Source organism: Puerhibacterium puerhi (assembly GCF_009846865.1).
Lineage (GTDB): Bacteria > Actinomycetota > Actinomycetes > Actinomycetales > Cellulomonadaceae > Puerhibacterium > Puerhibacterium puerhi.
On record NZ_WUWN01000007.1, the window covers coordinates 57,672 to 113,630 of the forward strand.

Here is a 55,959-nt window from a genome sequence, read left to right on the forward strand (position 1 = left end):
CGCAGCACGGGCAGCGCGGCGCCGCGGGCGGCGACGGCGTCGGCCAGCCCGTGCTCGGCCAGCACCGCGCGGGTGCGCTCCAGGGAGAAGCGCACGCCGCCGTCGCGGGAGCGGACGGCGACGTCGTCGGCCACGGAGCGCACCGCCGCGAACCCCACGCCGAACCGGCCCACCGCCCCGGCGTCCTTGGCGGACGCGCGCAGGGAGGCGAGCGAGGCGACGCCGGCGGCGTCGAGCGGGGCGCCGGCGTTCGCGGCGGTGAGGACCCACGGCGCGGCGGCGGCCGCGCCGGCGTGGTCGGGGCGCCGGGCGAGCCGCAGCGTCAGCCGGCCCGGCACGCCCGCGCGGGCCGCGGCGTCGGCGGCGTTCTGCGCGAGCTCCACGACCACGCGGTCGCGGTAGTACCCGCGGGCGTGGTCCTCCTCGAGGTTGGCGTCCTCGCGCAGGCGCGTCGGGGAGGCCTGCCACGCCTCGACGACGGCGCAGCGCAGGGCCGCGGTCCCGAACCGGTCGGCGGTCACTCCGCCACGGGCGCGGCGGCGTCCGGGCTCTCGGCGGCGTCCCGACTCTCGGCGGCGGTCTCGGGCGCGGTCTCGGCCGGCGTCACGTCGACCACCTCGACGGTGGTCTCGTCGATCAGCGGCTCGGCGTCCGGCCAGTCCGACGGCGGGCGCTCGACGTCGGTCTCGGAGTGCGCGCCGCAGCCGTGGTCGAGCGAGACCACCTTGCCGTCGTCGGGGGACCACTCGTTGGCGCAGACGCCGAACAGCTGGCCGAGCGGGCCCTGCAGCGGGATCAGGAACCCGCAGGACAGGCACTCCGCGGCCGAGGCGACGGCGCCCGGGGCGGTCGGGCCGCGGGAGCCGCGGTACCAGCGCTGGGCGGCCTCGTCGCGGCCGCGCGGCGAGAGCACGCGGGCGCGCGCCAGGGCGAGCTCCTCGATCGCGACGGAGTCGAGCTCCTCGTCGCCGGTGGGCGTCCAGCCGGGCTCGAGCCGCGGGTCGTCCGGGCGGAACGGCAGCACGTCGCCGGGGCCGATGTCGCCGGGGCGCAGGCGCTCCGACCACGGCAGCCACTCCGGCGCGAGCATCGCGTCGTCGCCGGGCAGCAGCTCCACCTCGCACACGGTGGCGACGCGGCCCCGCGGCACGCGCGCGAGCGTGACGACCCAGTACCAGCCGCGGTAGCCGCGCATGGCGGCGGCGAACCGGTGCGAGACCAGGCGGTCGCCCTCGACGACGATGCCGAGGTGCTCGCCGACGTCGGACGGCGACTCCGCGACCTCCTCGGCGGCCGCGCGGGCGAGCTCGACCGCGGCGTCGGCGGTGAGCACGGCGTCCTTCGCGGTGCGTGCGGCGGCGCGGCGGGCCTGCGCGGTGGTCCTGGCCGACTCAGCCGTGGCGACGGTCATGCGTGTCCTCTCAGGCCTCGAGGTCGTCAGCGACGGCGCGCAGCAGCTTGGCGACGCGCTGCGACGTCGCGGCCTCCGGGTAGCGGCCCTTCTGCAGGGCGCCGTCGACGCGCTCGAGCACCCGGATCAGGTCCTCCACGATGCCGGCCATCTCCGACGGCGGCTTGCGCTTGGCCTTGACGACCGACGGCGCGGGGTCGAGCAGCGTGACGGCCAGCGCCTGCGGGCCGCGCTTGCCGTCCGCGACGCCGAAGTCGACGCGTGCGCCCGGCCGCGGGTTGGCCACGCCGGCGGGGAGCGCGGTGGCGTGCAGGAACACCTCGGTGCCGTCGTCGGCGGCGATGAAACCGAAGCCGCGCTCGGCGTCGTACCACTTGACCTTGCCGGTGGGCACCTGGACCTCGTTTCCGTGTGCTCTGCGAACTCTCCTCCGCCCGGGCGGCCACGCGGGGCCGAGGGGCGGTGCGACCCGGGTGCGGGCCGGATCCCAGGTTACCGGCCGGGAGGGGGCGGCGCCGCATCCATATCGCGCGCGGCCCGCCGCCCCCGCTCGTTCCGGGTCCCTGGCGGTCCGAGACAGAGGGGCCTTTCGCGGACCGCCAGGGACCCGGAACGAGCGGGGGTCAGAGCCGGACGGCGATGCCCAGGTCGGCGGCCAGCCGGGCGGCCACGTGGTCGAACCACCGGGGGTAGTCGGCGACCGAGCCCACGAGGTGGCCGAACAGCTCGAACGACACCGTGCCGAACAGCTCCGTCCAGGCCATGAGCGTGCGCACCACGGCCTCGGTGGGCGCGTCCGGCGCGACGAGCCCGTGCGCGACGACGAAGGAGAGCGCGCCCGCGACGAGGTCGGCGGGGTCGGCCACGCCGGCGGGCCGCGGGGCCGGGCGGAGGCCGGCGGCGTGGGCGTCGCCGACGATCGCCACGAGCACCCGCACCACCCGGGTGGCCGGCTCGACGGTGTCCTGCGGAGCGGCGTAGCCGGGCACGGGCGTGCCGTACAGCAGCGCGAAGTCGCCGGGGTGCGCCACGCACCACTCCCGCAGCGCGCGGCAGGCGGCGAGCCAGCGCCCGCCGAGGTCGTCGCGCGCGACCGCCGCCTCGGCCACCTCGACCGCGTCGCCGAGCTCGCCGTAGGTCTCGAGCAGCAGCGCGGTCAGGAGCGCGTCGCGGCTGGAGAAGTACCGGTACACGGCCGAGGACACCATCCCGACGTCCCGGGCGACGGCGCGCAGCGAGAGCCCGGCGGGCCCCTCGGTGCGCAGCCGCGCGCGGGCCGCGTCGAGGATCGCGCGGGTCAGCGTCTCGCGGGCCAGGGCCCGGGCGGTGCGGGGCGTGCTCACGCGGTGATGGTGGCACGTCGAGAGCACCGTCCGCAAACGAGAGCACTGCTCTTGTCACGAGCTCGCGAACGTGCCATGCTCCGGAAACGAGAGCAGTGCTCTCGCTTCGCCCCAGTCCCGGTCCCCGCACCCCAGGAGCCCTCATGACCACCACCGACCACCACCTCGTCGTCGGCGCCGGCCCCGTCGGCCGCCACGTCGCAGCCCTGCTCGCCGCGCGCGGCTCGCGCGTCACCGTCGCCACCCGCTCGGGCCGCAGCACCGGCGTCGACGGCGTCCGGCACGTGGCGCTCGACGCGTCCGACGCCGACGCCCTGTCCCGCGCCGCGGAGGGCGCGGCCGTGCTCTACAACTGCGCCAACCCCGGCGACTACACGCAGTGGGAGCGGGTCTGGCCGCCGCTGGCGGCGTCGCTGCTCACCGCGGCCGAGCGCTCCGGCGCCGTCTACGCGATCACCGGCAACCTCTACCCGTACGGGCCCGTCGAGGGGCCGATGCACGAGGACCTGCCCGACGCCGCCACCGACCACAAGGGCCGGCTGCGCGCCCGGATGTGGGCCGACGCCCTCGCCGCGCACCGGGCCGGGCGCGTGCGGGCGGTCGAGGTGCGCAGCTCGGACTTCGTCGGGCCGGGCGTGGGGCCCAACGGGCACGTCTCGCGCGTCGTGCCGGGCGCGCTGCGGGGCCGGACCGCCTGGATGATCGGCCGCACCGACCTGCCGCACACCTTCACCGACGTGCAGGACGCCGCCCGCACCCTCGTCGCGGCCGCCGAGGACCCGGACGCCCACGGGCGGGCCTGGCACACCCCGAGCAACCCGCCGGTCAGCCAGCGGCAGGCGGTCACGGACGTGCTGGCGGCCGCCGGCAGGCCACCCGTGCGGGTGCGGTCGCTGCGCGGCCCGGTGCTGGCCGCCGTGGCGCTCGCGTCGCCGTTCATGCGCGAGGTGCGCGAGCTGATCTACCAGTGGGAGCGGCCGTACGTGCTCGACGACACGGACGCGCGCAAGCACCTCGGCATCGAGCCGACGCCCTGGGAGGAGGTCTGCGCCCGCACGGCGCGGCAGTGAGGGGGTGCTGCGCGGCGGCGACGGGACGCTCGCGGCCGGGCTCTCCGCCACCGTCACCGCGGCCCGCGCGGCGCCCGTCCAGGTCAGGCGCGTAGCATCGACGAGATGGCCAGCACGCCCGCACCGCGCGGGACGGCGTCGGCCGACGCCCCCGGCGACGGTCCGGCCGCCCGCCGCACGTTCAGCGACACGATCCGCGAGCGCCCCGACGAGGCGCTCGTGGCGCTGCTGCGCGAGCGCCCGGACCTGGCCTCCCCCTCCCCGTCGACGCTGCGCTCCCTCGCGGCGCGCGCCTCGAGCCGCACCTCGCTCGAGCGCGCGCTCGCCCGCGCCGACGCCCCCACGCTCCAGGTTCTCGAGACCGTGCTCGTGCTCGAGACCGAGCGGCCCCCCGTGACGCCGGCCGACGTCGTGGCGGCGGTCGGCGCGGGCGGGCCCGTCGCGGACGGCGCCGGCGCGGACCCCGAAGGCGGACCCGACGGTGCCACCGCGGTCGAGCGGCGGATCGCCGCCGCCCTCGAGCAGGCCCTGCTGTGGGACGCCGGCGAGCCGGGCACCCCTGACCTTCGCGCCGTCCCGGGCCTCGGGGAGGTCCTGGGCCCCTACCCCGCGGGGCTCGGCCCGCACCGGGACGCCGGATCCCGTCAGGGTTCGTTCCGGCAAGCGCCCGATGACGGAACCGACCCTGACGGGATCGCGGCGCTCGACGACCTGCCGCCCGGTGCCCGCGAGGTGCTCGACGCGCTCACCTGGGGTCCGCCGGTCGGCGTCGTGCCGCCGGCGGGCTCGGCGCCGCGCCGCGCCGTGGACGCCCTGGTCGAGGCCGGGCTGCTGCAGCGCGCCGACGCCCGCACCGTGGTGCTGCCCCGGGACGTCGGGCTGGCGCTGCGCGGCGGGCGCACCCACCGCGACCCGCGCCTGGAGCCGCCGCGCGCCGAGGTGCGGGAGGTGCCCGCGCCCACCGCGGACGCCGAGGCCGCGAGCGCCGCGCTGGAGGTCGTGCGGCTGGTCGACGCGCTGATCGACCTGTGGGACGAGGCGCCGCCGTCGGTGCTGCGCGCGGGCGGTCTCGGCGTGCGCGACGTGCGTCGGGCCGCGCAGGCGCTGGGCGTCGACGAGGCGACGGCGGCCATCGTCGTCGAGCTGGCCGCCTCCGCGGAGCTGGTGGCCGACGACGGCGAGGCGCCGCCGTCGTACGTGCCCACCACCCGCGCCGACGCGTGGGCCGACGCCGACGAGGCCGACCGCTGGGCGATGCTGGCCGCCGCCTGGGCCGCCTCGCGCCGCACGCCGTGGCGGGCGGGGTCGCGGGACGACAAGGGCACGGTCCGTGCCCCGCTGTCGCCGGACCTGCACCGGGCGTGGGTGCCGCGGCTGCGGGCGCAGGTGCTCGAGGCCCTGGCCGGGCAGCCGGGCGCGCCGCTGACCGCCGCCGACGTGCTGGCGGTGCTGGCCTGGCGCACGCCGCGCGCCGTCCCGCCGGAGGCCGCCGTGGAGGGCCTGCTGCGCGAGGCGGCGCTGCTCGGCGCCACCGGGGCGGGCGCGCTGGCCGGGCCGGGCCGCGCCCTGCTCGCCCTCGTGTCAGGACCAGCGCAGGGCATGGCCGGCGCCGGTACTGACAGCCCGGCGTTCGCACGCGGTGTGTCAGCAGCAGCGCACGGTATGGCCGGCGCTGGTTCTGACGATCCGCGGGAGCGGGATGCCGACGAGCCGGTCGACCTCGTCGAGGCGCTGCGCGCCGTGCTGCCCGCCGAGGTGGAGGAGGTGCTGCTGCAGGGCGACCTCACCGGCATCGTGCCCGGCCGCCCGTCGCGCCCGCTGGCCCGGCTGCTGGAGCGCACCGCGGACGCCGAGTCGCGGGGCGCGGCCACCACCGTGCGGTTCTCGGCGTCGTCGGTCACCCGTGCCCTCGACCTCGGCGCCACCGCCGACGAGCTGCTCGCCGAGCTCGCCGCCCGCTCCCCCGTCCCCGTGCCGCAGCCGCTGGAGTACCTGGTGCGCGACACCGCGCGGCGGCACGCGGCGCTGCGGGTCGGCTCGGCCGGCTCGTACGTGCGGGCCGCCGACCCGGCGGTGCTGGCCGGGCTGGCCGAGGACCCGCGGCTGGCGTCGCTCGGCCTGGTGCGCCTGGCCCCGACAGTCCTGGCCGCCGCCGTCCCGGCGGCCGAGCTGCACGCCGCGTTGCGCGAGCGGGGACTGCTCGCCGCGCTCGAGGGCCCCGACGGGCGACCGCTGGGCCGCCTGCGCCGCCCGCCGCGCGTGGACCGGGCGGGCCGGCGCGCCGGCGCGCCCGTGGCGACGTCGGCGGTCACGGACGACGGCCGACGGGCGCTGGTGGAGCGCCTGCGCGCCGCCGAGGCCGGCGACGGACGGGGCCGCGGCCCGTTCCCCGGCACGGCCACCGGCAACGGCGGAGCCCTCGGCGCCAGCAGGACGACGGCCCTGGCCGCGGGCCGGCGCCCCGACGACGACGCGGACGCGACCGCCGTCGACCGGCTGCGCTCCATGTCCGCCGCGGCCGGCGACGCCCTGGCCCTGCTGCGCGAGGCGGCGCGCGACGGCGAGCAGGTGTGGGTCGAGCTCGTCGACGCCCACGGCACCCCGGCGCGGCGCAAGCTCCGGCCGCTGAAGGTCGAGGGCGGCCGGCTGCGCGCCCTGGACCCGGCGCGCGAGGCCGAGCTCACCGTGGCGGTGCACCGCATCGCGGCGGTGGAGCCGGCCGAGCCCTAGGCGTCGGAGGCCGCTGGGGGCCGCGGCTCGACGGCCCAGCCGGTCGCGAGCACGACGCCGTCGGTGAGCCGCAGCACCGCCGCGCGCGCGGCGACGTGCGGGGTGGAGAACGCGAGCTGGACGGCGCCGCGCTGGTCGGGCGAGACCAGCCAGTAGTCGACGAGCAGCACGGCGTGCCCCTCGCCCCCGCCCTCCGCCGCACCGCGGCGCTCGCGCACGTGGAGCAGCAGCGGGCCCGCGGTCGTCTCGGCGCCGACGACGGCGTCGCCCTCGGCCAGGCCGGCGCGGATCCGGCCCTCGATGCGCTCCAGGTGCGGCGTGCCGCCGACCTCCGGGCCGAGCTCGTGCCAGTACACGGTCAGGCTCAGCGCGAGGGCCGTGCGGCCCTCGTGCTCGAGCAGGAAGGCCTGCAGCCGCCCGCCGGCGGAGGCCGCCCGCTCGCCGGCGCTCTCCAGCCAGGCCCGCACGTCCTGCCGGAGCGGGACCCCGCGGTCGCCGAGCACGCGGGTCTGTCGCCGCACGAGCTCGCGGACCTGCCGGGCGCGCGCCTCGGCGTCGTCGAGGTCGATCACCGCCCACTGCTCCGGCAGGCGGAGGTCGAAGCCGACGGACCGCAGCCGGTCCTCGGGGCGCGCCGGCTCCGGGTCCGGACCGGTCACCCATGCCAGCTCGTCGTCCCCCGGCTGCGGCACCAGCAACGCCGAGACGTCGGCCACGCTCGCCGCCATGGGGTGCGGCCCGGCGGGGTCGAAAACCACGCGCTCGAGGACGTCGGCGTGGCGCTCGAGGAACGGCGCCAGCGTCTCGCCGCGGCACAGCGCGAACTCCCGGTCCGGGGCGTCCTGCAGGAACGCCGCCAGGGCGCGCGCGGAGGAGAACAGGCACACCTCGTAGGGCCGCGTCGAGCCCGCCGGCGGCTCGAACACCCGGTTCTGCGTCTCGCCGTCGGGGCCGCGCACGATCGGGACCACCACGACGTCGTGCCGCAGCGCCTGCCCGATCGCGGGCACGTCCTGGGCCGCGAGCGCCGCGGCGAGGCGCTCGGAGCCCACCTCGGCCACCGCGGCGACGGGGACCGGCGCCGGCGCGTCGTGCTCGCTCGCCGTCCCGTCCCTCCCCGACCGCTCGGCCTCGGCCCGGTCCCGGTACAGGGGCACGTCGAGGTGCCCGGCGAGGATCGGGGCGGCCTCCGCGTCGCCGCGCCGGCGCCGGTGCAGGGCGGCGACGTCGGTGGCCGGGTCGACCTCCCACACGATCTCGCCGTGGATCCCGCCGGGCATGCCGGCAGCACGGAAGAGCACGAACCACCGGCGGGGCGTGGTCACCGTGGCGACGACCTCGAGGTCGTCCGCCCGGCCCAGGCGCACCTCGGTGACGCCGGCGCCGGGGACCACCATGTAGTAGGTGTCCGCCAGCGGCACGTCGCGGACGGGCAGGGGGCGGCGTCGCAGCCACCGCATCATGGGGCCTCCTTCGTCGCGGTCACAGTATCCGGCCTCGGTCCGTCCGGCCTGGATCCCTGGCCGGCGGGCACGAGGCCGACGGGGGCGGGGTCGGTCGCCCGGCCCAGCGGGTTCCATCCGCCGGGCCTCGTCGGGCGGCCCCGCCGTCGCCCCCCGGCGCGTCGGCGAGCTGCCGGTCGACGTCGGCGAACGCGTCCGCCACGCCGGCCGCGCCGTCGGTCGGGACCCGCAGGTTCTCGGTCGTCCTCGCCGGCGTGCCGTCCCACGTCGCCGCGACGTCGCGCACGGCCTACAGGTCCACCCGGAGATCGGTCATCTCTCGCCCACGCCCCCTTCTGCCCGGGGCACTCCCCGGCCGCGGGGCGCCGCGGGCGGGATGGGGAGATATCCCCATGCCGGCCGGCGCCGGGACGCGCCCGGGCGCCGCGCCCCAGGCGCCCGGGGCCTGCGCGCACGCCCTACGGTGGAACACCACGGGCGGGCGCGGTGTTGGCACACTGGATCTCCGCCCGCAGGAAGGAACCGCATGACCGACGGCCCGCTGATCGTCCAGAGCGACAAGTCGCTCCTGCTGGAGGTCGACCACCCCCGCGCCGAGGCCGCGCGCCGGGCGATCGCGCCCTTCGCCGAGCTGGAGCGCGCGCCGGAGCACGTGCACACCTACCGCCTCACCAACCTGGGGCTGTGGAACGCGCGCGCCGCCGGGCACGACGCCGAGCAGGTGGTCGACACCCTCATCGAGTTCTCCCGCTACCCGGTGCCGCACGCGCTGCTGGTGGACGTCGCCGAGACGATGAGCCGCTACGGCCGCCTGCAGCTGGTCAGCCACCCCACGCACGGGCTCGTGCTGCAGGCCAGCGACAGGGCGGTCCTGGCCGAGGTGCTCAAGTCCAAGCGCACGGCCGGCCTGGTGGGCGAGCGCATCGACGACGAGACCGTCGTCGTGCACCGCTCCGAGCGCGGCCACCTCAAGCAGGTGCTGGTCAAGCTGGGCTGGCCGGCCGAGGACCTGGCCGGGTACGTCGACGGCGAGAAGCACCCGATCGCGCTGAGCGAGGTCGCCGCGCCGCGCACGCCCGGCGACGAGCCGAAGCCGTGGTCGATGCGGCCCTACCAGCAGCAGGCCGTGGACGGGTTCTGGCACGGCGGCTCCGGCGTCGTCGTGCTGCCCTGCGGCGCCGGCAAGACGATCGTCGGCGCAGGCGCGATGGCGAAGTCCGGCACGACGACGCTGATCCTGGTCACCAACACCGTCTCCGCGCGGCAGTGGAAGGACGAGCTGGTGCGGCGCACCACGCTCACCGAGGACGAGATCGGCGAGTACTCCGGCACCCGCAAGGAGATCAAGCCGGTCACCATCGCGACCTACCAGGTGCTCACCACCAAGCGGAAGGGCGTCTACTCCCACCTCGAGCTGCTCGACGCGCGCGACTGGGGCCTGGTCGTCTACGACGAGGTGCACCTGCTGCCCGCGCCGATCTTCCGCATGACGGCGGACCTGCAGGCCCGCCGCCGCCTCGGGCTGACCGCCACCCTGGTGCGCGAGGACGGCCGCGAGGACGAGGTGTTCTCCCTGATCGGGCCCAAGCGCTACGACGCGCCGTGGAAGGACATCGAGGCGCAGGGCTACATCGCGCCGGCCGACTGCGTCGAGGTGCGCCTGACGCTGCCCGACCACGAGCGGATGGTGTACGCGACGGCCGAGCCGGAGGACAAGTACCGGCTGGCCGCCTGCGCCCCGGGCAAGAACAAGGTCGTGCAGCAGATCGTCGACCAGCACCCGGACGACCAGGTGCTGGTCATCGGCCAGTACCTCGACCAGCTCGAGGAGCTGTCGGCGCACCTGGACGCCCCGCTCATCACCGGCGCGACGACGGTGCGCGAGCGCCAGCGGCTGTTCGACGCGTTCCGCTCCGGCGAGGTGTCCCGCCTGGTGGTCAGCAAGGTCGCGAACTTCTCGATCGACCTGCCCGAGGCGTCCGTGGCCATCCAGGTGTCCGGCTCGTTCGGCTCGCGCCAGGAGGAGGCGCAGCGCCTCGGGCGGGTCATGCGGCCCAAGGCCGACGGGCGCACGGCGCACTTCTACGCCGTCGTCGCGCGCGACACGGTGGACCAGGAGTTCGCCGCGCACCGCCAGCGGTTCCTGGCCGAGCAGGGGTACGCCTACCGCATCGTCGACGCCGAGGAGCTCGACGAGGTGAAGTGACGGGCACGCCCGCCCCGTGAGGTCGGCACCTCGTCGTGAGTTCGGCACCTCGTCGTGAGCTCGGCAGCCCGAGGTGCCGACCTCACGACGAAGTGCCGAGCTCACGGCCGGCAGTCGACGCCGGACCCCGGCACCCCGCCTGAGCGCGGGTTTCACCACGGGGGCGAATTGCGCTCCCCCAGGTCGGGCGGGACGATCGGGACGTGAACCGCCTCGTCCCGAGCGCGCCGCGCCGCGCGCCCGCAGCTCTCGTCCCCCTCCTCGCCGCCCTCCTGACCGGCCTCGCCCTCCTCGGCGCGCAGGCCGTGCTCGCGCCTGCCCTGCTGCCGTCGGCACACGCCGAGCAGCCCCTGGACACCCTGGACGGCGCAGTGACCGACAGCGCGGACGTGCTGGACGACCCCGCCGAGGTGCAGGCGGCGCTGGACCGGCTGGCCGACGAGACGCGCTTCCAGCTCTTCGTCATCTACGTGGACACGTTCGACGGGCTCGACGGGGAGTCCTGGGCGATCGCCACCGCCAACAACGCGCGGCTCGGCGTCGACGACCTGCTGCTCGCCGTCGCCGTCGAGGACTCCCTCTACGGGCTGTCGGTGGACGCGAACATCGACCTCAGCGACGCCGACCTCGACGCGATCGAGGCGGCCACCGAGGACGCGCTGACCGCCGCCGGCCGCGCCCCCGAGGGCGAGGCGGACTGGGGCGCAGCAGCGATCGTCGCCGCCGACACCACCCGCCAGGTGGCCGGAGGCGGCGGCTCGGGCGCCGGCGGTGCCGGCAGGACGGCGGCGCTCGTCGGCGCCGGCGTGGTCGTCGTCGGCGGCGTGGGCGGCTGGCTGTGGTGGCGCCGGCGCCGCACCGCCGTCGGGAGGCCCGCGGCGGCGCCCGCCGACGAGCTGGCGACGCTCCCCACCGAGGAGCTGGAGCGGCGTGCGGCCGCGGCCCTCGTCGAGATCGACGACGCGCTCAAGACCTCCGAGCAGGAGCTCGGGTTCGCGCAGGCGGAGTTCGGGCTCGAGGCCACCCAGCAGTTCCAGCAGGTGCTCGCCCAGGCCAAGGCGGACGTCGCGCAGGCGTTCGGCGTCCGCCAGCGCCTCGACGACGCCGAGCCCGAGACCGAGCCGCAGCGCCGGCAGCTGCTCACCGAGATCCTGCGGCTGTGCGACGGCGCCGCCGACGCGCTGGACGCCCAGACGGAGTCCTTCGACCAGCTCCGCCGGCTGGCGCAGCGCGCGCCCCAGGTGCTGGACGAGACCGAGCAGCGGGCCGGCGAGATCGACCAGCGCATCGAGGTCGCGCGCCAGACGCTCGGCACCCTCGCCGCGACGTACCCGCGCTCCGCCCTGGAGTCGGTGGCCCTCAACCCGGACCAGGCCGCCTCGCTGGTCGACCACGCCCGCCAGGCGGTCGCCGAGGGGCGCACCGCTCTGCAGAAGCGGGACCGGAACACCGCGGTCGCGCACGCGCGCGGGGCGCAGAACGCGCTCGGGCAGGCGGTCACGCTGCTCGAGGCGGTGGAGCGCGCCGGGCAGGACCTGGCCGAGGCCGGCCCGCGCCTCGACCGCGGCATCGCCTCCATCGCCCAGGACGTCGCGGACGCCGAGCGGCTCGCCCCGGGCGACCCGGCCGTGCTGCCGGCGCTGCTGGAGGCGCGGGCCACGGTCGAGCAGGCGCGGTCCGCGCGGCACGGCGGCGACCCGCTCGCCGCGCTGCGTCGCCTGACCTCCGCGGAGGCAGCGCTCGACCAGGCGCTCGCGCCGGTGCGCCAGAAGGCCGAGTCCGACGCCCGCGCCGCCGCGCTGCTGCGCGACACGCTCGGACGGGTCGAGTCCCAGATCCGCGCCACCGACGACTTCGTCGCGACCCGTCGCGGCGCCGTCGGCCCCGAGGCCCGCACGCGGCTGGCCGAGGCCATCCGGCTGGTGCAGGAGGCGCGGTCGCTGACCGGCGACCCGACGACGGCGCTTCAGCGCGCCCAGCTGGCGGAGCGGTACGCGCAGCAGGCGTCGCAGATGGCGCAGCAGGACGCGTCCGGCTGGGGCCAGGGCGCCGCCGGCGGCGGCGACGTGGGCGGCATGGTGCTCGGCGGCATCCTGCTCGACTCGATCCTGCGCGGGTCCGGCGGCGGCTTCGGCGGCTCCGGCGGGTTCGGCGGCGGCACGTTCGGCGGGGGCGGCTACGGCGGCTCCCGCGGAGGGCGCCGCGCCTCCGGCGGACGGATCGGCGGCGGGTTCGGCGGCGGCGGGTTCGGCGGCGGCCGCGCCGGCGGGCGCACCGGCGGCGGCCGCGGCGGCCGGTCTCGCGGGGGCAGGTTCTAGCCCGATGACCCGGGGCCCACGACCCTCGCACGCTGCACCGGCGCCCCGGGCGTCCCGGCACTTCTCCCGCACGTCGCACGTTGACCGGTGGTCGGGCACCACCACCGTCCACACCACGAGGAAGGCACCCCACCCATGACCCAGAAGCAGAGCATCCTCGGGCGCATCACCCAGCTCGCCAAGGCGAACATCAACGCGCTCATCGACCGCGCCGAGGACCCGCAGAAGATGCTGGACCAGCTGGTGCGCGACTACACGAACAACATCGCCGAGGCCGAGCAGGCGATCGCCCAGACGATCGGCAACCTGCGCCTGGCGGAGCAGGACTACAACGAGGACGTCGCCGCGGTGCAGGAGTGGGGCGCCAAGGCCCTGGCCGCCTCCCGCAAGGCCGACGAGTACCGTGCCAAGGGCGACGCGGCGAACGCCGACAAGTTCGACCAGCTCGCCAAGGTGGCGCTGCGCAAGCAGCTCGACGCCGAGGGCGAGGTCAAGCAGGCGCAGCCCCTGATCGAGACGCAGCGGGCCACGGTGGAGAAGCTCAAGTCCGGGCTCGCCATGATGAAGGACAAGCTGGGCGAGCTGAAGAATAAGCGCGACTCGCTCGTGGCCCGGCAGAAGTCGGCCCAGGCGCAGCAGACGGTGCAGACGGCGATCAGCTCCATCAACGTGCTCGACCCCACGAGCGAGCTGTCGCGCTTCGAGGAGGCGGTGCGCCGCGAGGAGGCCATGGCGATCGGCCAGTCCGAGGTGGCGGCGGCCTCGATCGACGCCCAGTTCGACGAGCTGATGATGTCCGACCAGGAGATCGAGCTCGAGGCGCGCCTGGCCGCGCTCAAGCAGGGCAGCAGCGCCCCGCAGCAGATCAGCCCGACGCCGGTGACCCCGGAGATCGAGGCCGGACAGCAGGAGCCGAAGCCCGAGTCCGCGTGGTGACCCCCGCCCTCCCGCCGAGATAGAGAGCTCTGGCGCCGAGATAGAGAGCCACGCTCGCGAGATAGAGACCCAGGTCCGCGAGATAGAGAGGCCCCGGCCGCACGTGCGGCCGGGGCCTCTCTATCTCGGCGAGGACCTTCTCTATCTCGCGAGCCGAGCTGCTGTTCCGGGCGGGCCGGTGGACTGCTCGGCGCGGGCGGGTCAGCGGCCGGTCAGGTCGGTCAGCGGGCCGCGCGGGCCGAGACCTGCGCCGAGAAGGCGCCTGCCAGGGTGATCGCCAGCTGGGCCAGCTCGGCGGCGTGCTCGTTCATCTCCTCGTCGAGCGCGGCGGCGTCGACGTCGTCGTGCTGCCGCGCCCAGTCCAGCGCGATCGACTTGCCGGCCTCGGGGTGGAACTGCAGCCCCACCGCCGAGCCCCAGCGGAACGCCTGGTACGGGTACGTGGTCGACCAACCGAGCCAGACGGCGTCCGCGGGCAGCTCGCAGATCGCGTCGGCGTGCATGCTCAGGGCCCGGGTCGACGCGGCGGCGCCGGCGACGGCGCTCAGCAGCGCGTCGTCGCGGGCGGCGTCGCGCCACTGGATCGTCACGACGCCGGCCTCGCGCCCGGGCGGGGCCGCGACCTGGACGGCTCCCCCACCGGCGACGGCGAGCAGCTGCGCGCCCAGGCACATGCCGAGCGTCGGGACGTCGGACCGGGCGGCGTCGGCGAGCAGCCCGCGGACGGCCGGCAGCCACGGCGCGGCGGCGTCGTCGTACGCGGACATCTGCCCGCCGAGCACCACGAGCCCGTCGCCGACGGCGTCGAGCGCCGGCACGGGCTCGCCGAGGTCGAGCCGGACGGTGCGCACGCCGTCGCCGAGCAGCGGGACGAAGAGTCCGAGCGGCACGTCGGGGCTGTTCTGCAGGACGGTGATGCGGGGTCGCTCGGCGGCCTCGGCGGCGGCGCCGGGGCCGGCGGGCGCGAGGGCGCGGTCGAGAGTTTCCGTGGTCACGGGGGCACAACGTACTCGCGTCCCCGGACTTCTCCACAACCCCGCAGGTCCCGAACCCGCGGCGGGTCCGCGTCCGGCACGCCCCGGCGCTCGCGCCGCGCTGGCTCTACGCTGGGCCCATGTCGCAGCCGTTCGCCGTCCCCCCGTCATCCCCGGCCTCCGCGGCGCCCTCCGGCCGCCGCACGTACCTGCTGGTCGACGGGGAGAACATCGACGCCACCCTGGGCATGAACGTGCTCAACCGGCGCCCGAACCCCGAGGAGCGGCCGCGCTGGGACCGCATCAGCACGTTCGCGCAGAAGGTGTGGGGGCAGGACGTCGTCCCGCTGTTCTTCCTCAACGCCACCAGCGGGCAGATGCCGATGTCGTTCGTGCAGGCGCTGCTGGCGATGGGTTACCGGCCCATCCCGCTGGCTGGCAGCGGCACCGAGAAGGTGGTCGACGTCGGTATCCAGCGCACGCTGGACGCGATCGCCGACCGCGACGGCGACGTGCTGCTGGCCAGCCACGACGGCGACTTCCTGCCACAGATGGAGGCGCTGCTGGGCGGCGACCGCAAGGTGGGCCTGCTGGCCTTCCGCGAGTTCGTCAACGCGCGCTTCACCGAGCTGACGCACCGCGGCCTCGAGATGTTCGACCTCGAGACCGACGCCGACGCGTTCACCACGCTGCTGCCGCGCGTGCGGATCATCCCGCTCGAGGAGTTCGACCCGCTGCGCTACCTCTGACGCCCGGCTCACGCCCGGCTCACGACGGCGGTGCCCGCTGCGGCGGTGCGCCGCCGTCGGCGTCTGCGCCGGCGCCGGGCGGGGCCCGCCGACCCGCCTGCGGGCCTACGGCTGCGGTCCGTCGCCCTCGGCACCGCCGTCCGCGGCGCCCGCGGGTCCCCCCTGTGCCTGCTCGGCCTCCTTGGCGCGGGCGTCGAGGATCCCGTCGCGCACGGCGTACCGCACGACGAAGTACAAGACGTACACGCCCGCGGCCAGCAGGACCACGGTCAGCACCAGGCCCGTCAGGTCCGTGCCGGTCAGCTCCATCGCTCCCCCTCGCTCGGCGGCGCACGCCGCACGCCGCACGCCATGCTAGGAGCGCCCGCCGCAGGGCGTCGGACCCGGTGCGGCGCGCCGCACCGGCGACCCCCGGACGATTCCCAGGAAACTCCTGGACCTGCTCCCAGGCATCCTCCAGCCCACGGGCGCAGACTGGAGTCATGCCCAGCCCCACCACCCCGGAGGCGCGCCTCGTCGTCGTGGACGACGAGCCGAACATCCGTGAGCTGCTGTCCACGTCCCTGCGCTTCGCAGGCTTCGAGGTCCACGCCGCCGCCGACGGCGCCGGCGCCCTGCAGCTCGTGCGCGACCTCGAGCCGGACCTCGTCGTCCTCGACGTCATGCTGCCCGACATGGACGGCTTCCAGGTGACCCACCGCATGCGGGCCACGGGCCGCCACACGCCGGTGCTGTTCCTCACCGCGAAGGACGACACGCAGGACAAGGTGCAGGGGCTCACCGTGGGCGGCGACGACTACGTCACCAAGCCGTTCAGCCTGGAGGAGGTCGTGGCCCGAATCCGCGCGGTGCTGCGGCGCACGCAGGTGGGCCTCCCGGAGGAGGACGCGGTGCTGCGGGTGGGCGACCTGGAGCTCGACGAGGACAGCCACGAGGTGCGCCGGGCCGGCGTCGAGGTGGACCTGTCCCCCACCGAGTTCAAGCTGCTGCGCTACCTCATGCTCAACGCGGGCCGGGTGCTGTCCAAGGCGCAGATCCTCGACCACGTGTGGCAGTACGACTGGGGCGGCGACGCCAACATCGTCGAGTCCTACATCTCCTACCTGCGCCGCAAGATCGACGCGCTCAAGGTGACCGGCCCGGACGGCGACGAGGTGACGCTCGCCCCGATGATCCACACGAAGCGCGGCGTGGGCTACCTGCTGCGCGCCCCGCAGCCGGCGCGCGTCTGACGTGACCTCCCGGCCCCACCCCCACGAGCCCGGCGCCGCGAGCGACGCCGTCGCGTTCCCCCTGCGCGACGACGGCCGCGGCGCCGCGGCCGGCCGCACCCTGACCGGTGCGGCCGGCCACCCGGCGCCGCCGGGTGCCGCGACGTCCCCTGACGCGGCACCCGGCGGTGCCCCCTTCCCGTCCGGCGGCGGTCCGTCCGCCGGCGGGGCGGGGCACGACGACGGCGGGGCGGGGCACGACGACGGCGCGCACCGTGGGCAGGGCGGCGGCCACCTCGGCGACGCCTGGCGGCACCGCCTGCAGCCGCTGTGGGCATCGCTGGAGAGCGTGCCGCTGCGCGCGCGCCTCGTGTCCATCATCGTCGTCCTGCTCGCCCTGGGGCTGGGCATGACGGCGTTCGTGACCCGGGTCGTGGTGAGCGAGTACCTCGTGGGCGAGGTGGACACGCAGCTCACCCAGTCGGTCCAGTCCGCGGTCCGCCAGGCGTACGCGCAGTCAGAGGGCCGGCAGAACCTGCTGCCCAGCGACTACGTCGTGCTCATCCGCGACCTCGACGGTGACGGCCAGCCCCTCGCCTGGCCGGCGACCGTCGAGCGGTTCGGCACGCCGCGGTTCCCGGACGAGACGCTGGCCCGGGTGAGCGCCCGCGGACTCGACGCCTTCACCGTGCAGTCCTCCGGCGGGTCGGACCCGACCGCGTGGCGGGTCATCGGCACGCCGGTGACCCTCAACGGGCAGACCGTCGGCACCGCCTACGTCGCCCTCCCGCTGTCGGAGATCGGGCACACCATCCAGTTCCTCACCCGAGCGCTCGCCATCTCGGGCGTCTCGATCGTGACGATCGGCGGCATCGCCGCCTGGCTGCTCGTGCACCGCTCCCTGCGGCCGCTGCGCCGCATCGAGTCCACGGCGGCCGCCATCGCGGCCGGCGACCTGTCGCAGCGCGTGCCCGAGCGGCCCGCGTCCACAGAGGTCGGCTCGCTGTCGATCTCGCTCAACACGATGCTGGCGCAGATCGAGCGGGCGTTCTCCGCCCAGGAGGCGTCGGAGAAGCGGATGCGGCAGTTCGTCTCCGACGCCAGCCACGAGCTGCGCACGCCGCTGGCCACGATCCGCGGGTACGGCGAGCTGTACCGCATGGGCGCCCTCGACACCGGCGACAAGGTGCAGGACACCATGGGCCGCATCGAGGACTCCGCCCGCCGCATGGGCTCGCTGGTCAACGACCTGCTGGAGCTGGCGCGGATGGACGAGGGCCGCCCGCTGCGCCGCGAGCCGGTCGACCTGGCGCGGCTGGCGCACGACGCCGCGCAGGACCTGCACGCCCTCGACCCCACCCGCGCGGTGGCGGTCACCGCGCTCGACGGCGCCGCCGCACCGCCATCGGCCCTGGCCGTGACCGGCGACGGCGACAAGCTGCGCCAGGTGCTGACCAACCTGGTCGGCAACGCCGCGCGGCACACGCCCGCCGGCACCCCGGTCGAGCTCGCCCTGGGCGTCCTGCCCGACGGCGCCGCGCGCCTCGAGGTCCGCGACCACGGGCCGGGCGTCACGCCGGAGCAGGCAGCGCGCATCTTCGAGCGGTTCTACCGCGCCGACTCCTCCCGCAACCGCGAGTCGGGCGGCTCGGGCCTCGGCATGGCGATCGTCGCGGCGATCGTCGGGGCGCACCAGGGGCACGTGGAGACGGCCACGACGCCGGGCGGCGGGCTCACCGTCCGGGTCACGCTGCCCGCCGGCGACCGGCCCGTCGAGAGCCACGGCACCGGCCACGCCGGGGGCACCGCCGGGGGCGCCGCCGCGGCGTCCCCGGGCATCGCCGAGTGAGGCTACGATCGTCCCTCGTCGTCGCCGGGTCGGCCGCACGACCCGGCGCCCCGCGTGGGTGCGCGGCGCCCTGCCGCAGGTGTCCCCCGGGGGTCGTAGGCTGACGGTGAGGGCACGTTCCGTAGTCGTCGACCGAAGGTCTGATACAGATGGGCGTCAACTTCGCTGACGCACCGCAGTGGTTCCGTTCCTCGTTCACCCGTTCCGCTCTCGGGGCCGGCGCCACGGCGTCCGAGGCGGAGATCGGCGGCGTCGCCGACAGCCTCGTGGAGCGCTGGTCCGGTCCCGAGCGGCACTTCCACAACCTCAAGCACCTGGCCACCGTGCTGCACCGCGTCGACGAGCTGTCCCAGGAGACGCACGAGCCCGACCTGGTGCGGCTGGCCGCCTGGTACCACGGGGCCGTGTTCAGCGCCGACCGCAAGCTCGCGAGCGCGTTCAAGAACGGCGAGCAGACGACGGCGAGCGCGGAGCTGGCCCGCAAGGAGCTGACGGCGCTCGGGCTGCCCGAGAAGAACGTGGAGCGTGTCGCCCACCTCGTCGACACGCTGCTGTGGCACACCCCGGACCCGCGCGACACCGACAGCCAGGTGCTCAACGACGCCGACCTGTCGATGCTCGCCATCGAGCCGCAGCGCTACAAGCAGTACGTGGCGGCGGTGCGCGAGGAGTACGGCCACATCCCGCAGCGCGACTTCGTGCGGGCCCGCATCCGCGTGCTGCAGCGCCTCCTGGGCCGCAAGCAGATCTTCTCCAGCCCGATGGGCGGCGCGTGGGAGAACGCGGCCCGCCAGAACATCGAGGCCGAGCTGGCCCGGCTGCTCAAGGAGCAGGCGACGCTGCCGCCCGAGGACGTCGAGGGCTCGCCGGCTCCCCGCGCGTCCTGAGCCACCGGCCACGGGGCGTGCCGCGAGCCCCCGACCGGTGCAGCGCGTCCTTCGCCCTCGGGCGGAGGGCCGCGGCTCCGGCCGCCGCCGCGCCCCCACCACCCTGGTCGCTGTGCACACCCGCCCCGCGACGCCCGTCGTCCACCGCCGGCGTGCGGCGCCCGGCGCAGCGACACCCTGCGGCTCCTAACGTGACCGTGGGCCCGGACGCTCCGGGCCGCACGGGACGATCGGGAGGCACCATGCGGTACGAGGTCGACAGCGAGCGCGTCGCGCAGGCGAGCGCTGCCGTGCAGGGGTCCGTCGGAGCCATCCGCACGGAGGTCGCGGCGATGCTGCGTCACCTGCAGGACCTGCAGTCGGTGTGGCACGGCGGGGCCGCGACGGCGTTCGTCGGCGTCATGGGCCAGTGGCAGTCGGCGCAGACACAGGTGGAAGGCGCCCTCGACGCCGTCCAGACGGCGCTCGCCACGGCCGCCCGCACGTACGCCGACGCCGAGGCCCAGGCCAGCCGCCTCTTCGCGGCCGGCTGAGCGCGGCGTCCCGGTCGCGCCGCGGCGGCGCGGTGGCCGTCGGTGCTCGGTGCGACACTCGCCCGGTGACCGCCTTCGAGTTCTCCGCCGACCCCGACCGCCTCGACGTCGAGCACGTGCACCGGCTCCTGGCCGAGCACTCCTACTGGGCGCGTGGCCGGTCGCGCGCGGTGCACGACGCCGCCGTCGCGGGGTCGCGCAACTACGGGATCTACGACACCGCCACCGGCGCCCAGGTCGCCTACGCCCGCGTGGTCACCGACGGCGCGACGTTCGCCTGGCTGTGCGACGTCATCGTCGACCCCGCCGTGCGCGGCCGACGCCTCGGCGTGCGCCTCGTCGAGGGCGTCATGGCGGACCTGGAACCACTCGGCCTCAAGCGGGTCATGCTCAAGACGGCCGACGCCCACGGCCTGTACCGCAGGTTCGGCTTCGTCGACGTGGACGCCGAGGGGTGGATGGTGCGCGGCGCCCAGTAGCCGCAGCCGGCAGCGCCAGTCCGCAGCACGAAGGCTCGCCGCGGGCCCCGGGTACGACGCAGGCCCGCCGCCCCGGGATCTCTCCCAGGGCGACGGGCCTGCGTCGTGGTGCGGTAGCGCCCGCTCAGCGGGCGCTCACGGCCGGACTCAGAAGTCCATGCCGCCCATGCCGCCGTCGGCGCCCGGCGCGGCCGGAGCCTTCTCCGGCTTGTCCGCCACGACCGCCTCGGTCGTGAGGAACAGCGCGGCGATCGACGCGGCGTTCTGCAGCGCCGAGCGGGTCACCTTGACCGGGTCGTTCACGCCGGCGGCGAGCAGGTCCTCGTACTCGCCCGTGGCGGCGTTGAGGCCCTGGCCGGCGGGGAGGCTCTTGACCTTCTCCGCCACGACGCCGCCCTCGAGACCGGCGTTGACGGCGATCTGCTTGAGCGGGGCCGAGATGGCCGACTGGACGATCGCGGCACCGGTGGCCTCGTCGCCCTCGAGCTCGAGCTTGGCGAACGCGGCGGCGCCGGCCTGGATCAGGGCCACGCCACCACCGGCGACGATGCCCTCCTCGACCGCGGCCTTGGCGTTGCGGACGGCGTCCTCGATGCGGTGCTTGCGCTCCTTGAGCTCCACCTCGGTGGCCGCGCCGGCCTTGATGACGGCGACGCCGCCGGCCAGCTTGGCGAGGCGCTCCTGCAGCTTCTCGCGGTCGTAGTCGGAGTCCGACTTCTCGATCTCGCCACGGATCTGGTTGACGCGACCGGCGATGAGGTCGGCGTCGCCCGAGCCCTCGACGATCGTGGTCTCGTCCTTGGTCACGACGACCTTGCGGGCCTGGCCCAGCAGGTCCAGGGTCGCGTTCTCCAGCTTGAGGCCGACCGTCTCGGTGATGACCTGGCCGCCGGTGAGGATCGCGATGTCCTGCAGCATGGCCTTGCGGCGGTCGCCGAAGCCCGGGGCCTTGACGGCGACGGACTTGAAGGTGCCGCGGATCTTGTTCAGCACCAGGGTCGCCAGGGCCTCGCCCTCGACGTCCTCGGCGATGATCAGCAGCGAGCGGCCCTGCTTCATGACCTGGTCGAGGATCGGCAGCAGGTCCTTGACGTTCGAGATCTTCGACTCGACGAGCAGGATGTACGGGTCCTCGAGGACGGCCTCCTGGCGCTCCGGGTCCGTCTCGAAGTAGCGGGCGAGGAAGCCCTTGTCGAAGCGCATGCCCTCGGTGAGCTCGAGCTCCAGGCCGAAGGTGTTCGACTCCTCGACCGTGATCACGCCCTCCTTGCCGACCTTGTCGAGGGCCTCGGCGATGAGCTCGCCGATCGCCTGGTCGCCGGCGGAGATGGCGGCCGTGGCAGCGATCTCGTCCTTGGTCTCGATCTCCTTGGCGGCGTTGAGCAGCTGCTCGGTCACGGCCTCGGTGGCCTTCTCGATGCCGCGCTTGACGGCGATCGGGTTGGCGCCGGCGGCGACGACGCGCAGGCCCTCCTTGACCAGGGCCTGGGCCAGGACGGTCGCGGTGGTCGTACCGTCACCGGCGACGTCGTCGGTCTTCTTGGCGACCTCCTTGACGAGCTCCGCGCCGATCTTCTCGTACGGGTCCTCGAGCTCGATCTCCTTGGCGATGGAGACGCCGTCGTTCGTGATGGTGGGGGCGCCCCACTTCTTGTCGAGAACGACGTTGCGGCCCTTGGGGCCGAGCGTGACCTTGACGGTGTCGGCGAGCTGGTTGAGCCCGCGCTCCATGCTCCGACGAGCCTCCTCGTCGAAGGCGATGATCTTGGCCATGGGGACTGATCCTCCGCTGGGTGGATGACGGTCGGCCGGCGCCCGCGACGGACGACCCACGACGGCGCGTTCATGTCACGCCCCGCGCGGGCCTCACCTGACGACCCGAGTTCTTGCGTCACTCCCCGGTACGGATCCCGTGGTTCTGTCACTCGCAGCCGGAGAGTGCTAACGCCATTATTGGCACTCTCCGGTGACGAGTGCAAGACAGTCCGCCCGCGGCGGAACGGCGTCCATCACGGCGCCGTCCGGCCCCGCGCCGGCGGCCTGGGACGGTCTGCAGCACGGGCCGGCCCGGAAGACGTGGGGTGCGGCCGTCGTCGTGCGCGGACCCCCGCGCCGCCGGCGGCCGAGGCCGTCAGAGCGGACGGACCTGCTCGGCCTGCGGGCCCTTCTGGCCCTGGCCGACCTCGAACTCCACCTGCTGCCCCTCGTCGAGCGTCCGGTAGCCGTCGGTCTGGATGGAGCTGTAGTGGACGAACAGGTCCTGTCCGCCGGAGGTCGGGGTGATGAACCCGTACCCCTTCTCCGCGTTGAACCACTTGACGGTGCCCTGGGCCATGAACTTCTCCTTGTGCGTGCGCCGCGAGGCGCCTGTCCGCCTCGTGGTGCGCCACACCCTAGTGGCCTCGGTCACAGCGGGGGAAGGACGAACTGCGACCGTGTCGCGGCAGATCACCCGCCCTGCCGCCGCCCGACCACCCCCCCAGACGCGATCCGGGTCCGTGGGGGTCCGAGACAGAAGGGTCTGTCTCGGACCCCCAGGGACCCGGAATCGGCTGCGGCGTCAGGACGGTGCGCGGAGCGCGGGCGTCAGCCCGCGGGCGTGATGTCCGTGGCGAGCACGGCGGTCACCGCGGCGCCCTCGGCGAGGCCGCTGACCTGCCGGACGTTGGCGGGGTCGACGCCCAGGATCGCGGCGACGGCGGCGGCGGTGTCGCTGCGGCCCTCGACGTACAGCACGGTGTTCACCGTGGGCACATCGTTCGACGACGGGTTCGTGGGCAGGACGTTGGTGAAGCCGCGCCCAGCCAGCGCGTCGGCGCCCTTGGCCGCCAGCCCGTCGACCGGCGCCCCCACGATCGTCGAGGAGTTCACGATCCGGATCGGCGCGGCGACGTCGGCCGCGGCGACCAGCGTCGCGACGTCGGGCGTGCCGCTCGGGCTCGGCGACGTCTCCGGGGTGGCCGACGGCGCCGCAGGCTCCGACCCCTCGGGCGTGGCCTCGGGCGACGCGGACGCATCGCCCGGCGCGGACTGCGTCGTCCCGGGCTCGGCGGCGACCGACGGCGTGCCCGTGTCGCGCGACAGGAGCGACACCGCGCCGACGGCGATGCCGGCGCACACGACGGCGACGAGCAGGAACGGCCAGGCCTTGCTCCACCCGCTGCGCGGCGCCCGGTGCACACCGACCGGCGCGTCGTCGGGCCCGCGGACGTCGAACTCGTCGGGCGGGTACGAGTACTGGCTCTTGCTCACGGCGCCCAGGGTAGCGGCTCGGGGCAAGCGGCCGGCGGAGCCGTCAGGCGCGGTCGTCGGACAGGCGTCGTGCCGAGCGCGCCCGCTGGCGCGTCGCGCGCATGCGACGCAGCCGCTTGACCAGCATGGGGTCCGCGGCGAGCGCCGCCGGGCTGTCGATCAGCGCGTTGAGCACCTGGTAGTACCGCGTGGCCGACATGTCGAAAAGGTCACGGATCGCCTGCTCCTTGGCGCCCGCGTACTTCCACCACTGGCGCTCGAAGGCGAGGATCTCGCGGTCGCGCGCGGAGAGCTCGCCGGCGTCCTCGGCCGCCTCGGTGGCGCCCGGGGTGCCGGGCGCGACGTGCTGCACGACTGCCTCGCTCATGGGTTCCAGGGTACGCCGCAGGGAACGACACGGCTGTCATCCACGCGTGTCAGTACCAGCGCACGCCATGGCCCGCGCTCGTGCTGACAGCGGAACCGGTTCCTGTGATCGTCAGTACCAGCGCACGCCATGGCCTGCGCTGGTACTGACACGGGGAGGGCACCACGAAGCGGCGGGCACCGGCAGAGCGGCCGACCGGCCGACCGGCCGGGCACCCGAGCGGCGGGTAGCCTCGCCGTCCGTGGAGCCCGACAACCAGCCCGCGCCCTCGCCCGCCACCCAACCCGCCACCTCGCCGGCGGCCCCGCCGTCGTCGGCGGACCGGCCGCCGCTGTCGCAGGTGGTCGACCCCGGGTGGGCGGCGGCGCTGGCCGACGTCGAGCCGCAGATCCACGCGATGGGCGACTTCCTGCGCGCCGAGACCGCGGCCGGGCGCCAGTACCTGCCCGCGCCCGGCGACGTCCTCGCGGCGTTCCGCCGGCCGTTCGACCAGGTCAAGGTGCTGGTGGTGGGCCAGGATCCCTACCCCACGCCCGGCCACCCCATGGGCCTGTCGTTCTCGGTGCAGCCGCACGTGCGCCCGGTGCCGAAGTCGCTGGCCAACATCTTCACCGAGCTGATGGACGACGTCGGCGCGCCGGCACCGTCCAACGGCGACCTGCGCCCGTGGTCCGACCAGGGCGTGATGCTGCTCAACCGTGTGCTCACCGTGCGGCCGGGCGAGCCGGCGTCGCACCGCGGCAAGGGCTGGGAGGCGGTCACCGAGGCAGCGATCAAGGCGCTCGTGGCGCGCGGCGGCCCGCTCGTGGCGATCCTGTGGGGTCGCGACGCGGCGAGCCTCAAGCCGTGGCTGGACGACGTGCCGACGGTCGAGAGCGCGCACCCCAGCCCGCTGTCCGCCTACCGCGGGTTCTTCGGCAGCAAGCCGTTCTCCCGCGTCAACGCGCTGCTCGAGGCGCAGGGCGCCGCGCCGGTGGACTGGCGCCTGCCCTGACCCTGCCCATCTCACCCGTCCCGGGCCCTGCGGGCCGGCGGCGGGGCGGGTGCACAATGCTGGGCGTGACGACGCCTGATCCCACCTCCCCCGAGACGCCCGAGCCGGCGCGCACCGTCGCCGTCGAGCCGGACGCCGCAGCCACCGCCGCGGCCGAGGCCGCCGACCCCACCAGCCCTCCGCTGCGGTGGGCGCGGTACGTCGCCGTCGGCGACTCGTTCTCGGAGGGTCTGTGGGACCCGTACCCGTACGACGACGGCACGCCGGCGCCGGCGGGCACCGCGTCCGAGGCGAAGCAGCGCGGGTGGGCCGACCGCCTGGCCGACGCCCTGTCGGCGCGGCGGGCGGCGGCCGGGCAGCCGCCGCTGGAGTACGCCAACCTCGCCATCCGGGGGCGCCTGCTGCACCAGATCCTCGACGAGCAGGTGCCGAGCGCGCTGGCCGCCGAGCCGGACCTGGTCTCGCTCGTGGGCGGCGGCAACGACATCCTGCGCCCCAACGCCGACATCGACGCGCTGTCGGCCGAGCTCGAGGACGCCGTCGTGCGCATCCGCGCGACCGGCGCCGACGTGCTGCTGGCCGCCGGCTTCAAGGCGGGCGGCGCGCTGGCGTTCACGCACGGGCGCACCGGCGTCTACAACTCCAACATCTGGTCGATCGCGCGCCGCCACGGCGCGTACGTGCTGGACCTGTGGGGGCTGCGCGCGCTGTTCGACCTGCGGCTGTGGAGCGACGACCGCCTGCACCTGACGCCGGAGGGCCACGACCGCGTGGCCCAGGCCGCGCTCGTCGCGCTCGGGCTGGAGCCCGACGACGCCCGGTTCGACGCGCCGCTCGACCCCGCCCCGCCCGTGCCCTTCGTGGAGAAGGCCCGCGCCGACGCGCAGTGGGCGCGCACCCACGTGGTGCCGTGGATCGAGCGACGGATCCGGCGCACCTCGAGCGGCGACGGCCGGCCGGCGAAGTGGCCGGAGCCGACGCGCTGGCAGCCGTGGGGCTGAGCAGCGGCGCTGCACATCGCGTCAGGGTCGGTTCCGCCATCGCGACGATGGCGGAACCGACCCTGACGTGATTCCAGATCCGGATCCGGTCCGGGCTGCGGTGGAGCCGCCTGTCGGGTTCGAACCGACGACCTTCCGTTTACAAGACGGGAGCTCTACCAGCTGAGCTAAGGCGGCGAGGCGCGGACCAGACTACCTGGCCGGCCGCGTCCGCCGAGGCCCGCGGGGCGTGAGGACGCGCACCGGGTCGCGGCCGGGAAGCCACGAGGCCCCGGCGACCGATCCGGTCGCCGGGGCCTCGCCGTCAGCGTGTCGCGCCGCGACGCGTCACTCGCCGCTCGCCTGCGCGACGGCGGTGGTCAGCGCGGTCGGGTCGGTCCAGTTGCCGTCCCAGCGCTGGCCGTCGAGCGTGAGCGTCGGCGTGCCGAACGCGTTGCTCTGGGGGTTGTAGAGGGACTCGTCGTCCGTGGCCGCCTGCGAGGCCGAGTAGACCCACTGGCCGTAGGTGTCCACCGCGGTGCCGTCGCTGATGCCGTCGGCGACGCTCTGCGGCACCCCGGCCTGCACGGCGAGGTCGGCGATCTCCTCGTCGGTCAGGCCCTCGGTGTTCTCCTTCGGCTGGTTGGCGAACATCGCGTCGTGGAAGTCGAGGAACTGCTCCGGCGCCCGGTCGGCCACCCAGGCGGCGGCCGCGGCGGAGCGGGTCGAGAAGTTGGAGCCGGCCGAGGCGCGGTCGAGGATCGAGACGGGGTGGAACAGCACGGTGGCGTCGCCGTTCTCGATCATCTGGTCGACCGACTGGCCGTTGGCGTCCTCGAACTGCCCGCAGATCGGGCACATGTAGTCGAAGTAGATGCCGACCGTCGGCGCGCCGTCGGTCGTGGTCCCGGCCGCCCCGTCGGTGCCCACCGGGATGCCGCCGTCGTCCTGCGCCGTCGCGGGGGCCTGGGTGACCTCGGCCAGCGGGACGTCGTCGAAGTCGAAGCGCGCGGAGCGCTCGTTGCCCTGCATGAGCACGAAGACGAACACGCCCGCGAGCGCCAGGACGGCGACGCCGAGCGCGCTGAGGGTGATCGTGCGGTTGCGCCGGTCGCGCGCTGCCTGCTTCTGCTTGAGGGCGAGGGCCTCGGCGCGCGCGGCCTCGCGGCGCTGCGCCTTGGTCAGGTTCGAGCTGTTCGACATCGTGGTCCTTCGTTCGGGCACACTGCCGCGCGTCCGGTGGCGGCTGCCTCAGCCTACCGGCGGGTTCGGACGGGCGGACCTGGGGTTCACCACCACAACGGACGAGGACCCGTCCCGGTTCAACCGGCGGCCGGGCGACGCCGCGACGGTCCCGCTACGCGATCTCCGGCGGGCCGGGCAGCGGCCACCAGTCGATCTGCGGCGCCGCGCCGAGCGCCGGTGCGGCGAGCACCCCCGCGAGCACCAGGCACACGACCACGAAGACCGCGGCGCCCACCCGTCCGGGCGCCAGCCGCCCGAGCAGCACGCGCCCGCCGAGCCGCGCCGGCCGGCCCGCCGGCCCGAACCACGCGGCGAGCGCGGCGAGCACCATGGCCGCCGCCAGCACGCCGCAGAACACGAGCGTCTCGTTCATGCCGCCCACCGACCGGGCCTCGACGTCGACGCGCGGCAGCACCACGACGCGCCCCGCGCCGAACAGCCACCAGCCCCCGACGACGACCACGACGGCGGTGCAGGCGGAGACGACCACCTGCGGGATCGCCCCCAGCACCCCGAGCAGCACGTGCCACGGCAGCGCGACCGCCGCCAGCACGCCGTCGGACCCGCGCGGCCCGCCGTTCCGCTCGCGGCGCGCGTGCCAGCGGTCCCACGCCGTGCCGACCACGCGGCACAGCAGGAGCAGGCCGACCAGGACGGCGAACGCCACCCCGGGGCGGGTGGCGGCCAGCGCGGCCAGCGGCGCGACCGCCGCGAGCAGGCTCCCGGTGCGCCGCCGGGTGGCGGGCCGCGCGTACGGCACCGCGGGCGCCGGCTCCTCGGGCTCCGGCGCGTCGGGCAGCGCCTCGTACGGCTGGTAGCGGGCCTCGACCTGCGGGATCGGGCCGGTGACCGGCCGCACGCTGCCGAGCGGGACCGCCTGGGTGAGCCCGTCGTGGGCGGCGGCGCGGTCCCGGTCGATCGCCGTCGCGCGCGCGTCAGCGCTCGTCGCAGGCGGGATCGACGGCGGCGCGACGAGCTGCGTGGGGGCGCCGAGCAGCCGCGTCGGCGCGCCCAGCGGCTGCGTCGGGTCGTCGTGGGCGGCGATGCGCTGGGTCGCCTCGTCGTCGCCGGCGAGCGGGTCGCCGGCGAGGATCGCGGCGTGCGAGGCGTCGTCGGCGTCGCGGCGCAGCGCGCGGGCCACCTCGGTGGGCCCCCAGCGGGTCGCCGGGTCGGCCTGCAGCGCGCCGGCCAGGGCCCGGGCGGTGCGCGCCGGCAGCCCGACGAGGTCCGCGCGCCCCTCGCGGGAGCGGCGCAGCACCTGGTCGGTGGGCCGCACGCCGAAGGGCGAGCGCCCCGTGGCGGCGAAGGCCAGCAGCGCGGCCCAGCTCCACCAGTCCGACTCCGGCGTGGGCGCGCCGCCGTCGAGGAGCTCGGGCGCCAGGTAGCCGGGCGTGCCGATGACGAAGCCCGGCGAGGTGAGCGCCGCGCGGGGCTCCTCGAGCGCCTGCGCGATGCCGAAGTCGATGAGGACCGGCCCGTTGGGCGTGATGAGCACGTTGGACGGCTTGAGGTCACGGTGCACGACGCCGGCCAGGTGCACCGCCTCCAGCGCCCCGGCGAGCTGGTCGGCCAGCTCGTACAGGTCGACGGCGTCGAGCGGGCCCCCCTGGTCGATCTCCCGCTCGAGCGTGGGCCCCTCGTACAGGTCGGTGACGACGAACGCCTCGGGCCCGTCCAGCTCGGCGTCGAGCACCTGGGCGACGGCGGGGTGGCGCAGCCGCTGCAGCGCGAGCACCTCACGGCGCAGCCGCTCGCGCCCGACGGGGTCGGCGTCGAGGTGGGCGTGCAGGATCTTCAGGGCCACGAGGTGGCCGCCGCCGTCGGCGGCCTCGTAGACCGCCCCCATCGCGCCCCGCCCGAGCAGCGAGCGGATCGTGTAGCCACCGACCTCGGCGCCCGTGGAGAGGCGCGCGGGCGGCGTCGCCGCGGGCTGCTCCGCGGGCCCGGCACCACCCTCGCCCTCTCCCATGGAGCACACGGTAGTGCGCCGGGCAGGCGAGGTGCCGGGCGGCACGCGGCTGTCCGGTTCGTCCGTTCTCGACCGGTGGAGATCCTGCTCTCGGTCTACTCTGGCGAGAGCAAAGGACACGCGAAAACGACCGGGAGGAAATCCCATTGAACGGCAAAGGACCGTCCGTCGACAGCGCCACGGGGACGGAGGCGCCGCGCGGTGAGGTGCCGCGCGTGAGCGAGCCCGGAGGGTCCGACGGCTACGACTTCGTCGTCGTGGCGAACCGGCTGCCGGTGGACTTCTCCGTGCGGTCCGACGGCGGGGTCGACTGGCAGCGGTCACCCGGCGGCCTCGTGACGGCGCTCGAGCCCGTCATGCAGCACAACGAGGGCGCGTGGGTCGGCTGGTCCGGCGCGCCCGACCTCGCCCACGAGCCGTTCGACGCCGACGGGATGCGCCTGGTCCCGGTGACGCTCAGCGCCGAGGAGATCCAGCGGTACTACGAGGGCTTCGCCAACGACACGCTGTGGCCGCTGTACCACGACGTCGTCGCCACCCCGTCGTACCACCGCGCCTGGTGGGACGCCTACCGCGCCGTCAACCAGCGGTTCGCCGACGCCGCCGCCGCCCAGGCGGCGCAGGGCGCCGTCGTGTGGGTGCACGACTACCAGCTCCAGCTGGTGCCGAAGATGCTGCGCGACCTGCGGCCCGACCTGCGCATCGGCTTCTTCGACCACATCCCGTTCCCGCCCATCGAGCTGTTCCAGCAGCTGCCGTGGCGACGCCAGATCGTCGAGGGCCTCCTCGGCGCCGACCTCCTGGGCTTCCAGCGCGGCGGCGACGCGTCCAACTTCATCCGCGCCGTGCGCCGCCTGACCGACTACACCACCCGCGGGCCGATCGTCACGCTGACCGACGCCGACGGGCGGCCGGGCCGGCACGTGCGGGCGGCGGCCTTCCCCATCTCCATCGACTCCCACCGCTTCGACGCCCTCGCGCGCACCCCCGAGGTGCAGCAGCGCGCCAAGGAGATCCGCTCCGAGCTCGGCGACCCCGACGTCGTCATGCTCGGCGTCGACCGCCTCGACTACACCAAGGGCATCCGCCACCGCATCAAGGCCTACGGCGAGCTGCTGCAGGACGGCCGGCTCGACGTCGAGCGCTCGACCCTGGTGCAGGTGGCCAGCCCGAGCCGCGAGAACGTGGGCGCCTACCAGGAGCTGCGCGAGCAGGTCGAGGGCCTCGTGGGCCGCATCAACGGCGAGTTCGGCGAGTACGGGCACGCCGCGATCAGCTACATGCACCACTCCTACCCGCCCGAGGAGATGGCTGCCCTGTACCTGGCGGCCGACGTCATGCTCGTCACCAGCCTGCGCGACGGCATGAACCTCGTGGCCAAGGAGTACGTGGCGGCCCGCTCCGACGAGCGCGGCGTGCTGGTGCTCTCGGAGTTCACCGGCGCGGCCGACGAGCTCGCGCCCGGACCGGTGCTGATCAACCCGCACGACATCGACGGCATGAAGGACGCGATCGTCGCCGCGGCGCAGATGGACCCGCGCGAGCAGCGCCGGCGCATGCGGCGCCTGCGCCGCCGGGTGATGAGCGACGACGTCGCGAAGTGGGCCGAGAGCTTCCTCGGCGTGCTCACGGCCCTGCCGCACCGCAGCAGCCATGTCTGAGCCCGCGGCGTCGCCCACGACGGAGGCCCCGACGGAGGCCACGACGGAGGCTGCGACGGGGCTGTCCGACGGCCTGGCCGACGCGCTCGCGGCGCTCGCCGCGCCCGACGGCGCCGCGGTGCTGGTGGGCCTCGACTTCGACGGCACGCTCGCGCCGCTGGTGGACGACCCGACAGCGTCGGCGATGACGCCGGCGGCCCGCGCCGCCGTGACGCGGCTCGCCGCGCTGCCGGCCGCCGCCGGAGCCCGGCTGGCCCTGGTCTCGGGGCGCGACCTCGCCGACCTGGCCGCGCGCGCCGCGCCGCCCGCCGGCACGTACCTGGTCGGCAGCCACGGCGCCGAGACGGGGCACGTGCGGGCGGCCGAGGACGCCGGCGGCGCGCACCGCACTGACGACGGCACTGACGACGGCACTGACGACGGCACTGACGACGGCGCCGGCTCGACCCGGGTCGACGCGGTGCCCGTGCGCCTGGAGCCGGAGCAGGCCGCCGCGCTCGAGCGGCTGGTCGCCGGCCTCGAGCGGGTCGCTGCCGGCACCGAGGGCGCCTGGGTGCAGACGAAGCCGAGCGCCGCCGTGCTGCACACCCGCCGCTCCCCGCGCGACGCCGCGCGCGACGCCGTCGCGCGGGCCGACGCCGTCGTCGCCGAGCTGGGGCTGCACGCCCTGCACGGCAAGGACGTGGTCGAGGTCGCGGTGCTGCCCACCGACAAGGGGTCGGCGCTCGCGCGCCTGCGCGACGTCGTCGCGCAGGACGCCGGCGCGCCCGCGGTGCGCGTGCTGTACGCCGGCGACGACACCACCGACGAGCACGCCTTCGAGGCCCTCCGGCCGGGCGACGTGACGGTCAAGGTCGGCGCCGGCGACACGGTCGCCGCGCACCGCGTGGCGGACGCCGACGGCGTGGCGGCGGCGCTCGAGCACCTCGCCGACCTGCTGGGACGTCGCCTCGCGGAGGGTGCCTGAGGCCATCGTGACCGACCCGTGACCTGGTTCACACTGTGGCCCGCCCCACGGCCGGGGTACAGTCGGGCCAGCCGCCTCGGCGGCACCGGCGCCCCGCGGGGCGCCGGACAACTGAACACCTAGTGTCAACGCCGACACGACTGTCGTGAACGCAGCGGCACCCGACCACAACGGATCGTCCGGCACGTACCTGCCGGTGGAGGGACTACCACTCATGGCTACGGTCACTTTCGACCACGCGACGCGCGTCTACCCGGGCACCGAGCGCCCCGCCGTCGACCAGCTCAACCTGCACATCGAGGACGGCGAGTTCCTCGTCCTCGTCGGCCCGTCGGGCTGCGGAAAGTCCACGTCGCTGCGCATGCTGGCCGGCCTCGAGGACGTCAACGGGGGCCGGATCCTCATCGGCGACCGCGACGTCACCGACGTCCAGCCGAAGGACCGCGACATCGCGATGGTGTTCCAGAACTACGCCCTGTACCCGCACATGTCCGTGGCGGACAACATGGGCTTCGCGCTGAAGATCGCCGGCACCCCGAAGGCCGAGATCCGCCAGCGCGTCGAGGAGGCTGCCAAGATCCTCGACCTCACCGAGTACCTCGACCGCAAGCCGAAGGCCCTCTCGGGTGGTCAGCGTCAGCGCGTCGCCATGGGCCGCGCGATCGTGCGCCAGCCGCAGGTGTTCCTCATGGACGAGCCGCTGTCGAACCTCGACGCCAAGCTCCGCGTGCAGACCCGTACGCAGATCGCGTCGCTGCAGCGCCGCCTCGGCGTCACCACGGTCTACGTCACCCACGACCAGACCGAGGCCCTCACGATGGGCGACCGCATCGCGGTGCTCAAGGGCGGCGTGCTCCAGCAGGTCGGCACCCCGCGCGAGATGTACGACGCGCCGGCCAACGTGTTCGTCGCCGGCTTCATCGGCTCGCCGGCCATGAACATCGGCACGTTCGACGTCAAGGAGGGCGCGGCGCTCGTCGGCAACGCGCAGATCCCGCTCGAGCGCTCCATGGTCGCCGGCCTCACGGACGCCGACGCCGGCAAGGTCACCGTCGGCTTCCGTCCCGAGTCGCTCGACGTCGTGCCGAGCGGCACGCCGGGCTCGTTCCAGGTCCAGGTCAACATCGTCGAGGAGCTCGGCTCCGACGCCTACGTGTACGGCTCGCTCCAGAGCGACCTCGGCACGGGCGAGCTCTCGGCGGGCGACTCCGACCAGGTCATCGTGCGCATCAACCCGCGCGACGTGCCGATGAAGGGCGACATCATCAACGTGGCCATCAAGGCCGGCCACGAGCACGTGTTCTCGGCCTCGTCGGGCAACCGTCTCGGCTGAGACAGGCAGTGACGGCGGGCGCCCCGGCGCCCGCCGCACCCGGGAGGGCGGGTCCGGCGTCGCCGGGCCCGCCCTTCGCGTTCCCGACCGGACGCCGCGCCCGTGCACGCGTCCCTGCGCATAGGGTGGACGACGGCGCGCCGCGGCGACCGCCGCCCCCGCGCCCACCGAGACCACCAGCACGCACCACCGCACGACCCTGAGGACCCCCGTGGAGAACCTCCAGATCACCGCCGCGCGCCCGGAGGCCGCGCTCCTCGACCTGCCCTGGAACGTGGCGCTCGAGGACTGGCCGACCGACGTGCTCGCCGCGCTGCCCCGCGGCATCTCCCGGCACGTGGTCCGGTTCGTCAAGCTGCGCGGCCGGGTGCTGGCCGTCAAGGAGACGCGGGACCACTACGCGTTCCGCGAGTACGAGCTGCTGCGGCGCCTCAACAAGCTCGAGGTGCCCTGCGTCGTGCCCGTCGGCGTCGTCACGGGTCGGCACACGGAGGACGGCGAGCCGCTCGAGGCGGCCATCGTGACCGAGCACCTGGCGTTCTCGCTGCCGTACCGCGCGGTGTTCAGCAAGTCGCTGCAGCCGGACACGGCCACACGGGTGATCGACGCGCTCGCCGTGCTGCTCGTGCGCGTGCACCTGGCCGGCTTCTACTGGGGCGACGTCTCGCTGTCGAACACGCTGTTCCGCCGCGACGCCGACCAGTTCGCCGCATACCTGGTGGACGCCGAGACCGGCGACCTGCACCGCGAGCTCAGCGCCGGCCAGCGCATGTACGACCTCGACCTGGCCCGCACCAACATCATCGGCGAGCTCATGGACCTCGCGGCCGGCGAGCTGCTGGACGAGGAGGCCGACGAGGTCGCGATCGGCGACGCGCTCGTCGACCGGTACACGGAGCTGTGGGACGCCATCACCGCCGTCGAGTCCTTCTCCGCGGACGAGCACTGGCGCGTGGACGAGCGCATCCGCCGCCTCAACGACCTGGGCTTCGACGTCGGCGAGCTGACCATCGTCACCGACATCGACGGCACGACCGTGCAGATCGAGCCGAAGGTCGTCGACCCCGGCCACCACTCGCGCCGCCTGCTGCGCCTGACCGGCCTGGACGTCCAGGACAACCAGGCCCGGCGGCTGCTCAACGACCTGGACGCCTGGCGCGCGGCGACCGACCGGCTCAACGACTCCGAGCAGCTCGTGGCGCACGACTGGCTGCTGCACTCCTTCGAGCCGACGATCGAGGCGGTGCCGCGCGACCTGCGCCGCAAGCTCGAGCCGGCGCAGCTGTACCACGAGATCCTCGACCACCGCTGGTTCCTGTCCCAGCGCCTGCACCGCGACGTGCCGATGCCCGAGGCCGCGCGCTCCTACGTCGAGGAGGTGCTGCGGCACCGGCCCGACGAGCAGGCGGTGCTGGGCCTGCCGCCCGAGCGGGCGTACGAGGCCGAGGTCGGCTGACCCCTCGTCAGGACTCCGCGCGGCGGGCCTTGGCCACCTCGTACAGCGTGATGCCGGCGGCCACGCCGGCGTTGAGCGACTCCACCGCCGCGTCGTCGATCGGGATGGACGCGACGACGTCGCACGACTCGCGCACCAGGCGGGACAGGCCCTTGCCCTCCGAGCCGACGACCAGCACGAGCGGCTCGGTCGCGAGCTGGAGGTCGCCCACCTCGGTGTCGCCACCGCCGTCGAGGCCGACGACGAAGCAGCCGGCCTTCTTCAGCTCCGCCAGCGCGCGGGTCAGGTTCGTCGCGCGCGCCACCGGCACGTGCGCGGCCGCGCCGGCCGAGACCTTCCACGCCGAGGCGGTGACGCCGGCCGCGCGCCGCTCGGGCACCAGCACCCCGTGCGCGCCGAACGCGCCGGCCGAGCGCAGCACGGCGCCGAGGTTGCGCGGGTCGGTGACGCCGTCGAGCGCGACGATCAGCGCCGGGCGTCCGGACACCTCGGCGGCGTCGAGCAGGTCGTCGACGTCGGCGTACTCGTACGGCGGCACCTGCACGGCCACGCCCTGGTGCACCTGGCCGTCGGTGAGCCGGTCGAGCTCGGGCTTGGTGGTCTCCAGCAGCGCCAGCCCGCGGCCCGCGGCGATCTGCAGGATCTCGCGGGTGCGGTCGTCGTGGTCGATGCGGCTCGCGACGTGCAGCGCGGTGACCGGCACGTCGGTGCGCAGCGCCTCGAGCACGGCGTTGCGGCCGGCCACGACCTCGGCGCCGTCGGTGGCGCGGCGGGTGCCCCGCGCGACGCCCTTGGCCGCGCCCTTGCGGGCCTCGGCCGCCTTGCGCCGCTCGGCCTCCTGCTTGCGCTTGTACGCGACGTGGTAGGTGCGGTCCTCCGCCTTGGGCGTGGGGCCCTTGCCCTGCAGCGCCTTGCGGCCGTGGCCGCCCGTGCCGACCTGGGCGCCCTTCTTGGTGCCCGCCTTGCGGGTCGCGCCGGGGCGCCGGGTGTTGCCTGCCATGTGTGGTCCTCGAGACGTGGATTCGTGGTTCGGTCGGCCGGCGTCAGTCGGCCAGGGTCCAGCGGGCCCCGTCGGGCCCGTCCTGGACGACGACGCCGGCCGCGGCGAGCCGGTCGCGGATCGCGTCCGACGTCGCCCAGTCCTTGGCCGCGCGGGCCGCGGCGCGCGCGTCGAGCTCGGCGGCCACCAGCGCGTCCAGCGCGGTGCGGGTCTTGTCGGCCCCGCCGCCGGCCGCGGCCCCGCCGGCCCAGTGCGGGTCCTGCGGGTCCAGGCCGAGCACGTCGAGCATCGCCCGCACCGTGACGAGCTCGTCGCGCACCGCGGCGTCGGCCTCCGCGCCGGCCGGCTGGGCCAGCGCGGTGTTGCCGGCCCGCAGGTGCTCGTGCACGACGGCGAGGGCGGCGGGGGTGTTGAGGTCGTCGTCCATCGCGGCGACGAAGCCCTCGGGCAGCTCGGCCTTGGCGATCTCGTCGCGCGGCACGGTACCGACGCGCTCGGTGGCGCGCTCGACGAACCCGGTGAGGCGGTCCCACGTGGCGCGGGCCTCCTCGAGGGTGTCGGGGGCCCACTCGAGCATCGAGCGGTACTGCACCGACGCGATCGCGTAGCGGACGACCGGCGCCGGCGCGGCGGCCAGCACGTCGGCCACCAGCAGCCCGTTGCCGAGCGACTTGCTCATCTTCACGCCCGACTGCGTGATCCACGCGCTGTGCATCCAGCGCCGCGCGAACGGGTAGCCGGCCGCGCGCGACTGCGCCTGCTCGTTCTCGTGGTGCGGGAACCGCAGGTCCAGGCCGCCGCCGTGGATGTCGAACTCGTCGCCCAGGTAGCGCTGCGCCATGGCCGAGCACTCCAGGTGCCAGCCGGGCCGGCCGCGGCCCCACGGGGTGTCCCAGGAGGCGGTGGCGGGCTCGTCCGGCTTGGCGGCCTTCCACAGCGCGAAGTCGTGCGGGTCGCGCTTGGCGGCCGCCGGGTCGGCGACGGCGGCGTCCGCCGCGCCCGCCCCGTCGTCCGTGGGCTCCGGCGCGAGGTCCTCCAGGCGCTGGCGCGTGAGCTCGCCGTAGGCCGGCCAGGAGCGGACGTCGAACCACACGTTGCCCGCGCCGGTCGAGTACGCGTGCCCCCGCTCCACCAGCCGCTGCATCAGCTCGACCATCTGCGGCACGTGCTGGGTGGCGCGCGGCTCGTACGTGGGCGGCAGCACGCCCAGGGCGTCGTAGGCGGCGGTGAACACCCGCTCGTAGTGCGCGGCGTGCGCCCACCACTCGACGCCCGCCGCGGCGGCCTTGGCGAGGATCTTGTCGTCGATGTCGGTGATGTTGCGCACCAGCGTGACCCGGTAGCCCGAGCGCTCCAGCCAGCGGCGCAGCACGTCGAACGCGACCGACGGGCGCAGGTGGCCGACGTGCGGGGGCGCCTGCACGGTCGCGCCACAGACGTAGATGCCGACCTGGCCGGGGGTCCGGGGCACGAAGTCGGACACGTCGCGCGTGGCGGTGTCGTAGAGGCGGAGAGTCACCCGACCAGGGTACCGGGACGGCGCCGTCCCGCGGCGGGCGCGGCGGGCGCCGGTCAGCGCTCGAGCATCTGCGCCAGGTGGCGGTGGCCCACGGTCTCGTACCCGACGACGGTGATCGCCGGCGCGAGCATGACCAGCAGCAGCGCCCACGCCGTCGAGGCACCGAGCGCCACGGCGACGACGGCCGCCGCGAGCGTCAGCACCGCCCCGCCCACCAGCCAGGAGTGCAGCGGGTCGAACGACCGCAGCAGCACCCAGAACAGCAGGTAGTCGGCCACGACGAACACCAGCACCGGCACGGCCACCGCCAGCACGCCGCCCACCGGCCCGATCGCGGAGTGCCCGTCGAGCGCGGAGGCCACCACGTGCAGCCCGGCGCCGACGGCCGCGAGCGCCGCGAGCACCGCCATGTGCCCGTACCCCCAGGCGAAGGCGCGCTCGCGGTGGCGGTGCAGCACCTCCCCCGACGGGGTGATGTAGTACGTCCACCACAGCCCGAAGGTCAGGCCGATCCCGGCGACCGCCACGAGGGCGGCGTCGAGCGTCCACCCGGACCCGTCGACGGCGGCGGACAGCGAGGCCACCGTGCCGATCACGCCCTCGCCGAGCGTGATGATGGCGAGCAGCCCGTAGCGCTCGGCGATGTGGTGCGCGTGCCACGGCGTCATGCCCTCGTCCACCGCGACGCGCCGCTCGGCCACCCACGGCCCGACCATCTCCACGACCACGAGCGCGGAGCCCGCGGCGAAGAACGCGGCGACGCCCACCGGTGCGACGGCCAGGACCACCCAGCCGACCTGCGCCACCACGAGCGCCCCGGCGTAGGCGTGGCAGGTGCGCCGGTACCGCGGCGCCTGGCGCGCGGCCCGCAGCCACTGCACCAGCATGGCCAGCCGCATGACGACGTAGCCGCCGACCATGACCTCGTTGTGCACGCGCTCGCCGTCGTCGAGGGAGGCGAACATCTGCGGCAGCCCCAGGGCCAGGACGACCACGCCGACCATCTGCGCCATCGTCATGACGCGGTAGACCCAGTCGTCGGTGTCGAACGCCGAGGCGAACCAGGAGAAGTTGATCCAGGCCCACAGGATCGCGAACATCGAGAACGCGAAGCCCACGACGCCGGAGGCGACGTGCCCCTCGGCCAGCAGGTGGGCGGCCTGCTCCCCCGCGATGCCGAAGGCGACCACGAACGCGAGGTCGAAGAGCAGCTCCAGCGGCGTGGCGACGCGCGCCGGCTCGTGGGGGTCGCGCCCGCTCATGACGCGCACGGCGTGGCCGCGGGGCGACGGCGCCACCGCGGGCCCGCGCACCGGTTCGTCGGTCATGGGGCCATGGAACACCGGCGCGGCGGCCCTGTCAGCGACCCCGCCCGGGTGACATCCGCCGGCGCCCGCGCCGCCGGACGGCGCCGGACGGCGTCAGACGAAGGCGCGCCCCTCGCCGCGGTAGGTGGGCACGACGTCGACCACCGCGTTGCCGCGCACCAGGTGCGCGGCGGTGACGTGCTCCATGAGCTCGCCGGCCTTGGCGTGCCGGAACCAGACGCGGTCCCCCACCGCCAGCTCCGCGGCGCCCCGCCGGCGCGTCCGGCGCAGCGGCGTCTGGACCTCCCCCGCCCCCTCGCGGCGGCTCAGCCCCCAGCCCGGCGTCACGGGCCGCGGCAGCCGCGACGGCCCGGCCCGGCCGGAGGCCACGTACCCGCCGCCGAACGCCGTCGCCCAGCCGGGCCCGGGCAGGCGGACCACGTCGAGCCCGAAGAACGCGGCAGGGCGGGGCTCGAACGCGTCGTACCGGTCGAAGGTGGCGGGCACGAACAGGCCGCTGCCGGCGGTCACCTCGGTGACGCCCGGCCCGGCCGACGAGACCTCGAGCGAGCCGGTGCCGCCCGCGTTGACCAGCTCCGCGGGGCGCCCGACGGCGTCGCGCAGGGCGGCGAGCACCGCGGTGCGCCGCGCCGCGACCTCGGGCAGCGACAGCCGCTTGACCGCGCGCACCACCGGCCCCGTGTCCGGCAGCCCGGCCACCTGCGCCTCGTACGTCATGACGCCGCGCACCCGCAGGCCGGGCAGGTCCTCGACCTGGCGGGCCAGGGCCGCCACCTGCGCCGGCGTGCGCAGCGGGGAGCGCCGGGTGCCCAGGTGGGTACGCCACGGGCCGACGCCCAGGCGCAGCGAGGCGTCGACGTCGAGGCAGACCGCGACGTCGGGCCCCGGTGGGGCGGCGGCCAGCGCCGCGGCGGCGCGCCGGGCCTGGGCGACGTCGTCGACCATCAGCGTGACCTGGGCCCGCGCCCCCTGGTCGCGCGCGAGGTCCGCAAGGGCCCCGGCGTCGACGGCGGGGTACCCGACCAGGGCGTCGCGCACGCCGTGGCGCACGAGCCACAGCGCCTCGGGCAGCGACGTGGTCATCACGCCCGCGAACCCGGCCGCCAGCGCCCGCTCGGCGAGCGCGCGCACGCGCACCGACTTGGTCGCCAGGCGCACGGGGACACCGCCGGCGCGGCGCAGCACGTCGGCGGCGTTCGCGTCGAAGCGGTCGAGGTCGACGACGGCGAGCGGCGCGGCGACCTGGGCGGTCGCTGCCGTCAGCCGGGCCGCGACGCCGGCGGCCGGGCTCGTCGGCCGCCGGGTCCGCGGCTGCGCCGTGGTCATGGCGGCACGGTACACCCGGGCTGTGTGACGCAGGTCGCACATGGCAGACTGCCCGGGTGAGCGAACCCCGGCTGTGGGAGAACTGGGGCCGGACGACTGCCGCTGCCCCCGCCCGGCTGGCGGTCCCGCGCGACGAGGCCGACCTGTCGTCGGCCGTGGCGTCCGCCGCGCGCGAGGGCCTGCACGTGCGCGCGGTCGGCGCCGGGCACTCGTTCACCCCCGCCGTCGTCACCGACGGCCTGCTGGTGGACCTGCAGCACCTGCGCGGCATCGAGGCCGTGGAGCGCCGGCACGACGGCACCGCCCGCGTGACGGTCCGGGCCGGCACCCGCCTGTACCACCTGCACCACCTGCTGGCCGCGCACGGGCTGGCGATGACGAACCTCGGCGACATCGACCGGCAGACGCTGGCCGGGGCCATCGCGACGGGCACGCACGGCACGGGCGCGCGCCACGGCGGGCTGTCCGGCCAGGTCTCGGGCCTGCGCCTCGTCGGCCCCGACGGCGCGGTGCGGCAGGTCGGCGTCGACGCCCCGCCGGGCAGCCCCGACCGCGAGCTGTTCGAGCTCTCCCGGCTGGGCCTCGGCACCACCGGCGTCGTCAGCGCCGTCGAGCTCGAGGTGGTGCCCGCGTTCTGGCTGCGGGCGCGCGAGGAGCCGTGGCCGATGGGCCGCGTGCTGGAGGACGTCGAGGCGTTCGCCACCAGCGCCGACCACGCCGAGCTGTACTGGTTCCCCGGCACGCGCCGCGCCCTGACGATGCGCAACGACCGGCTCTCCCCCGACGAGGCCGCCGACTGGGCGACCGGCCGCTCGGGGCTCAAGGGTCGGCTGCGCGGCGTGCGCCAGGAGGCCCGCGACCTGCTCGACGGCGAGCTGCTGTCCAACGGCGTGTTCGAGCTGGCCAACCGGCTCGCGACGGCGGCGCCCGGGCTCACCCGCGGCCTCAACCGGGTCTCGTCGCGCGCGCTGGGCGCGCGCGAGCGCGTCGGGCCGTCCTACGAGATCTTCTGCCACCGCCGCCGCGTCCGGTTCCGGGAGATGGAGTACGCCCTGCCGCGCGCGGCGCTGGCGGACGTGGTGCGGGAGCTCGACGCGTGGCTGCGGCGCTCGTCGGAACCGGTGCCGTTCCCGGTGGAGGTGCGCTTCGCGCCGCCGGACGACGTCTGGCTCTCGACCGCGCGCGGGCGCGAGACCGCCTACGTGGCGGTGCACCAGTACGTGCGGATGCCGCACCGGCGCTGGTTCGCCGCGGCCGAGGCCGTCTTCCTCGCCGCCGACGGCCGCCCGCACTGGGGCAAGCTGCACCACCGCACGGCCGCCGACCTGCTCGAGCACTACCCGCTGCACGACGTCGCGCGGGTGCGGCGCACCGTCGACCCCGACGGCGTCTTCCGCAACGGCTACACCGATGCGGTGCTGGGGCTGCCGGGGCCGTCGCTGTAGGTGCCGCCTGCGGCGTCGGCCGGGCTCGTGCGCCCGTCGTCGGGCTGCGCGACCTCGTCGTCGCCGTCCCACGGCAGGGGCGGGCCGTCGGGGTTCACGGCGTACGAGACCACCATCTCGGCCATGGCGTGGAACGCCTGCAGCGCCGCCTCGTCGTCGCCGTCCACCAGCCAGCTCAGCTCGATGCCGTCGTTCATCGCGGACACCACGCGGGAGAGCACGTCGGGGTCGATGCGGTAGACGACACCGGTCGCCCGCGCGACGCCGACGACGATCCGGCGCACGAGCTGGACCGAGGCCTCCACGTGCGCGAGGGCGGTGGGGTGCAGCGCGGGGTTGCGCGCGCCGGTGATGGCGATCTCCAGCAGCAGCAGCCGCGTCGAGCGCCACCGCTTGAGGCCCTCGAGCAGCGCCTCGGCGCACCGGTGCACCAGCGTGCGGAAGTCCAGCCCCGCCTCGGCACCCTGCCGCACGGCGTCGTTGATCTGCTCGGACGCCCTGACGGCGATCGAGTGCCCCATGGCGTCGAGCAGCTCGTCCTTGTCCTGGAAGCAGTAGTGCACGGTGCCGAGCGAGACGCCCGCCTCCTGCGCCACGGCCCGCACGGTCACCGCCTCGACCCCCGCCTGCGCCGCCACGCGCAGCGCGGCGTCGACGAGCTGGGCACGCCGCTCCGCGAGCGGCTTGCGGCTCACGAGGCCACCGCGACGACCAGCGCCGTCGCCACCGCCGCGACGCCCTCGCCGCGCCCGGTCAGGCCGAGCCCGTCCGTCGTCGTCGCCGTCACCGACACCGGGGCGCCGACGGCGTCGCTCAGCGCGGCCTGCGCCTCAGCCCGGCGCGGGCCGATCTTGGGGCGGTTGCCGACCACCTGCACCGCGACGTTGCCGATCTCGAAGCCGGCGGCGCGCACGCGGCGCGCGGCCTCGGCGAGCAGCACCGTGCCGGCCGCGCCGGCCCACTGCGGCTCGCTGGTGCCGAAGTGGGACCCGAGGTCGCCGATGCCGGCGGCGGAGAACAGCGCGTCGGCCGCCGCGTGCGCGGCGACGTCGGCGTCGGAGTGGCCCTCGAGGCCGCGCTCGCCCGGCCAGTGCAGCCCGGCCATCCACAGCTCGCGGTCGGAGCCCTCGGGCGCGAACGCGTGCACGTCGACGCCCACGCCCGTGCGGGGCAGGCCGGCACTGGGCAGCCCGCCGGCCGCGGACGCCGTCATGCCACCCGCCCGGCGTAGAGCGCGGCGAGGTGCATGTCCCGCTCCGTGGTGATCTTCATGGCCGCCTCGTCGCCCGCCACGACGACGACGCGCTCCCCGAGCGCCTCGACGAGCCCGGCGTCGTCGGTGGCGGCGAGGTGGTCGGCCCCGGCGCGGGCCGCTCCGGCGGCGTGCGCGCGCACCAGCAGGTCGCGGTCGAAGCCCTGCGGCGTCTGGACGGCCCTCAGGACGGCCCGCTCGGGGGTCCCGGTCACGGGCTCGACGGCGGCAGTGGCCGCCTCGCTCGCGTGCGCGCCGGCCGTCTGGTGCTCGCCCCTGGACACGGTCTTGATGGTATCGACGACCGGCAGACCAGGCACGACGGCCGGGTGACCGGCGCGGACGGCGGCCACGACGCGCCGCACGAGCGCGGCGGGGGCGAAGGGACGGGCGGCGTCGTGCACCAGCACGACGTCCACGTCGGCGCCGGCGTGCGCCAGGCCCGCGGCGACCGACGCCTGGCGCGTGGCTCCGCCGTCGACCACCTCGAGCGGCAGGCCCACGAGCGGGTCCGCGGCGAGCAGGTCGCGGACGCCGGCGGTCGCGCCGGGCGGCGCGGTGACGACCAGCTCGTCGACGACGCCCGAGGCGGCGAGGCGGCGGGCGGCGTGCAGGACGAGCGGGACGCCGTCGACCTGGACCAGCGCCTTGGGGAGGTCTCGACCGAGGCGCGTGCCGGAGCCGGCGGCGGTGAGGATCGCGAGGGTGCTCATCACAGGGCTCCGCCCCGGTCGCGCGGGGCGGCCGGGGCGGGGACGGTCAGGAGGCGAGCACCTCGTCGAGGATGGCCTCGGCCTTGTCCTCCTCCGTGTGCTCGGCCAGCGCCAGCTCGGAGACGAGGATCTGCCGGGCCTTGGCCAGCATCCGCTTCTCGCCGGCGGACAGGCCGCGGTCGGCGTCGCGGCGCGACAGGTCGCGCACGACCTCGGCCACCTTGATGACGTCGCCCGACGCGAGCTTCTCGAGGTTCGCCTTGTACCGGCGCGACCAGTTCGTCGGCTCCTCGGTGTACGGCGCGCGCAGCACCTCGAACACCTTGTCGAGGCCCTGCTGGTCCACGACGTCGCGCACGCCCACGAGGTCCACGTTCTCCGCCGGGACCTCGATGGTCAGGTCGCCCTGGGCGACCTTCAGCTTGAGGTACATCTTCTCTTCGCCGCGGATCTTGCGCGTCTTGATCTCCTCGATCAGCGCGGCACCGTGGTGCGGGTAGACAACCGTCTCGCCTACTTCGAAAGTCATCTGCAGATGTCCCCTTTCCCAGGGACCGAGTCTACCATGCGCCGTTTCACGACCCTCCGGGCCACCGCCCCGCCGACCCTCGCCGCCACCGGTGTCTTCGCAGGTCAGGGCGCTGCGGGCGGGTGACTTCGTGGCGCTCGGCACCCCGCGTCCCGAGCGCCCGGATCCGGCACTAGGATGAACCGGGGCGCTGCCCCTCCCGAACCCCGCACGGCCCGTGCTGCCCAGCACCTGCTGCCTCAGCACCGCGCCGGGCCGGGCCGACGGGCAGCAGCCCGCCGGCCCACGACCGTCGAGCCCAGGAGTGAGCACGTGTCCCGCACCGCCCGTCCCGCCCGCACCGCCGCCGTCGCCGCCGTCGTGGCGGCCGGTGCTCTGACGCTCGCGGCCTGCACGCCCGCCAGGACCATCGACGCGTACTCCCCGTCGGACGGCTCCCGCGTCGACCTCACGCCCAGCCTGCGCGGCGTCAACCTGCTCGTGGTCACGCCCGAGGAGGACGCCCCCGGCACCCTCCAGGGCGGCCTGGTCAACAAGACCGGCGAGGACGTCACCTACACGCTCACCGCCGAGGGTGCCTCGCCCGTGACCGTGGACGTGCCCGCGCACAGCACCGTCTACCTCGGCACCGAGGGCGGCGTGCCCGCCCAGCTCGACACCGTCGCGACCCACCCCGGCGCCACCCTGCCGGCCTCGCTCGAGGCCGAGGGCGAGACGCAGGAGTTCGACCTGCACGTCTTCGACGACACGCTGCCGGAGTACGCCGCGGTGCTGCCGACGCCGGCGCCGGCCACCTCGGGCGTGCCGACGCCTGCGGTGCCCTCGCCGACGGCCTCGGAGCTGGTCGGCACGTCCGAGTCCGAGAGCGCCACGCACTGACGACGGCGGCCGGGCGGCGCCGGTGCGGCGCCGTCGGCCACCCGGGCGGGGTCTGGCGCCAGCCGACCGCCCGCACCGACGACGAAGGGGCCGGCCTCCCGCGGGAGGCCGGCCCCTTCGTCGTGCGTCGGCGCCGTGCGGCGCCGACGCGCGGGTCACCGGGTCACCCGAAGCGGCCGGAGACGTAGTCCTCGGTGGCCTGCTCGCGCGGGGAGGAGAAGATCGTCGCGGTGTCGTTCATCTCGACGAGGCGGCCCGGCTTGCCGGTGCCCGCGATGTTGAAGAACGCCGTGCGGTCGCTCACGCGCGCCGCCTGCTGCATGTTGTGGGTGACGATGACGATCGTGTAGTCGTTCTTCAGCTCGTGGATGAGGTCCTCGATGGCCAGCGTGGAGATCGGGTCCAGGGCCGAGCACGGCTCGTCCATGAGCAGCACCTGCGGCTTCACCGCGATGGCGCGGGCGATGCACAGGCGCTGCTGCTGGCCGCCCGACAGGCCCGAGCCGGGGCGGTCGAGGCGGTCCTTGACCTCGTTCCACAGGTTCGCCCCCCGCAGGGACGACTCCACCAGGTCGTCGGCGTCCGACTTGCTGATGCGCTTGTTGTTGAGCTTCACGCCGGCCAGCACGTTGTCGCGGATCGACATCGTCGGGAACGGGTTGGGCCGCTGGAACACCATGCCGACGTTGCGGCGCACCGCCACCGGGTCCACGTCCGAGCCGTAGAGGTCCACGCCCTCCATCTCGACGGTGCCCTCGACGCGGGCGCCGGGGATCACCTCGTGCATGCGGTTGAGCGTGCGCAGGAACGTCGACTTGCCGCAGCCGGACGGGCCGATGAAGGCCGTGACGGACTTCGGCTCGATCGTCATCGAGACGTCCTGCACGGCGAGGAAGTCGCCGTAGTAGATGTTCAGGTCCTTGACGTCGATGCGCTGGGCCATCGCAGTCTCGCTTTCTCGGTTCTCGGGTCTCAGCGCAGCTTCGGCGCGAACAGACGGGTGACCAGGCGGCCGACCAGGTTGAGCAGCATCACGATGAGGATCAGCGTGAGCGCGGCAGCCCAGGCCCGCTGGTAGTTGATGTCGGCGATGCAGTCCGCCTGGTCGGGGCGGCAGGGCACCAGGCCCTGGCTGAACTGCCGGTAGACGTACACCGGCAGCGTCATCATGCGGCCGTCGAAGAGGTTGGAGTTGATCGAGTCGGAGACGCCGGCGACGATCAGCAGCGGCGCCGTCTCGCCGATGACGCGCGCGATCGCGAGCATGACGCCGGTGGTCAGGCCGGCCACCGAGGTGCGCAGCACCACCCGCACGATGGTCAGCCACTTGGGCACGCCGAGGGCGTAGGACGCCTCGCGCAGCTCGTTCGGCACGAGCTTGAGCATCTCCTCGCTCGAGCGGACCACCACGGGGATCATCAGCACCGACAGGGCGATGGAGCCGATGATGCCGGCGCGCACGCCGGGCCCGAGCAGCAGGGAGAACAGCGCGTAGGCGAACAGGCCGGCGACGATCGACGGGATGCCGGTCATGACGTCGACGAAGAACGTCACCGACCGGGCCAGGGCCCCGCGACCGTACTCGACGAGGTAGATGGCCACCAGGATGCCGATCGGCACCGAGATGACCGCCGCGCCCAGCGTGATCAGGACCGTGCCGAGGATCGCGTGGTACGCGCCGCCGGCGTCCATCCCGCCGAAGACCCCGCGCATGGAGTTGAGCAGGAAGTAGCCGTCGAAGCGCTCGGCGCCGCGGACGACGACCGTCCACACGAGCGACACCAGCGGGGCGATGGCCAGCAGGAAGGCGCCGTAGACGAGGACCGTCATGGCGCGGTCCTTGCGCCGGCGGGCGGGGTCGGCGCCCGTGAGCAGGGCGCGGGTGCGCTCGGCGGCCTCCGGGGCGCCGGGCGTGGCGGCGGTCGTGGCGCTCATCAGTTGGCTCCCGAGAAGTCCTTGCGGCGCGCCACGATCCAGCGCGCGAACATGTTGACGGCCAGGGTGATGACGAACAGCGCCAGGCCGGTGGCGATCAGCGTGTTGACGCCCAGGCCGGAGGCCTCGGGGAAGTCGGCAGCGATGTACGCCGCGATGGTCTGCTGCTGACCGGCGGCGAGGATCTTGAACGAGTACAGGAACCCGGGCGACAGGATCATCAGCACGGCCATGGTCTCGCCCAGCGCGCGGCCCAGGCCGAGCATGGCGGCCGAGACGATGCCGGAGCGGCCGAACGGCAGGACCGCGGTGCGCACGACCTCCCAGCGCGTGGCGCCGAGCGCGAGCGCCGCCTCCTCGTGCAGGCGCGGTGTCTGCAGGAACACCTCGCGGCACACGGCGGTGATGATCGGCAGGATCATCACCGCGAGGACCACCGCGACGGTGGCGAGGTTCTTGCCGGTGGCGGACACCTGGCCGGAGAACAGCGGGAACCAGCCGGCGACGTCGCCGAGCCAGGCCCAGATCGGCTTGAGCACGTTCTGCCCCAGCACCAGGAAGCCCCACAGGCCGAAGACGACCGACGGCACGGCGGCCAGCAGGTCGACGACGTAGCCCAGCGCCGAGGCGAGCCGCCGCGGCGCGTAGTGGGAGATGAACAGCGCGATGCCCACGGCGACCGGGGTCGCGAGGACCAGCGCGAGCGCCGCGGCGAGCAGCGTGCCGAAGACGAGCGGCCCCGTGAAGCCCAGGAGCGACTCGCCCTCGCCGAAGCGGTTGACCGCCCCGCCGAGCTCGTCGCTGCTCGCCGTGATGGCCGGCAGCGCCTGCACGACCAAGAAGATCGCGACCGCCGCGAGCACGGCCAGGATGACGACGCCGGAGCCGGTGGCCACCCAGCGGAAGACGCGGTTGACGCCTCGGTCCGCCGCGCGGGTGCGACGACGCCGCGGCGGCCGGGGTGCGGCCGGCTCGGTGTCCGGCGAGGTGACGGTGGAGGTCACGCGGGCTGCTCCTCAGGAGGGCGTACTGGTGTGCTCACGGCTGTGCCGGCGACCGGTCCGTCCCCTGCTGGGGCGGCCCGGCCGCCGGCACCGTTGCCTGGTGGCGGCTGCCTCGTGGCGGCGTCAGCCGACCGTGATCGCCTCGATCGCGGCCTGCGCGTCCGTCGCGATGTTCTCGGACAGCGGCGCGGAGCCCGCGGCGTCGGCGGCGGCCTGCTGGCCCTCCTCCGAGACGATGTAGGACAGGAACGCCTTGACGAGCTCGCCCTGCTCGGCGTCGGAGTAGTTCAGGCAGGCGATGCCGTACGAGACGAGCACCAGCGGGTAGACGCCGGACTCGGTCGTGGTGCGGTCGATCTCCACGGCGATGTCGTGCTCGTGGCGGCCCTCGACGCGCGGCGAGGCGTCGACCGTCGCGGCGGCGGCCTCCGGCGAGAACGCCACCCACTCCTCGCCGACCTTGATCGAGGCGGTCGCGAGCTCGCCGACCTTCGAGGCGTCGGCGTAGGTGACGGCGCCCTCGGCGTTCTGGACGGCCTGGACCACGCCGGAGGTGCCCTGCGCGGACTCGCCGCCGGAGATGTCCTCGGGGAAGACGCCGTCCGCCTCCCACGTCCACACGTCGGGGGCCGTGGCGGCGAGGTAGTCGGTGAAGTTCTCGGTGGTGCCCGAGTCGTCGAGGCGGTGCACCGGCGTGATGGCGGTGTCCGGCAGCTCGACGTCGGGGTTGTCAGCGGCGATGGCCTGGTCGTTCCACGTGGTGATCTTGCCGGAGAAGATGCCGGCGATCGTGGCGGGGGCCAGGTTCAGGGAGTCGATGCCCGGCAGGTTGAAGGCCACGGCGATCGGGCTGACGTAGACCGGGATGTCGATGGCGCCGTCCGGGCCGCAGACCTCCTGCGAGGAGGTGAGCTCCTCGTCCTTCAGCGCGGCGTCCGAGCCGGCGAAGGCGGCGCCGCCGGCGAGGAACTGCTCGCGGCCCGCGCCGGAACCCTGCGGGTCGTAGTTGATGGTGACGTCCGGGTTCTGGCTCTGGAAGCCGGCACGCCACGCCTCCATGGCGGACTCCTGCGAGCTCGCGCCGACGCCGTCGAGGGTGCCGGACAGGTCGCCGGCGGCGCTCTCCTCGGGAGCGGCCGAGCCAGAGCCGGTGGGGTCGTCGGAGCCGCAGGCGGCGAGGGTCAGCGCGAGCGCGCCGACCAGCACGGCGGAACCAGCGCGGGAGATGCGGCTGAGCTTCACGTGTCGTTCCATCCTGTTCACACGTCAGTTCGCACCGGCTCGTGCCGGCGTCGTCGTTGACGCTAGGCAGGCAAGGTGGCCCGGTCCCCATCCACCGGTGAACGCCAGGTGAACAGTGCTCGACGACGGGCGGGACGCGGCCGCGACGCCGCGCACACCCGGTTGATCTGGGCTAGCGTCTGTCCCATTTGCCCGGCCCGACGGCGCACGGTCCCCGGCGCGTCGCGTCATCCGGGCCACCCCACGGGAAGGACGCTCATGACCACGCTCTACACCGCAGAGGCCCTGTCCACCGGCGCCGGCCGCGACGGCCACGTGCGCACCAGCGACGGCCGGCTCGACCTCGAGCTGGCCCCGCCGAAGGAGATGGGCGGCTCGGGCGAGGGCACCAACCCCGAGCAGCTCTTCGCCGCCGGCTACGCGGCGTGCTTCCACTCCGCCCTGCAGGCCGTGGCCCGCGCGCAGAAGGTCGCCGTGACGGACAGCAGCGTCGGCGCCCGCGTGGGCATCGGCCCGAACGGCCAGGGCGGCTTCCAGCTCGAGGTGCTCCTCGAGGTCGTGCTGCCGGACCTGCCGCACGAGCAGGCCCAGGCGCTGGCCGACGCCGCGCACCAGGTGTGCCCGTACTCCAACGCCACGCGCGGCAACATCGACGTCACGGTGACCGTCGTCGACGACTGACCACCCCCGACGCCGACGGCTGGAGACGCCGTCGGCGTCCGCAGGGGCGGCGGGGCCCGCCGGGTCAGTCGTCGTCGGCGAGCTTGTAGCCCAGGCCGCGGACCGTCAGCAGGAACCGCGGCGCGCCCGGGTCGGGCTCGATCTTGGCGCGGATCCGCTTGACGTGGACGTCGAGCGTCTTGGTGTCCCCCACGTAGTCGGGGCCCCACACCCGGTCGATGAGCTGCCCGCGGGTGAGCACCCGCCCGGCGTTGCGCATCAGCAGCTCGAGCAGGTCGAACTCCTTGAGCGGCAGCGCGATCGGCTCGCCGCCCACCGTCACGGTGTGCCGGTCGACGTCCATCCGGACCGGCCCCACCTCGAGGACGCCGTCGGGCTCCTCCTCCGCGCTGCCGGCGCTCTCGGCCGCGGCGGCGGGCGAGCGGCGCCGCAGCACGGCGCGCACGCGGGCCAGCAGCTCGCGGAACGAGTACGGCTTGGTGACGTAGTCGTCCGCGCCGAGCTCCAGGCCCACGACCTTGTCGATCTCGGTGTCCTTGGCGGTGAGCATGATGACGGGCACGTCGCCCCGCTGGCGCAGCTGCCGGCACACCTCGGTGCCGGGCAGCCCCGGCAGCATGAGGTCGAGCAGCACGAGGTCGGCGCCCTCGGCGTCGTAGCGCTCGAGCGCCTCGGTGCCGGTGGCGGCCTCGACGACGTCGAACCCCTCGCGGGACAGCTGGTACGTCAGGGGGTCGCGGTAGGACTCCTCGTCCTCGACCACGAGGATGCGCGTCACGCACCCACCTCCTCGGATGTCGCGGCGGTGCCGGCGCCCTCGGCGCGCGGGACGGTGCCGGTCGGGTCGGCGCCGGGCCCGGCGCCGTCGGTCTGCTCGGTCTGGCGGGGCTGCCCGGGCCGGTCGGGCCGGTCGGGCCGGTCGGACTGGTCGGTCCGCCCCGCCTGCCCCGGCTGCTCCGGCTGCTCCGCGTCCGCGTCCGCGTCCGCGTCGGCGCCGTCGTCGGACGCCGGCCGGGCGGCGTGGGGCACGTCGGCCGCGGGGATGCGCAGGGTGAACGTCGAGCCCTTGCCGGGCTCCGACCACATCTGCACGTCGCCGCCGTGGTCGGCCGCCACGTGCTTGACGATCGACAGGCCCAGGCCGGTGCCGCCGGTGTCCCGGGAGCGCGCCGGGTCCACCCGGTAGAAGCGCTCGAACACCCGGTCCTGCTCGTCGGCGGCGATGCCGATGCCCTGGTCGACGACGGCGATCTCGACGAGCCCGGCGCGCTGGGTCACGCCCACCCCCACCCGGGTGTTCGGTGGCGAGTAGCTCACGGCGTTGTCGAGCAGGTTGCGCACCGCGGTGACGAGCAGGTTGTGGTCGCCGTAGACGATGCTGTCCTCGCCGCCGCCGACGGTGATGACGATGTTCTTGGCCTGCGCCGTGGTGCGCGCGCGGTCCACGGCCTCGGCGACGACGTCGGCGACCTGCACGGTGCGCACGTCGGACAGCGCACCCGTGGCCTGCAGCCGGGACAGCTCGATGATCTCGTGCACCAGCGCCGACAGCCGGGTCGCCTCGCGCTGCATGCGCTCGGTGAACCGGCGCACCGCGACCGGGTCGTCGGCCGCGTCCTGCACCGTCTCGGCGAGCAGCGCGAGCGCGCCGACCGGCGTCTTGAGCTCGTGCGAGACGTTGACGACGAAGTCGCGGCGGATCGCCTCGACGCGCCGCGCCTCCGTGCGGTCCTCGGCGAGCACCAGCATGCGGTCGCGCCCCAGCGGCGCCACGCGCACCTGCAGCAGCACCGTGCCGGAGCCGATCGGCCCGCGCGGCAGCTCGAGCTCCTGCTCGCGGATGACGCCGTCGCGCCGCACCTCGGCGACCATCTCGCGCACCGACGCGTGGGCCACGGCGTCGTTGCGCACGACGCCGAGGGCGTACGCCGGCGGGGAGGCGCGCAGCACGTCGTCGTCGGCGTCGAGCACCACGGCCGCCGACCGCAGCACCGACAGCACCCGCACGAGGCCGTCCTCGAGCTCGGGCGCCGTGGCGACGGCGGGCACGTGGCGCTGCGCGCGCTCGGACACCCGGAACGCGACGGTGGCGATCACGCCCACCACCACGCCGAGGATGCCGGCGGCCAGCACCGGCACCCCGGAGATGATCCCGTCCACGGTGCCAGCGTAGGCGGGCCGCGGGGGTGCCCCGGGCCACCGCGGCCGCCCCGGGCGAGCGCTTCCGCTGAAGTTCACCGGCAGTGCGCCCGGAGTTCACCGGAGCGTTCACGCGCGCGTGACAGCCTGGAGCGGTGCCCCGAGCGTGCGCGCACCCGCCCGCGCGGGTGGCGCCGTCCGACAGACGTCCCGGGCGCCCTGCGAGAGGAACCTGATGCGAGAGATCTTCGAGGCCGAGCTGCACCAGCTGGGCGACGACCTGGTCGCCATGAGCCGCCTGGTGGAGTCGGCCGTGACCCGGGCGGGCCGCGCCCTGCTCGAGGCCGACCTCCGGACGGCGCAGGAGGTGATCGAGGCCGACCACGCCATCGACCAGCTGCAGCGCGACCTCGACGAGCGCTGCGTGCACCTCCTCGCGCAGCAGGCGCCGGTCGCCACCGACCTGCGCACCGTCGTCTCCGCGCTGCGGATGAGCTCCACGCTCGAGCGCATGGGCGACCTCGCGCGCCACGTCGCCGAGGTGGCGCGCGGCCGCTACCCGGCAGCGGCGATCGACCCGTCGGCGCGCCCGACGTTCGAGCAGATGCACGCCGCCGCCGTGGACGTCGCGGGCCGCGTCACCACGCTGCTGTCCACGCACGACGTCGAGCTGGCCAAGGCGATCGAGGCCGGCGACGACCGGCTGGACGACCTGCACGCCGACACCTTCGCCGCCCTGCTGGCCCCGGAGTGGTCCGGCACCACGCAGGAGGCCATCGACGTCACGCTGGTGGGCCGCTACTACGAGCGCTTCGGCGACCACGCGGTGTCGATCGCCCGGCGCATCGTGTTCCTCGTGACCGGCGAGTTCGCCGACGACCGCCGGGCCGCCGAGACGGCCTGACGCCGGGCGCCCCGGCTCGGGGCGCCGCCGCGCGCACCGGTCGCCGGCGCCGCAGCGGGCGCCGCACGACGACGGCGGTGCTCCCCTCGAGGGGAGCACCGCCGTCGTCGTCTCACCGGCCCTGCCGGGCCGGCGGCCGGCTCACTTGCCCTGGTTGGCCACCGCGGCGATCGCCGCCTTCGCGGCGTCCGGGTCGAGGTAGGTGCCGCCGCGGGTCACGGGCTCGAGGGTCTCCTCGTCGAGCTCGTAGACCAGCGGGATGCCCGTCGGCACGTTGAGGCCCGCGATCGTGTCGTCGTCGATGCCGTCGATGTGCTTGATGATGGCGCGCAGCGAGTTGCCGTGCGCTGCCACGAGCACCGTCCTGCCCGCCTGCAGGTCCGGCACGATCTCCGACTCCCAGTACGGCAGGGCCCGCTCGAGCACCTGCTTGAGGGCCTCGGCGCGCGGGATCGGCTCACCGGCGTAGCGCACGTCGGAGTCCTGCGAGAACTCCGAGCCGAGCTCGATGTCCGGCGGCGGGACGTCGTAGGAGCGGCGCCAGAGCATGAACTGCTCCTCGCCGTACTCGTCGCGGATCTGCTTCTTGTCCTTGCCCTGCAGGGCACCGTAGTGGCGCTCGTTGAGGCGCCACGACCGCTTCACCGGGATCCAGTGACGGTCGGCCTTGTCGAGCGCGAAGTTCGCGGTCATGATCGCGCGGCGCAGCAGCGACGTGTGCACGACGTCCGGCGCGATCCCGGCCTCGGCGAGGAGCGTGCCCCCGCGCTTGGCCTCCTCGATGCCCTTCTCCGACAGGGCCACGTCGACCCAGCCGGTGAACAGGTTCTTCGCGTTCCACTCGCTCTCGCCGTGGCGGAGCAGCACGAGGGTGTAGGTCATGGACCCCATCCTGCCGTGTTCCGCGCCCGCGGGCGACGACGGGCCGCCGTCCGGACGCGGGCGCGGTCCGGACGGGCGGCGGTTCCGGGCGGGGACCGGCTCAGTCCGCGACCGGCTCCAGGACGAAGACGGGGATGACGCGCTCGGTCCGCTCCTGGTAGTCGGCGTAGTCGGGGTACGCCGCCACGGCGCGCTCCCACCACTCCTCGCGCTCGGTGCCGTGCACCTCGCGCGCCACGTAGTCGCGCCTGACGGGACCGTCCTGCAGCTCCACGTGGGGGTTCGCGACGACGTTGTGGTACCACAGCGGGTGCTTCGGGGCGCCGCCGAGCGAGGCGACGACGGCGTAGCGGCCGTCGTGCTCGACCCGCATGAGCGGCGTCTTGCGCAGCTTGCCGGACCTCGCGCCGACGGTCGTCAGGACGACGACGGGCATGCCGCGCAGCGTGGTGGCCTGCGTGCCCTGCGAGGCCTCGTAGGTCTCGACCTGCTTGCGGGCCCAGTCGGACGTGCTGGGGGCGTACTCACCGATCAGAGGCATGCGGCCATCCTGCTCGCCCCGGGCACCCGTGTCATCCGCGGCGGGCGGCGCGGGCCTTGCGCGCCTGCTCGTACACGTCCAGCATCGCCGCGGCCGCGCGCTCCCACGAGAAGCGCTCGCTGGCGCGCCGCGCACCCTCGCCGAGCTGGGCCCGGCGCCGAGGGTCGGCGAGCAGGTCGCCGAGCGCCCGCGCCCACGCCTCCGCCCGGTGGCCGGGCACCAGCACGCCGGAGACGCCGTCGACGACGACGGTCCGCAGGCCGCCCACCGCGGCGGCCACGACGGGCGTGCCGCAGGCCTGCGCCTCGGCCGCCACGAGGCCGAACGACTCGTTGTGCGAGGGCACCGCGACCAGGTCCGCCGCGCGGTACCAGTCGGCCAGCTCGTGCCGTGGCACCGGGGGCCGGACGAGCACGCGGTCGCGCACGCCCAGCTGGTGGGCCAGCGCCTCGAGCTCGCGCACCGCCGTCGGGCGGCCGCTGGCCCCGCCGAGCACGACGAGCAGCGGCGGCTCCGCGCCGTCCCCACCGCCCGCACCGCCGGTCAGCAGCGGCAGCGCCCGCACGAGCACGTCCGGGCCCTTGAGCAGCTGCACGCGCCCGGCGAACAGCACCACGGGCCGGTCGGCCGGCAGGCCCAGCCGCGCGCGCAGCGCGCGGCGCGCCGGCGCGCCGCCGGCGAGCGGCGTGAAGGTCGCCAGGTCCACCCCCGGGGCCACCACGTGCACGACGTCGGGGTCGGCGTCGTAGCGCTCCACGAGGTCGGCGGCCTCCTCGCGGGTCGAGGCGACCAGCGCGTCGGCGGCCCCCACCACCTGCTCCTCGCCGATGACGCGGCCCTGCGGCTCGGGGGCGTCGCCCGGCGCCAGGGCGGCGTTCTTGACCTTCGCCATCGTGTGCATCGTGTGCACGAGCGGCACGTCCCAGCGCTCGGCGGCGAGCCAGCCGGCCTGCCCGCTGAGCCAGTAGTGGGTGTGCACGACGTCGTACCAGCCCTCCGGCCGGTGGGCCTCGGCCCGCAGCACGCCGGCGGTGAACGCGCACAGCTGGCCGGGCAGGTCGTTCTTGTCGAGCCCCTCGAACGGCCCGGCGGGCACGTGCAGCACCCGGATGCCCGGCTCGGCGTCGACCACCGGCGGCTGCGCCGACGACGTGGCGCGGGTGTAGACCTCCACCTGCGCACCGCAGCGGGCCAGCGCGCGCGACAGCTCGAGCACGTACACGTTCATGCCGCCCGCGTCGCCGGTGCCCGGCTGGTCCAGGGGCGAGGTGTGCACCGAGAGCATCGCGACGCGCGGGCCCCGCCCGCCGCGCTGCGGCTGGGTCACCACGCCTCCAGCACGCAGGCGGGCGGCGTCGGCATCGGCAGCCGGTGCACCACCTCGCCCGCGCCGGTCCGGGGGTCCACGCGCAGCGAGACGAGCTCGGAGGTGCCCTGCAGCGCGACGACGACGAGGTCCTCGTGCGGCGCGAGCGCGCCCGGCGCGCCGGCCGCCTCCCGCGCCGCGCCGCGGTCGAGGACCGCGTGGTGGCGCGGCCACGCGCCCTCGCCCAGCGGGACGTCCGCGCGGTGCGCCCAGCGCCGCCCGTCGAGCACCGAGCCCGGCCCGGCCTCGACCCCTGCGGGCGTCACGGTGAGCACCGCGAGCACGTCGGGCCCGCGCACGCCGACGTACAGCGCCTCGTCCGGGGCCGTTCGGCTGACCGAGACGTGCGAGGGCTGCACCGGCGTGCCCTGGGGCAGCGTGGCCTCGAGGTCCATCACCGGTGCCGAGCCGAGGTGCTCGTACCCGCCGTCCGCCCGGGGCGCCAGCACGTGCGCGCGCCCGTCGAGCTCGCCGACGACGACGAGGTGGCCCGCGCATCGCACCGCGTGCCGGGGGCCGGTGCCGGCCGGCAGCGGGACCGTCGGCAGCGGGCCGTCCGGCCGCGCGTCGGGGCCGCCCCCGGTCGCGGACGTCGCGGCGGTGGCCGCCTTGCCGGTGGGAAGACGCCGCAGCTCGTCGGTGCCCAGGTCGCTGACCAGCACGCCGTCGGCGTCGCCACCCGCCCGCGCGGGCAGCACGAAGTGGGCGTGCGGGCCCTCCTGGCGGTCCGTGACGGGTCCGGAGCCCTCATGCCCGAAGGTGGTGACGCCCTCGGCGGCGGGTACACCGGTGGCCGGGTCGACCGGCAGCCGCGCGGCGACGCCGTCGCCGTAGTTCGCCACCCACACCTCGTCGTCGAGCGCGAGCACGTGGCACGGGAACGACCCGCCC

At 75.4% G+C, this 55,959-nt stretch carries 52 protein-coding genes and 1 tRNA gene (2 of these 53 running past the window's edge); 21 read left to right on the forward strand and 32 right to left on the reverse strand.

What is annotated here, in order from left to right; all coding sequences use genetic code 11:
• The 4 genes from GSF02_RS06055 to GSF02_RS06070 form a co-directional block, all read right to left on the reverse strand.
• A protein-coding gene (locus GSF02_RS06055) for a sacsin N-terminal ATP-binding-like domain-containing protein (protein WP_159793784.1) crosses the window boundary here: on the reverse strand, window positions 1-521 show its 5' end (the start). 2,593 nt of this gene lie to the left of the window's left edge; 521 of the gene's 3,114 nt are visible here — the first part of the coding sequence; its start codon is at window positions 519-521; its stop codon lies off the left edge, out of view.
• Window positions 518-1,411, reverse strand: coding sequence for a DUF3027 domain-containing protein (locus GSF02_RS06060; RefSeq protein WP_159793786.1), 894 nt, complete (start codon window positions 1,409-1,411; stop codon window positions 518-520). The genes GSF02_RS06055 and GSF02_RS06060 overlap by 4 nt, the downstream gene beginning before the upstream one ends.
• Window positions 1,412-1,421: 10 nt before the next feature.
• Window positions 1,422-1,805, reverse strand: a complete 384-nt coding sequence (locus GSF02_RS06065; protein ID WP_159793788.1) for a cold-shock protein — start codon at window positions 1,803-1,805, stop codon at window positions 1,422-1,424.
• A gap of 229 nt (window positions 1,806-2,034) precedes the next feature.
• Window positions 2,035-2,754, reverse strand: a complete 720-nt coding sequence (locus tag GSF02_RS06070) for a TetR/AcrR family transcriptional regulator (RefSeq protein WP_235915399.1) — start codon at window positions 2,752-2,754, stop codon at window positions 2,035-2,037.
• Between the two features lie 143 nt (window positions 2,755-2,897).
• Here GSF02_RS06070 and GSF02_RS06075 point away from each other — a divergent pair, with 143 nt between their 5' ends.
• Both GSF02_RS06075 and GSF02_RS06080 read left to right on the forward strand, forming a co-directional pair.
• Window positions 2,898-3,824: an NAD-dependent epimerase/dehydratase family protein gene (locus tag GSF02_RS06075; protein ID WP_159793792.1), complete on the forward strand. Its 927-nt coding sequence runs from the start codon at window positions 2,898-2,900 to the stop codon at window positions 3,822-3,824.
• A gap of 105 nt (window positions 3,825-3,929) precedes the next feature.
• The gene (locus GSF02_RS06080) at window positions 3,930-6,554 is read left to right on the forward strand and encodes a helicase-associated domain-containing protein (RefSeq protein WP_159793794.1); all 2,625 of its coding nucleotides are present in this window, start codon (window positions 3,930-3,932) and stop codon (window positions 6,552-6,554) included.
• On the opposite strand, the gene GSF02_RS06085 is transcribed toward GSF02_RS06080, so the two are convergent.
• Window positions 6,551-8,017 carry a hypothetical protein gene (locus GSF02_RS06085; RefSeq protein WP_159793796.1) on the reverse strand — a complete coding sequence of 489 codons (1,467 nt, stop codon included), beginning with the start codon at window positions 8,015-8,017 and terminating at the stop codon, window positions 6,551-6,553. The genes GSF02_RS06080 and GSF02_RS06085 overlap by 4 nt on opposite strands.
• A 526-nt stretch (window positions 8,018-8,543) precedes the next feature.
• On the opposite strand from GSF02_RS06085, the gene GSF02_RS06090 reads away from it, so the two are divergent.
• The 3 genes from GSF02_RS06090 (at window position 8,544) to GSF02_RS06100 (ending at window position 13,477) form a co-directional block, all read left to right on the forward strand.
• Complete coding sequence (locus GSF02_RS06090) at window positions 8,544-10,223, forward strand: DNA repair helicase XPB (RefSeq protein WP_159793798.1); 1,680 nt, start codon at window positions 8,544-8,546, stop codon at window positions 10,221-10,223.
• 203 nt (window positions 10,224-10,426) lie between these two features.
• Window positions 10,427-12,541, forward strand: coding sequence for a TPM domain-containing protein (locus tag GSF02_RS19000; RefSeq protein ID WP_159793800.1), 2,115 nt, complete (start codon window positions 10,427-10,429; stop codon window positions 12,539-12,541).
• A 135-nt stretch (window positions 12,542-12,676) separates the two neighbouring features.
• Window positions 12,677-13,477 (forward strand): PspA/IM30 family protein, encoded by an 801-nt coding sequence (locus GSF02_RS06100; RefSeq protein WP_159793802.1) that lies wholly within the window; start codon window positions 12,677-12,679, stop codon window positions 13,475-13,477.
• 221 nt (window positions 13,478-13,698) lie between these two features.
• On the opposite strand, the gene GSF02_RS06105 is transcribed toward GSF02_RS06100, so the two are convergent.
• The gene (locus GSF02_RS06105) at window positions 13,699-14,472 is read right to left on the reverse strand and encodes a type 1 glutamine amidotransferase (RefSeq protein ID WP_235915400.1); all 774 of its coding nucleotides are present in this window, start codon (window positions 14,470-14,472) and stop codon (window positions 13,699-13,701) included.
• Window positions 14,473-14,591: 119 nt separating this feature from the next.
• On the opposite strand from GSF02_RS06105, the gene GSF02_RS06110 reads away from it, so the two are divergent.
• The gene (locus tag GSF02_RS06110; RefSeq protein WP_159793806.1) at window positions 14,592-15,200 is read left to right on the forward strand and encodes an NYN domain-containing protein; all 609 of its coding nucleotides are present in this window, start codon (window positions 14,592-14,594) and stop codon (window positions 15,198-15,200) included.
• Window positions 15,201-15,305: 105 nt separating this feature from the next.
• Here GSF02_RS06110 and GSF02_RS06115 read toward each other — a convergent pair whose 3' ends face one another.
• Entirely contained in the window at window positions 15,306-15,509 is a 204-nt protein-coding gene (locus GSF02_RS06115; protein ID WP_159793808.1) for a hypothetical protein, read from the reverse strand.
• A gap of 173 nt (window positions 15,510-15,682) precedes the next feature.
• Here GSF02_RS06115 and GSF02_RS06120 point away from each other — a divergent pair, with 173 nt between their 5' ends.
• The 5 genes from GSF02_RS06120 (at window position 15,683) to GSF02_RS06140 (ending at window position 20,159) form a co-directional block, all read left to right on the forward strand.
• Complete coding sequence (locus GSF02_RS06120; RefSeq protein WP_159793810.1) at window positions 15,683-16,432, forward strand: response regulator transcription factor; 750 nt, start codon at window positions 15,683-15,685, stop codon at window positions 16,430-16,432.
• 1 nt (window position 16,433) lies between these two features.
• The gene (locus GSF02_RS06125; RefSeq protein ID WP_235915401.1) at window positions 16,434-18,260 is read left to right on the forward strand and encodes a sensor histidine kinase; all 1,827 of its coding nucleotides are present in this window, start codon (window positions 16,434-16,436) and stop codon (window positions 18,258-18,260) included.
• Window positions 18,261-18,409: 149 nt separating this feature from the next.
• The gene (locus tag GSF02_RS06130; protein WP_159793812.1) at window positions 18,410-19,147 is read left to right on the forward strand and encodes an HD domain-containing protein; all 738 of its coding nucleotides are present in this window, start codon (window positions 18,410-18,412) and stop codon (window positions 19,145-19,147) included.
• Between the two features lie 242 nt (window positions 19,148-19,389).
• The gene (locus GSF02_RS06135; RefSeq protein ID WP_159793814.1) at window positions 19,390-19,680 is read left to right on the forward strand and encodes a WXG100 family type VII secretion target; all 291 of its coding nucleotides are present in this window, start codon (window positions 19,390-19,392) and stop codon (window positions 19,678-19,680) included.
• Window positions 19,681-19,745: 65 nt separating this feature from the next.
• Complete coding sequence (locus GSF02_RS06140; RefSeq protein ID WP_159793816.1) at window positions 19,746-20,159, forward strand: GNAT family N-acetyltransferase; 414 nt, start codon at window positions 19,746-19,748, stop codon at window positions 20,157-20,159.
• Window positions 20,160-20,306: 147 nt separating this feature from the next.
• On the opposite strand, the gene groL is transcribed toward GSF02_RS06140, so the two are convergent.
• From groL to GSF02_RS06160, 4 genes are all read right to left on the reverse strand, one after another.
• Complete coding sequence (gene groL / locus GSF02_RS06145) at window positions 20,307-21,932, reverse strand: chaperonin GroEL (protein WP_159793818.1); 1,626 nt, start codon at window positions 21,930-21,932, stop codon at window positions 20,307-20,309.
• Window positions 21,933-22,290: 358 nt separating this feature from the next.
• Window positions 22,291-22,494, reverse strand: a complete 204-nt coding sequence (locus GSF02_RS06150) for a cold-shock protein (RefSeq protein ID WP_159793820.1) — start codon at window positions 22,492-22,494, stop codon at window positions 22,291-22,293.
• A 251-nt stretch (window positions 22,495-22,745) separates the two neighbouring features.
• On the reverse strand, window positions 22,746-23,411 hold the full coding sequence (locus GSF02_RS06155; protein ID WP_159793822.1) for a LytR C-terminal domain-containing protein: 666 nt from the start codon (window positions 23,409-23,411) through the stop codon (window positions 22,746-22,748).
• 43 nt (window positions 23,412-23,454) lie between these two features.
• Window positions 23,455-23,778 carry a DUF3263 domain-containing protein gene (locus tag GSF02_RS06160; RefSeq protein WP_159793824.1) on the reverse strand — a complete coding sequence of 108 codons (324 nt, stop codon included), beginning with the start codon at window positions 23,776-23,778 and terminating at the stop codon, window positions 23,455-23,457.
• Between the two features lie 331 nt (window positions 23,779-24,109).
• On the opposite strand from GSF02_RS06160, the gene GSF02_RS06165 reads away from it, so the two are divergent.
• Together GSF02_RS06165 and GSF02_RS06170 are read left to right on the forward strand one after the other, a co-directional pair.
• Complete coding sequence (locus GSF02_RS06165; protein WP_159793931.1) at window positions 24,110-24,772, forward strand: uracil-DNA glycosylase; 663 nt, start codon at window positions 24,110-24,112, stop codon at window positions 24,770-24,772.
• Between the two features lie 65 nt (window positions 24,773-24,837).
• Window positions 24,838-25,773, forward strand: a complete 936-nt coding sequence (locus GSF02_RS06170) for an SGNH/GDSL hydrolase family protein (protein WP_408003864.1) — start codon at window positions 24,838-24,840, stop codon at window positions 25,771-25,773.
• 101 nt (window positions 25,774-25,874) lie between these two features.
• On the opposite strand, the gene GSF02_RS06175 is transcribed toward GSF02_RS06170, so the two are convergent.
• From GSF02_RS06175 to GSF02_RS06185, 3 genes are all read right to left on the reverse strand, one after another.
• Window positions 25,875-25,950: transfer RNA gene (locus GSF02_RS06175), tRNA-Thr, on the reverse strand.
• 150 nt (window positions 25,951-26,100) lie between these two features.
• The gene (locus tag GSF02_RS06180; protein ID WP_159793828.1) at window positions 26,101-26,955 is read right to left on the reverse strand and encodes a DsbA family protein; all 855 of its coding nucleotides are present in this window, start codon (window positions 26,953-26,955) and stop codon (window positions 26,101-26,103) included.
• A gap of 154 nt (window positions 26,956-27,109) precedes the next feature.
• Complete coding sequence (locus GSF02_RS06185; protein ID WP_159793830.1) at window positions 27,110-28,966, reverse strand: serine/threonine-protein kinase; 1,857 nt, start codon at window positions 28,964-28,966, stop codon at window positions 27,110-27,112.
• 215 nt (window positions 28,967-29,181) lie between these two features.
• Here GSF02_RS06185 and GSF02_RS06190 point away from each other — a divergent pair, with 215 nt between their 5' ends.
• The 4 genes from GSF02_RS06190 (at window position 29,182) to GSF02_RS06205 (ending at window position 34,383) form a co-directional block, all read left to right on the forward strand.
• Window positions 29,182-30,627, forward strand: coding sequence for an alpha,alpha-trehalose-phosphate synthase (UDP-forming) (locus GSF02_RS06190; RefSeq protein WP_235915402.1), 1,446 nt, complete (start codon window positions 29,182-29,184; stop codon window positions 30,625-30,627).
• A complete protein-coding gene (locus GSF02_RS06195; RefSeq protein WP_159793832.1) occupies window positions 30,620-31,594 on the forward strand; it encodes a trehalose-phosphatase in 975 nt (324 codons plus the stop codon). The genes GSF02_RS06190 and GSF02_RS06195 overlap by 8 nt, the downstream gene beginning before the upstream one ends.
• 214 nt (window positions 31,595-31,808) lie before the next feature.
• Entirely contained in the window at window positions 31,809-32,927 is a 1,119-nt protein-coding gene (locus GSF02_RS06200) for an ABC transporter ATP-binding protein (RefSeq protein WP_159793834.1), read from the forward strand.
• A 211-nt stretch (window positions 32,928-33,138) separates the two neighbouring features.
• Entirely contained in the window at window positions 33,139-34,383 is a 1,245-nt protein-coding gene (locus GSF02_RS06205) for a DUF4032 domain-containing protein (protein ID WP_159793836.1), read from the forward strand.
• A gap of 7 nt (window positions 34,384-34,390) precedes the next feature.
• On the opposite strand, the gene rlmB is transcribed toward GSF02_RS06205, so the two are convergent.
• The 4 genes from rlmB to GSF02_RS06225 all read right to left on the reverse strand — a co-directional run bounded on the left by rlmB (window position 34,391) and on the right by GSF02_RS06225 (window position 39,556).
• Window positions 34,391-35,383, reverse strand: a complete 993-nt coding sequence (gene rlmB, locus GSF02_RS06210) for a 23S rRNA (guanosine(2251)-2'-O)-methyltransferase RlmB (RefSeq protein ID WP_159793838.1) — start codon at window positions 35,381-35,383, stop codon at window positions 34,391-34,393.
• A gap of 43 nt (window positions 35,384-35,426) precedes the next feature.
• Window positions 35,427-36,902: a cysteine--tRNA ligase gene (gene cysS, locus GSF02_RS06215; protein WP_159793840.1), complete on the reverse strand. Its 1,476-nt coding sequence runs from the start codon at window positions 36,900-36,902 to the stop codon at window positions 35,427-35,429.
• A 53-nt stretch (window positions 36,903-36,955) separates the two neighbouring features.
• Window positions 36,956-38,230 (reverse strand): low temperature requirement protein A, encoded by a 1,275-nt coding sequence (locus tag GSF02_RS06220; protein ID WP_235915403.1) that lies wholly within the window; start codon window positions 38,228-38,230, stop codon window positions 36,956-36,958.
• Between the two features lie 93 nt (window positions 38,231-38,323).
• On the reverse strand, window positions 38,324-39,556 hold the full coding sequence (locus GSF02_RS06225) for an alanine racemase (protein WP_159793842.1): 1,233 nt from the start codon (window positions 39,554-39,556) through the stop codon (window positions 38,324-38,326).
• 56 nt (window positions 39,557-39,612) lie between these two features.
• On the opposite strand from GSF02_RS06225, the gene GSF02_RS06230 reads away from it, so the two are divergent.
• On the forward strand, window positions 39,613-41,001 hold the full coding sequence (locus tag GSF02_RS06230) for a D-arabinono-1,4-lactone oxidase (RefSeq protein WP_201308818.1): 1,389 nt from the start codon (window positions 39,613-39,615) through the stop codon (window positions 40,999-41,001).
• Here GSF02_RS06230 and GSF02_RS06235 read toward each other — a convergent pair.
• From GSF02_RS06235 to GSF02_RS06250, 4 genes are read right to left on the reverse strand one after another with little or no spacing between them, the layout of a single operon-like run.
• Complete coding sequence (locus GSF02_RS06235) at window positions 40,959-41,696, reverse strand: TetR/AcrR family transcriptional regulator (RefSeq protein WP_159793844.1); 738 nt, start codon at window positions 41,694-41,696, stop codon at window positions 40,959-40,961. The two genes, GSF02_RS06230 and GSF02_RS06235, sit on opposite strands and share 43 nt — an antisense overlap.
• Window positions 41,693-42,214: a 2-C-methyl-D-erythritol 2,4-cyclodiphosphate synthase gene (ispF, locus tag GSF02_RS06240; RefSeq protein ID WP_159793846.1), complete on the reverse strand. Its 522-nt coding sequence runs from the start codon at window positions 42,212-42,214 to the stop codon at window positions 41,693-41,695. The genes GSF02_RS06235 and ispF overlap by 4 nt, the downstream gene beginning before the upstream one ends.
• Entirely contained in the window at window positions 42,211-42,966 is a 756-nt protein-coding gene (gene ispD / locus GSF02_RS06245) for a 2-C-methyl-D-erythritol 4-phosphate cytidylyltransferase (protein ID WP_159793848.1), read from the reverse strand. Before ispD ends, ispF begins: the two co-directional genes overlap by 4 nt.
• Before the next feature lie 46 nt (window positions 42,967-43,012).
• The gene (locus tag GSF02_RS06250) at window positions 43,013-43,495 is read right to left on the reverse strand and encodes a CarD family transcriptional regulator (protein ID WP_159793850.1); all 483 of its coding nucleotides are present in this window, start codon (window positions 43,493-43,495) and stop codon (window positions 43,013-43,015) included.
• A gap of 312 nt (window positions 43,496-43,807) precedes the next feature.
• Here GSF02_RS06250 and GSF02_RS06255 point away from each other — a divergent pair, with 312 nt between their 5' ends.
• The gene (locus GSF02_RS06255) at window positions 43,808-44,374 is read left to right on the forward strand and encodes a hypothetical protein (protein WP_159793852.1); all 567 of its coding nucleotides are present in this window, start codon (window positions 43,808-43,810) and stop codon (window positions 44,372-44,374) included.
• A 163-nt stretch (window positions 44,375-44,537) separates the two neighbouring features.
• On the opposite strand, the gene pstB is transcribed toward GSF02_RS06255, so the two are convergent.
• The 4 genes from pstB to pstS form a co-directional block, all read right to left on the reverse strand.
• Entirely contained in the window at window positions 44,538-45,317 is a 780-nt protein-coding gene (gene pstB / locus GSF02_RS06260) for a phosphate ABC transporter ATP-binding protein PstB (protein WP_159793854.1), read from the reverse strand.
• A gap of 29 nt (window positions 45,318-45,346) precedes the next feature.
• Entirely contained in the window at window positions 45,347-46,309 is a 963-nt protein-coding gene (gene pstA, locus GSF02_RS06265; protein ID WP_159793856.1) for a phosphate ABC transporter permease PstA, read from the reverse strand.
• Window positions 46,309-47,313, reverse strand: a complete 1,005-nt coding sequence (gene pstC, locus GSF02_RS06270) for a phosphate ABC transporter permease subunit PstC (RefSeq protein WP_159793858.1) — start codon at window positions 47,311-47,313, stop codon at window positions 46,309-46,311. Before pstC ends, pstA begins: the two co-directional genes overlap by 1 nt.
• 123 nt (window positions 47,314-47,436) lie before the next feature.
• A complete protein-coding gene (gene pstS, locus GSF02_RS06275) occupies window positions 47,437-48,555 on the reverse strand; it encodes a phosphate ABC transporter substrate-binding protein PstS (protein ID WP_235915404.1) in 1,119 nt (372 codons plus the stop codon).
• A 258-nt stretch (window positions 48,556-48,813) separates the two neighbouring features.
• Between pstS and GSF02_RS06280 the strand changes: the two genes are divergently transcribed.
• On the forward strand, window positions 48,814-49,236 hold the full coding sequence (locus GSF02_RS06280) for an organic hydroperoxide resistance protein (RefSeq protein ID WP_159793862.1): 423 nt from the start codon (window positions 48,814-48,816) through the stop codon (window positions 49,234-49,236).
• 64 nt (window positions 49,237-49,300) lie between these two features.
• Here the strand turns inward: GSF02_RS06280 and GSF02_RS06285 are convergent, their stop codons facing one another.
• Together GSF02_RS06285 and GSF02_RS06290 are read right to left on the reverse strand one after the other, a co-directional pair.
• Window positions 49,301-50,014 carry a response regulator transcription factor gene (locus GSF02_RS06285; RefSeq protein ID WP_159793864.1) on the reverse strand — a complete coding sequence of 238 codons (714 nt, stop codon included), beginning with the start codon at window positions 50,012-50,014 and terminating at the stop codon, window positions 49,301-49,303.
• Window positions 50,011-51,396 carry a sensor histidine kinase gene (locus GSF02_RS06290; RefSeq protein WP_159793866.1) on the reverse strand — a complete coding sequence of 462 codons (1,386 nt, stop codon included), beginning with the start codon at window positions 51,394-51,396 and terminating at the stop codon, window positions 50,011-50,013. Before GSF02_RS06290 ends, GSF02_RS06285 begins: the two co-directional genes overlap by 4 nt.
• A 214-nt stretch (window positions 51,397-51,610) precedes the next feature.
• On the opposite strand from GSF02_RS06290, the gene phoU reads away from it, so the two are divergent.
• Window positions 51,611-52,279 (forward strand): phosphate signaling complex protein PhoU, encoded by a 669-nt coding sequence (phoU, locus tag GSF02_RS06295; protein ID WP_159793868.1) that lies wholly within the window; start codon window positions 51,611-51,613, stop codon window positions 52,277-52,279.
• 141 nt (window positions 52,280-52,420) lie between these two features.
• On the opposite strand, the gene GSF02_RS06300 is transcribed toward phoU, so the two are convergent.
• From GSF02_RS06300 to GSF02_RS06315, 4 genes are all read right to left on the reverse strand, one after another.
• On the reverse strand, window positions 52,421-53,161 hold the full coding sequence (locus tag GSF02_RS06300; RefSeq protein WP_159793870.1) for a phosphoglyceromutase: 741 nt from the start codon (window positions 53,159-53,161) through the stop codon (window positions 52,421-52,423).
• A 100-nt stretch (window positions 53,162-53,261) separates the two neighbouring features.
• Window positions 53,262-53,702, reverse strand: a complete 441-nt coding sequence (locus GSF02_RS06305; RefSeq protein WP_159793872.1) for a nitroreductase family deazaflavin-dependent oxidoreductase — start codon at window positions 53,700-53,702, stop codon at window positions 53,262-53,264.
• A 31-nt stretch (window positions 53,703-53,733) separates the two neighbouring features.
• Window positions 53,734-54,987 (reverse strand): D-inositol-3-phosphate glycosyltransferase, encoded by a 1,254-nt coding sequence (gene mshA, locus GSF02_RS06310; protein ID WP_159793939.1) that lies wholly within the window; start codon window positions 54,985-54,987, stop codon window positions 53,734-53,736.
• 38 nt (window positions 54,988-55,025) lie between these two features.
• Window positions 55,026-55,959, reverse strand: the 3' portion of a protein-coding gene (locus GSF02_RS06315) for a lactonase family protein (RefSeq protein WP_159793874.1). The gene runs 317 nt beyond the window's last position; the window shows 934 of its 1,251 coding nt (coding positions 318-1,251); its start codon lies off the right edge, out of view; it ends in the stop codon at window positions 55,026-55,028.

What these genes read in the sequence shown, in the direction of transcription:
- GSF02_RS06060 (WP_159793786.1), bottom strand. Translation starts at nt 1,411, where the DNA reads ATGACCGTCGCCACGGCTGAGTCGGCCAGGACCACCGCGCAGGCCCGC.
- GSF02_RS06075 (WP_159793792.1), top strand. Translation starts at nt 2,898, where the DNA reads ATGACCACCACCGACCACCACCTCGTCGTCGGCGCCGGCCCCGTCGGC.
- GSF02_RS06080 (WP_159793794.1), top strand. Translation starts at nt 3,930, where the DNA reads ATGGCCAGCACGCCCGCACCGCGCGGGACGGCGTCGGCCGACGCCCCC.
- GSF02_RS06085 (WP_159793796.1), bottom strand. Translation starts at nt 8,017, where the DNA reads ATGATGCGGTGGCTGCGACGCCGCCCCCTGCCCGTCCGCGACGTGCCG.
- GSF02_RS06090 (WP_159793798.1), top strand. Translation starts at nt 8,544, where the DNA reads ATGACCGACGGCCCGCTGATCGTCCAGAGCGACAAGTCGCTCCTGCTG.
- GSF02_RS06100 (WP_159793802.1), top strand. Translation starts at nt 12,677, where the DNA reads ATGACCCAGAAGCAGAGCATCCTCGGGCGCATCACCCAGCTCGCCAAG.
- GSF02_RS06110 (WP_159793806.1), top strand. Translation starts at nt 14,592, where the DNA reads ATGTCGCAGCCGTTCGCCGTCCCCCCGTCATCCCCGGCCTCCGCGGCG.
- GSF02_RS06115 (WP_159793808.1), bottom strand. Translation starts at nt 15,509, where the DNA reads ATGGAGCTGACCGGCACGGACCTGACGGGCCTGGTGCTGACCGTGGTC.
- GSF02_RS06120 (WP_159793810.1), top strand. Translation starts at nt 15,683, where the DNA reads ATGCCCAGCCCCACCACCCCGGAGGCGCGCCTCGTCGTCGTGGACGAC.
- GSF02_RS06130 (WP_159793812.1), top strand. Translation starts at nt 18,410, where the DNA reads ATGGGCGTCAACTTCGCTGACGCACCGCAGTGGTTCCGTTCCTCGTTC.
- GSF02_RS06135 (WP_159793814.1), top strand. Translation starts at nt 19,390, where the DNA reads ATGCGGTACGAGGTCGACAGCGAGCGCGTCGCGCAGGCGAGCGCTGCC.
- groL (WP_159793818.1), bottom strand. Translation starts at nt 21,932, where the DNA reads ATGGCCAAGATCATCGCCTTCGACGAGGAGGCTCGTCGGAGCATGGAG.
- GSF02_RS06150 (WP_159793820.1), bottom strand. Translation starts at nt 22,494, where the DNA reads ATGGCCCAGGGCACCGTCAAGTGGTTCAACGCGGAGAAGGGGTACGGG.
- GSF02_RS06160 (WP_159793824.1), bottom strand. Translation starts at nt 23,778, where the DNA reads ATGAGCGAGGCAGTCGTGCAGCACGTCGCGCCCGGCACCCCGGGCGCC.
- GSF02_RS06180 (WP_159793828.1), bottom strand. Translation starts at nt 26,955, where the DNA reads ATGTCGAACAGCTCGAACCTGACCAAGGCGCAGCGCCGCGAGGCCGCG.
- GSF02_RS06185 (WP_159793830.1), bottom strand. Translation starts at nt 28,966, where the DNA reads ATGGGAGAGGGCGAGGGTGGTGCCGGGCCCGCGGAGCAGCCCGCGGCG.
- GSF02_RS06195 (WP_159793832.1), top strand. Translation starts at nt 30,620, where the DNA reads ATGTCTGAGCCCGCGGCGTCGCCCACGACGGAGGCCCCGACGGAGGCC.
- GSF02_RS06200 (WP_159793834.1), top strand. Translation starts at nt 31,809, where the DNA reads ATGGCTACGGTCACTTTCGACCACGCGACGCGCGTCTACCCGGGCACC.
- rlmB (WP_159793838.1), bottom strand. Translation starts at nt 35,383, where the DNA reads ATGGCAGGCAACACCCGGCGCCCCGGCGCGACCCGCAAGGCGGGCACC.
- GSF02_RS06220 (WP_235915403.1), bottom strand. Translation starts at nt 38,230, where the DNA reads ATGACCGACGAACCGGTGCGCGGGCCCGCGGTGGCGCCGTCGCCCCGC.
- GSF02_RS06225 (WP_159793842.1), bottom strand. Translation starts at nt 39,556, where the DNA reads ATGACCACGGCGCAGCCGCGGACCCGGCGGCCGACGAGCCCGGCCGCC.
- ispF (WP_159793846.1), bottom strand. Translation starts at nt 42,214, where the DNA reads ATGACGGCGTCCGCGGCCGGCGGGCTGCCCAGTGCCGGCCTGCCCCGC.
- ispD (WP_159793848.1), bottom strand. Translation starts at nt 42,966, where the DNA reads ATGAGCACCCTCGCGATCCTCACCGCCGCCGGCTCCGGCACGCGCCTC.
- GSF02_RS06250 (WP_159793850.1), bottom strand. Translation starts at nt 43,495, where the DNA reads ATGACTTTCGAAGTAGGCGAGACGGTTGTCTACCCGCACCACGGTGCC.
- pstB (WP_159793854.1), bottom strand. Translation starts at nt 45,317, where the DNA reads ATGGCCCAGCGCATCGACGTCAAGGACCTGAACATCTACTACGGCGAC.
- pstA (WP_159793856.1), bottom strand. Translation starts at nt 46,309, where the DNA reads ATGAGCGCCACGACCGCCGCCACGCCCGGCGCCCCGGAGGCCGCCGAG.
- GSF02_RS06280 (WP_159793862.1), top strand. Translation starts at nt 48,814, where the DNA reads ATGACCACGCTCTACACCGCAGAGGCCCTGTCCACCGGCGCCGGCCGC.
- phoU (WP_159793868.1), top strand. Translation starts at nt 51,611, where the DNA reads ATGCGAGAGATCTTCGAGGCCGAGCTGCACCAGCTGGGCGACGACCTG.
- GSF02_RS06300 (WP_159793870.1), bottom strand. Translation starts at nt 53,161, where the DNA reads ATGACCTACACCCTCGTGCTGCTCCGCCACGGCGAGAGCGAGTGGAAC.
- GSF02_RS06305 (WP_159793872.1), bottom strand. Translation starts at nt 53,702, where the DNA reads ATGCCTCTGATCGGTGAGTACGCCCCCAGCACGTCCGACTGGGCCCGC.
- mshA (WP_159793939.1), bottom strand. Translation starts at nt 54,987, where the DNA reads ATGCTCTCGGTGCACACCTCGCCCCTGGACCAGCCGGGCACCGGCGAC.